Below are 56,537 nucleotides of genomic sequence, written 5' to 3'. Positions count from 1 at the left end.
CACGTCCCGCATGTAGCCCTCGTACTTCTCCCGTGACCACTCCGACTCGGTGTCGGTGTGCCGGCGCTCGATCCACTGCACCACGCCCTCGAAGCCGGTGTAGTAGGAGCGCTCGCGGCCGAACTTGTTGCGGTAGCGCACGTGCACCTGGTCGTCGGAGCCGTGCAGGATCGTCTTCTGCGCCCGCGACGGCAGGGCCCGCCACGGGGTGTCGACGTCGAAGTGCTCCGCCTGGCCGAGGGCCTCAAGCAGGCGGAGGAAGTATTCCAGGTTGTGCCCGGTCGACCAGGGCTGGATCGCGCCCTCGCGCAGGGTGCGCTCCGGGTCGGGGACGACCAGCTCGGGGTCGACCTCCTTCTTGGTGCCGAGGCCGGTGCACTCGGGGCACGCGCCGTAGGGCGCGTTGAAGGAGAAGACCCGGGGCTCCAGGTCCTCGATGGCGAGCGGGTGGTCGTTGGGGCAGGCCAGGTGCTCGGAGTAGCGCCGCTCGCGCTCCGGGTCGCCCTCGGGCAGGTCGACGAAGTCGAGCAGGACGAGGCCGTTGGACAGGCCCAGGGCGGCCTCGACCGAGTCGGTCAGCCGCTGCTTGGCGCTGGGCTTGACGGTGAGCCGGTCGATCACCACCTCGATGGTGTGCTTCTCCTGCTTCTTCAGCTTCGGCGGCTCGGTCAGCGGATGCACCACGCCGTCGACCCGGGCCCGGGCGTAGCCCTTGGCCTGGAGTTCGGCGAAGAGGTCGACGTACTCGCCCTTGCGGCCGCGCACCACCGGCGCGAGCACCATGAACCGGGTGCCCTCGGCCATGGCGAGGACCCGGTCGACGATCTGCTGCGGGGTCTGCCGGGAGATCCGCTCGCCGCAGACCGGGCAGTGCGGCTCGCCGATGCGGGCGAAGAGCAGCCGGAGGTAGTCGTAGACCTCCGTGATGGTGCCCACCGTCGAGCGCGGGTTGCGCGAGGTGGACTTCTGGTCGATGGAGACGGCCGGGCTCAGGCCCTCGATGAAGTCGACGTCCGGCTTGTCCATCTGGCCGAGGAACTGCCGTGCGTACGACGACAGCGACTCCACGTAGCGGCGCTGCCCCTCGGCGAAGATCGTGTCGAAGGCCAGGCTCGACTTGCCCGACCCGGAGAGCCCGGTGAAGACGATCAGGGCGTCCCGGGGCAGGTCGAGACTGACGTCACGCAGGTTGTGCTCGCGCGCGCCACGGATGATCAGTCGGTCGGCCACTGTCCGTGTACTCCCGGGTGAAGAAGATGAGGAGGAAATGTCCGCTCTGAGGTTGGTCTGAGCGGTTGTCTGCGCGCAGGAAAGGCGCCCCGGCAACTCTAGCCCCGTGGTACGACACTTTTCCCGGCCGGCACGTTCCCCCAGCTCAGCCCGGTCGGCCGGGGCCGCGGCACGCCCCCGGAACGGCCGGCCGCCCCCGCCGCGGAGCGTCCGGTCGACCGGGGCCGCCGCAACGCCCCGGAACGGCCGACCGCCCCCGCGGAGCGTCCGCGGCGGGTCACCCGCCGCACCGTCGACCGACGCGGGGGCGGGCGGGGCAGCTCGCCGCCCCGCCCGCCCCCGCAAGCTCCCGTCAACGGCGGGCGGCCCCACGTCGCGCCGAACCTCGCAGGCGGGCAGGCGGGCGCGCCGGACGTCAGGGGCGGGCGGCCCGACGGCGCGCCGAACGCCAGCCGCCGCGCCGCTCGGCGGCCAGCCGCGCCTCCCGCCGCCGGCTCTCGTACGCGACCTCCCGCTGCAGCCGCCGCCAGCTCTCCCAGCGCCGCACCGGCAGTTCGCCGCTCTCCAGCGCCTCGCGCACCGCGCAGCCGGGTTCCCCGTCGTGCCCGCAGTCGCCGTACCGGCAGCCGGCGGCCAGCTCGGCGATGTCGGCGAACGCCCGGTCCAGCCCCGCCGAGCCGTCCAGCAGGCCGACCGCCCGTACCCCCGGGGTGTCCAGCACGGCGCCGCCACCCGGCACCGGGACCAGCGCCCGCCAGGTGGTGGTGTGCCGGCCCTTGCCGTCCACCCGCCGGATCGCCTGGGTGGGCATCACCGTCGCCCCGGCCAGCGCGTTGACCAGGCTCGACTTGCCGGCGCCGGACGGGCCGAGCAGGCCGAGCGTGCGGCCCGGCGCCACCTCGGCGCGCAGCGGCTCCAGCCCGGTGCCGCGCTCGGCGCTGACGGCCAGCACCGGCACCCCCGGGGCGACCGCGGTGAGCTGGCGGGCCACCGCCTCCGGGTCGGCGGCCAGGTCGGCCTTGGTGAGCACGACCAGCGGCCGGGCGCCCGACTCGTGCGCCAGGGACAGCAGCCGCTCGATCCGGCCGATGTCCGGCTCCGGGTGCACCGGCTCCACCACGGCGGCGGCGTCCAGGTTGGCGGCCAGCACCTGGCCGCTGGCGTCCTTGCCGGCGGTCCGCCGGACCAGGGCGGTACGCCGCGGCAGCACCGCCTCCACGGTCACGTTCCGGTCCGGCCAGGTGCCCAGCAGCACCCAGTCCCCCGCGCAGGGCAGGCGGGTCAGGTCGCGGGCGGCGTCGGCCAGGACCGCCCCGCCCAGGGTGGCGCGGACCGGACCGTCCGCGCAGAGCACGGTGCAGACGCCCCGGTCCACCCGGGCCACCCGGCCCGGACGGTGGTCGCTGCGCCGTCGCAGAAGTGCCGCCCGGTCGGCGTCCCAGCCGAGGGCGGTGAGATCGATGGTCATGGCATCCTCATCGGTGTCGGAGTGAGTGGTGCACGCGTGCTGCGACCGGCAACGTCACCACCTCCTCCCGGCCTCCCGGTGCCGCGTCCGTCGCCGACGGTAGGGCGCGCGGCGACGCGCCGAAAGCGATTTCCCCGGCGACGCGGGGCGGCCCGGCGACTAGGGTCATCACGTGACCACTGATCCGCTCCTGCTGACCGGCGAGGTGGACGCGGCCACGGACCGCCTGCTGCGGACCGCGGCCACCTTCGACAGCGCGGACATCGCCGCCGCGTCGCTGCTGCCGGGCTGGACCCGGGGGCACGTGCTGGCGCACCTGGCCCGCAACGCCGACGGATTCGTCAACCTGCTCACCGCCGCCCGCACCGGCGAGCCCGTCCCGATGTACGCCTCCGCGGCGGCGCGGGACGCCGACATCGAGGCCGGCGCTCCCCGGCCGCCCGCCGCCCACCTCGACGACCTGCGCCGCTCGGCCGACCGGTTCGCCGAGGCGGTCCGGGCGATGCCGGTCGAGGCGTGGGCGGCCACGGTCCAGACGCGGCGCGGTCCCTGGCCGGCGGCCATGCTGGTCTGGGGCCGGCTGCGCGAGATCGAGGTGCACCACGTGGACCTCGACGCCGGGCACCGGCCGGCGGACTGGCCCGAGGCGTTCGGCCACCGGCTGCTGCACGAGGTGGCCGGCGACCTCGCCGCCCGGGCCGACGTGCCGCCGATGGTGCTGCGCTTCGACGGCAGCCGGCACGAACTGGTCGTCGGCGACCGGGCGGCCGCGCCCACGGTCACCGGCTCCGCCCCCGAACTCGCCGCCTGGCTGATCGGCCGCAGCCCCGGCACCGTGCTGGCCGTCACCCCGGACGGCCCGCTGCCGCAACCACCGGAATGGATATAGGCAACCTCATGACCTACAGCGGAGACGTCACGCCCGGCGGCGCGCCGGCCGTACGTGAGCTCGACGCGCTCACCATCACCAAGATGTCGGTGGGCCCGATGGACAACAACGCCTACCTGCTGCGTTGCCGGGCCACCGGCGAGCAGGTGCTGATCGACGCGGCCAACGAGGCGCCCCGACTGCTCGACCTGGTCGGCGACGCGGGGCTGGCCAGCGTGGTCACCACCCACCAGCACATGGACCACTGGGTGGCGCTGGAGGAGGTGGTCGCCAAGACGGGTGCCCGGGCTCTGGTGCACGCCGACGACGCGGCGGGGCTGCCGATCGAAGCGGAGACGCTGGCCGACGGGGACACCGTGCCGGTGGGCGACTGCGCGCTGGAGGTCATCCACATCAAGGGGCACACGCCCGGCTCGATCGCGCTGCTCTACCGCGACCCGGCCGGGACGCCGCACCTCTTCACCGGCGACAGCCTCTTCCCCGGCGGGGTCGGCAACACCGACAAGGACCCGCAGCGGTTCGCCGCGCTGATCGACGACGTCGAGCACAAGCTCTTCGACCGGCTGCCCGACGAGACGTGGTTCTACCCGGGCCACGGCAAGGACAGCACGCTCGGCGCGGAGCGCCCGGCGCTGCCCCAGTGGCGCGCCCGGGGCTGGTGAGCCCCAGCGGGGCCGGGCGCGATCCGCGCCCGGCCCCCCCCCCCCCCGCTCCCCCCGTGGGCGACGGTCAGGCCCCCGTGACCGCCCGCAGCCGACGCCGCGTGCCCATCAGCACCACCCCCGCCAGCAGCAGCCCGACCGCCATGGTGACCAGCAGCGGGCTGGACTCCCCGGGCAGCAGCCCGGCCAGCGACCGCGAGGCGCTGCCCAGCGCCAGGTAGAGCCCCGCCCACGCCGCCGCCCCGAGCGTCGCGGAGCCGAGGAAGCGCCGGTACGACATCCGCAGCCCGCCCGCCGCCAGCGGCAGCAGCGCGTTGAACACAGGCAGGAACGGCGCGATCAGCACCATCCGGCCGCCCCCGCGCCGAAGGATCCCCTCCGCCGCCGCCCAGCGCTCCTCGCCGATCCACCCGCCGATCCGGCTGTGCCGCAGCCGGTCCCCGTAGCGGCGGCCGGCGAGGAAGCTCAGCGACCATCCGGAGAGGCAGCCGGCCACCACGACGGTGAAGGTGGCGAGGCCGGTCATCGGCCCGCCGACCCCCATGGCGGCCAGGATCGCCACGTCGCCGGGGACCAGCACCCCGAGCAGCGGCACGGCGTCGAAGAGCATCACCACCCCGAGCACCCCCATCAGCAGGGTGGTGGGGAGCTCTCCGACCTGGGCCAGCCAATCCGTCATGCCCCGTACGCTATGGCCGCCCGGCCACCGCGGGCATCGGGTCCGATCCCCCACCGCCCCCTGGTATCGGGCTCGGGGTCGACCCTGAGAGGCCCCCCCGTCACCGGGGCCGCAGCACCTGCACCCGCCGGACGGACGAGTCGACGGAGGGTTCGGTGGTCGGCACGGGGTAGCTCGCCACGGCCGCCAGCACGCCCGGGGGCAGGTGCCCCCGCCCGGGATCGCCGACCAGCACGTCGGCGCCGGTGGCGGCGGCCCTGCGCAGGAAGGGCAGCACCCGCGCCGCCATCGCCTCGTCGTAGAGCACGTCCCCGGCCACCAGGAGGTCCACCCCGGCCGGGTCGGTGTCGAGCAGGTCGCCGCCGGTGGCCGCGACCGCCACCCCGTTGGCGCGGGCGTTGACGGTCACCGCCGCGACCGCGTACGGGTCGATGTCGTTGGCGACGACGCGGTCGGCGCCGGCGAGCGCGGCGGCGATCGCCACCAGGCCGGACCCGGCGGCCAGGTCGAGCACCCGGCGCCCGGCGGCGAGGTCGGGGTGGTCGAGCAGGTAGCGGGCGAGGGCCTGCCCGCCGGCCCAGACCGAGGCCCAGTACGGCGGCGGCAGGGGGTGCCCGGCGTGCGCTTCCATCCGCGCCCACCAGACGATGGCGTCCTCGGCCAGGTGCAGCCGCACCTCCGGCACGAACGGGATCCGCACCAGCCGGAGCCGGTCCAGCCCGCCGCCCGGAGCGTCGATCTCCCGCTCCAACTCGGTCAGCGCGTCGGCCGTGGCACCTCTCACCGGCGCAAGCATGCCCCAGTCAGCGGGTCGCCGCGCCGCTTTCACACACGGGCCCCGAGAGTTCACCACGCCGCCTACGGCACTTCGGCCAGCGAATCGGCGCTCGGGCGGTTACTGTCGGGGTGGTACCGGGCGATCATCGGTCTTCGACCGCGGGTCACCCGCTTTGGAACAGGGAGAGATGCATGGCAACCGGCACGGTTAAGTGGTTCAACTCGGAAAAGGGCTTCGGCTTCATCGAGCAGGACGGCGGAGGGCCGGACGTCTTCGTCCACTACTCGGCCATCGCGACGAGCGGTTACCGGGAGCTGAACGAGGGCCAGAAGGTCGAGTTCGAGGTGACCCAGGGGCAGAAGGGTCCGCAGGCGGACAACGTCCGCCCGATGTAGATCCGTGCCGGTGGCGGGGGCCGGGAGCCGGCCGCCGCCGCAGCGCGTTCAGGGCAGCTCCGGCGCGACGGGCAGGTCCCGTCGCCGCCGTAGCGGCCCGACCAGCAGGATCACCGGGGTGAGCGCCAGCCAGCCGGTCATCACCGCGATCGCGGTGCCGGCCCCGTAGGCCGCGCCGACCGCCCCGGACAGCAGCGCGGCGAGCGGGATCGTGCCGTAGTTGAGCATGTGCATGCTCACCGTCACGCGGCCCAGCAGGTGGTGTGGGGTGTAGGTCTGCCGGAAGCTGCCCTTGAGCACGTTGCCGACGGCCACCCCGAGGCTGACCAGCATGCCGCCGATCGCCGGCAGGGCCAGTCGCCCGCCGGGGCCGGCGAGCGGGATCAGCAGCGCCGTCGGGCCGGTGAGCATCCCCGCCAGCAGCATGGCCCGGGCGGTGCCGAGCCGCCGGCCGAGCCTGGTGGCCAGCAGCGCGCCGGCGATGCCGCCGAGGCTCATCACCGCGACCAACGCGCCCACCGACGCGGGTGCGAGGCGCGCCTCCCGCACGAGGAAGACCACCAGGACGGCCTGGTAGCCGACCAGTCCCACGTTGCTGGCCGCGCCGAAGACGGCGAGCACCCGCAGGTACGGGTCGCGGGCGACGAACCGGATCCCCTCCCCGATCTCCCGGCGCAGCGACCGGGACCGGTCGACGCGCTCGGGGCGCTTCTCGACGGTGCGGATGCGCAGCAGGCACACCGCGGAGAACAGGAAGCTCAGCGCGTCGAGCAGCAGCGCGGCGACCGCGCCGACGACCTGCGCGACCACGCCGGCGATCCCGGGGCCGAGCACGTAGCTCGCGGTCTGGGTGGCCTGGAGCTTGGCGTTGCCCTCCGGCACCTGCTCGGGGCGCAGCAGCACGGGCAGGTAGACCTGGTCGGCCGTCTCGAAGAAGACCCGGGCCAGGCCGGCACCCAGCGCGACCGCCAACAGTTGCGCCACGGTCAGCGCGCCGAGCGCGGCGGCGACGGGGACGCTGAGGAACAGCAGCGCGGAGACCAGGTCGCAGGCGACCATCACGGGCCGGCGCGGCAGCCGATCCACCCAGGCGCCGGCGGGCAGGCCGACGAGCAGCCACGGCAGCCAGGCGGCGGCGGTGAGCACCGCGACGCCGAAGGTGCCGGTGTCGAGCACCGTCACCGCGACCAGGGGCAGCGCCACGGTGGTGACGTTGCTGCCGATGGCGCTGGCCGTCTGCCCGGCCCAGAGCAGCCGGAAGTCCCGGTGCCGCAGCAGGCCACCGCGCCGTGCCGCCGGGGCCGCGGGCTCCGGCCGTGGCGCGCGGGCGTCGGGGGTACGGGGTGGCGCGACGCCGGCGGGCGGCGTCACGGGGTGGCCGGGATGCCGTAGGCGAACAGGAAGACCGGTTCGCGTCGTCGCCCGTCGTCGGGCACCTCCCGGTCGGCCCACCGGGTGAGCAGGTCGTTCATCTCTCGATCGAGCTGCGCCAGCTCCTCCGGGGTCAGGCGCAGCCACCGGTCCATGGAGAACGGCCCCTGCCCCCAGGCCGCCTGGGTGGCGTCGTCGGCCGCGTACCACGCGCGAACCAGGGCGGCGTGCCGCTCCAGGTTGAGCGAGACGGCCGCGTCGGCGACGGCCCGGTCGGCGGGGTCGGCCTCGAAGTCCGACCGGGACCAGCGCAGGCCGCGGCTGACCAGGCGCCACCATCGTTCCCGGCGGTCGCGGGCCAGCTCGGGCGCCTCCTCCACCAGTTCGGCGCCGGCCAGCACCTTGAGGTGGTGGCTGACGTTCGCCGGCGCCTGGTCGGTCCGCTCGGCGAGCAGGCCGACGGTCGAGGGGCCGTGCACCTTGAGCACGTCCATCAGCCGACGGCGCAGCGGGTGGGACAGCGCGGCGAGGACCCGGGAGTCGGTGACCTGGCGCACGTCGGGATTCGTCATGCCGCCAGTCTGGCATTGGCAACGACAGTTGCGCAACAGTCATTGCGCAACCGTCGTTGCCGGCTTCGGCCGTCCCCCGGCCCGCCCGACGGATTCGGGGACGTCGGCTCAGGCGGCCAGCCGGCGGGCCAACTCGTCGGCGACCTGCTTGGCCATGGTGGCGGGGATCGCCGCGGCGATCTTGTCGGGGGTGAGCGTGGCCAGGACGCCCGTCACGATCGCCTGCTCGTCGGTGAAGTCCTTGTTGGACAGCGCGGTGAGCTGCGCGGCGACCGTGTCGAGCCGCTGCATCGTGTAGTCCAGCTTCGCCACGAGGCTGTTGCTGGCCGTCGCGGGGCCGCCCGCGTCGGGGTCGACGCTGCGCCCCATGCTCGACCCGCCGTAGAACATGCCGACATAGATGCTGTTGATCTGACTCTCGGCCTGTGCGCTCATGTCGTCCTCCAGGAGTCCGATGGTGGTCAGGTAGCGGCGGAACAGCGGCGTCTGGTCGCGGTTCGCCTTGATCGAGTCGCGGAAGAAGCTGAAGTGGGTGTGCCACAGGTGGGAGTTGTCCCCGCTGCTGCGCCTGCGGAGCCGGTCCCAGCGCCGCACGACCGCGCCGTCGGGCGAATAGATGATCTCCCTGATGTCCCGGCTGTCCGGGGTGTTGGCGACGCACTGCGCCACGCACCAGTTGGAGAAGGTGTGCAGGTCATGCGTGCGGCCGCCGGCGCGGACCTGGAAGAGGCCGACGTCGAGCGCGGCCGCGTCGAGGGTGAGGCCGGCGGAGTCCCGGGGCGACTCGACGACGGAGTAGTCGTTGGTCACCACCCGGTCGGAGCCGCAGTGGTAGCCGCCCCGGTGGGCGGGGTCGCCGACGATGCCGACCTCGGCGGGTTCGAGGTCCTGGCTCCGGACGGTGTCGGGGTCGATGTTGAGGTGGTCGAGCAGCAGACGGCGGACGGTCAGCAGGTTCTCGGGTGCCCGCGTCATGGGTTCCCCCTTGCGGATGGTCGGGGGCCGGGCATGACGGTGACACCGCGTAGGCGGTGGGGGGGCCTCACGCGCGGGCCCGGCCGAGTGGTGCACAGCGCCGGGCGTTGGCCCAACCATAACGCCGCCGATGAATGAATGCCCAGCTCAAGCAGGATTTTTTCAGCGGCAAGAAAGCTGCGGGGCGATCCGCGCGATCGGCAGCACCACTGCGGACGGTCGCTGCGGGTCGTGCAGGATCTCCCGCCAGCCAGCACGCAGGGTGATCGCTGTGCCGAGAGCCTCGCCCGTGCCGGGGTTGCGCGCGTAGCGGGGGTGGGCGCCGCCGGAGACCTGCACGCGCAGCCGGTGCCCCGGCGCGAACCGGTGCGCCGTGGGCCACAGCTCCACCGGCACGCGCACCACGCCGGCCGGATCGGTCGGGTACCGGCCCGGGGCGACCCGGACGAGCCCGTCGCAGACGTTCCAGGACCGGCCGCGCCGGTCCACGTCGCACAGTCGCACGAAGACGTCCAGGTGGGACAGCTCGCTGCGCAGATGGATCTCGGCGCGTACCGGGCCGATCACCTCGACGGGCGCGTCGAGTGGGGCGCTGGTGAAGGTCAGCACGTCGGGTCGGGCCTCGACCGGGCGGTTGTCGACCGGCCCGGCCCGCTGGGCGACGAGCAGCGGCCCGCCGAGCGACGGCGTCGGGTCGGCCGGGTCGTAGCGGAAGCGGTCCGGCGTCGAGGGCACCGGGGCGGCGGTGCTCAACCCGCCGCCCGGATGCAGGTGCCATCGGGTCGGCGCCGAGGGCGGCGGCCAGTCCGGCAGGTCCCGCCAGCCGCCACCGGCCCCGCCGACGTACACCCGCACCGGGGCGGCACGGCCCGCCGGAGGGCGGCCGGCGAGGTGCTCGTCCAGCCAGTCCAGCCCGTCGCGCAGGGCGGCCACGAAGAGCCCGGGGCTGCCGTGCGTCCACGGCCCGACCGTCAGCCGGGGGTGGGCGCCGGCCGCGCGCAGCGCCGCGAAGTCGCGCAGTTGGGCCGGCAGGAAGATGTCGTGCCAGCCGGTCACCATCGTCACCGGCGCCCGGACCTCGGCGATCCGGTCGCCGAAGACACGGTCGCGCCAGTAGCCGGCGTCCGGGGTGTGGTGGCGCAGCCACTCCTGGAAGAAGGGCACCGTCACGCCGGTGGCGACCCGGTCGGCCTCGACCAGCGGCAGGTGCGCCAGCGCGGCGGTCAGCCGGGGCTGGCCGCGCTTGAGCTCCCACTGCCGGGCCAGCCAGGGCACGGCCTGGGCCTGGAGCAGCTCGGCCCAGGTGAGCACGGTGTCGAGGGCGAACGAGTCCCCGGCGTACGTCGAATCACGGGTGCCCGAGGCGGTCACCACCGCGACCATCGCCCGCAGTTCCTCCCCCGCGTCGGCGGCCAGGGCCCACTGCACGAAGCCCTGGTAGCTCGCGCCGAACATGCCGAACGCGCCGGACCACCACCGCTGGCGGCGCAGCCAGTCGAGGGTGTCCAGGCCGTCGTCGCGCTCGTGCACCAGCGGATCGAACGCGCCGCCCGAGCCGAACGTGCCCCGGCAGGACTGGATCACCACGTGGAAGCCGCGTTCGGCGGCCAGCCGGCCGAGCAGCCGCATCGGCCCACCCCGCCCGTACGGGGTGCGGATCAGCACGGTGGGCGCGCCGGGCAGGTCCGGGGCGTAGTGGTCGGTGCGCAGCGGCACCCCGTCGCGGACCCGCACCGGAATGCCCCGGGTGAGGGTGACCCGCCGGGCGCGTGCGGCCGGCAGTCGCAGCGCGGCGGCGGCGAGCCGGACGAGCGCCCTGTCGAGCACGGGGTCAGCCGCTCGCCCGCCGGGCCGGCTCGTCGCGGGCGGCCCGGACCGTGTCGCGGTGTTCCCGCATGGAGGCGGTCATCGCGGTCATGAACCGGTGCACCACCGCCAGCTCGTCGTCGCTGAAGCCGGCCATCACCTCGTCGGTGCGCCGGCCCAGCGGCCGGAAGAAGTCCGACGCCAGCGCCGCGCCCCGCTCGGCGTAGTGCAGGAAGACCTTGCGCCGGTCGGCGGTGTCGCGGTCGCGGCGGATGTGCCCGGCGCGCTCCAACCGGTCGATCAGGGCGGTGACGGAGCCGGAGGAGAGGTTGAGCTGCTCGCCGAGGCGCCCGGGGGTGATCGGCTGGCCGATCAGCTCGGCGTCCATCACCGCGATCAGCGCCTGCAGGTCGGTGGCGCCCAGCCCGTGCAGGTTGGCGAAGGCGTGCCCGATGTGCTGCGCGTCGACGGAGTAGCGGCGCAGCTCGGCCGCGATCTCGGCGACCAGCATCGCGCGGCGCGTGTCGCGCCTCCGGTACATGCCGTGGCCTGTCACGTCCGCCGCTTTCCCTTCGCCGCCCGTCCGGTTGCAGCATAACTCAGCAGGCGATAATCTCGATTATCGAGATACTCTACGGTCGCACTTTCCGGTCGTGGCGGGTCTCGAGCGTCGACCGGATCCCGTAGAGAACCCGTGAGGTCAGCCATGTCCGTGTTCACCCGCGTGGCCCGCGGCCGACTGGCCGCGTGGCTCACCGTGGTCGCCGCGATCGTCTTCGGCGCGGCCGTTTTCGGGCTGCCCACGCCCGACAACCCGGCTCCCGTCTCGTCCACGGGCCTGTCCGTCGGGTGGCAGTCGACCCAGGTGGAACGCCTCCAGGACCAGTTGCCCTCCCGCGACGTCCAGCCGGCGCTCGTCGTGGTCAGCCGCGCCGACGGCGGCCCGCTCACCGAGGCCGACCGCGCGGCGCTCGCCGGGCAGTCCGCCGACCTGGGCCGGTTCGCCGTCGGCGGGCGCGTCAGCCCGCCGCAGATCTCCCCGGACGGCGCCGTCGCGCTCGTCGGCGTGCCGCTGTCGACCGCGGGCGGTCAGGAGGAGATCGCCGGCCGGGTCGACGACCTCCGCGCGTCCCTGGACGACACGCCCGACGCGCTCACCGTCGAGGTGACCGGCGGGCCCGCGTTCACCACCGACCTGACGAAGGTCTTCGACGGCGCCGACACCACGCTGCTCGTCGTCACCGCCTCCGTCGTCGCGCTGCTGTTGCTGATCACCTACCGCAGCCCGTTCCTGTGGATCGTCCCGCTCGTCGTCGTCGCGGCGACCGAGCAGCTCACGCTGCGCGCCCTCGACACGATCGTCCCGGCGGTCGGCATCAACCTGCCCGGCGGCGCCGTCACCGGCATCGCCAGCGTCCTCGTCTTCGGTGCCGCCACCGACTACGCGTTGCTGCTCATCGCCCGCTACCGCGAGGAGCTGCGCCGCGATGAGGACCGGTTCGTGGCGATGCGCGCCGCGCTGCGCCGCACCGCCGAGCCCATCCTCGCCAGCGGCTTCACCGTCGTCCTCGGCGTGCTCACCCTGCTGCTGTCGGAGCAGGAACTGAACCGCGCCCTCGCCGTGGCCTGCGCGACGGGCGTCGCCCTCGCGATGCTGTCGGCGCTGTTCGTCCTGCCCGCGGCACTGGTGATCTTCGGTCGTGGCCTGTTCTGGCCGTTCGTGCCCCGGGTCGGCGGCGCGGTCCGCGAGGGTCGGCTGTGGGGCCGGCTCGGCAGCGCCGTCGAACGCCGTCCGGCGCCGGTGGCGGTGCTCACCACGCTGCTGCTCGCGGGACTCGCCCTCGGCGGGCTCGGCATCCGCACCGGCCTGTCGGAGACCCAGCAGTTCCGGGTCGAGCCGGAGGCGGTCGCCGGCGCGGAGACCCTCGCCCGGGCCTTCCCCGCCGGGACGACGCAGCCGGTCGCGGTGCTCACCACCCCCTCGGCGGCGCGGGCCGTCACGGAGGCCGCCGCGGCCGTGCCCGGTGTCGCCTCCGCGCGGCCGGGCGAGGCGGGCGCCCGGGTCGCCCAGGTCGACGTCGTGCTCGACGCCGAGCCGGGCACCGCGGCCTCGGACCGCGCCGTCGAGGCGCTGCGGGAGGCGGTCGCGGCGGTGCCCGGATCCGCCCCGCCGACCGTCGCGGGCGCGCCCGCGTTCGACGGGGCGGTGGTCGGCGGCGCCGTCGCCGCCACCTACGACGAGAACGAGGCCAACGGCAAGGACGTACGGCTCATCCTGCCGGTCATCCTGCTGCTGGTCGGCGCCGTGCTCGTGCTGCTCCTGCGTGGCCTGGTCGCGCCCGTGCTGCTCGTGCTCACCGTGATCGCGTCCTTCTTCGCCAGCATCGGCGCGTCGTGGCTGATCTTCGACCACGTGCTCGGGTTCCCGGCGCTGGACAGCGGCGTGCTCCTGCTGGCCTTCGTGTTCCTGGTGGCGCTGGGCGTGGACTACAACATCTTCCTCGTCACCCGGGCCCGGGAGGACGCCCGGCGCACCGGCACCCGGGACGGCATGCTGTCGGCCCTGCGGGTCACCGGCGGCGTCATCACCAGCGCCGGCATCCTGCTCGCGGCCGTCTTCGCCGTGCTGGGCGTCCTGCCGCTGATCCTGCTGACCCAGATCGGGATCATCGTCTGCATCGGCGTGCTGCTGGACACGCTGCTCGTCCGGACAGTGCTGGTGCCGGCGCTGGCGTTCGCGCTGGGCGACCGCTTCTGGTGGCCGGGCCGGATCGCCCCCGCCCCGGAGGACTCCCCGGCCCGGCCGGAGCCGGTGGCGGCCCGGGACTGACCCGCGCACCACCCGGGGGCGCGGGCGGCCACGCCGCGGCCCCCGGTCCGGGCCGCCGCGAGGAGCCGCCGGGCGGCACGGTCCGGAGCGCCGCCTCAGGCGTCGGCGGGCACCGCCGTCGCTTCCGGCTCCGCCGGGGCGTCGCCCACCGCCCGGTCCCGGGTGGCCCAGGCCACCACGAACAACGCCGTCCAGGCCACCCCGAGCAGCACCGCCGTCGCGCTGCCGCTGGCGGTGCTCAACCCCAGGTAGAGGCGGGCGCCGACGATACCGACCACGCCGGCCGCCGCGCCGGTCCAGGCGGCCACCGCCACCGGCCAGCGCGCCCCGCGCGACAGCAGCCAGGCCAGGGTGCAGAGACTGGCCGCCACCACGGCGTTCTGCGTCGGGAACAGGCCGGCGTCCCGGCCGTCCGTGCCCGGTCCGGTCAGGTCGACCACCACGGCGAGCACCACCAGCGGAACGAACGCCCCGACCGTGCCGACGACGCTGAGCAGGTCGGCCCGCCACGGCCGGTTGCGCCAGGCCAGCACCGCGGCCACGACTGCCACCAGCACGATCAGCGACGAGCCGCGCAACGCCGAGACCACCGCCAGCGTGACGTCGACCGCACCGGGCGTACGCCGGTCGGCGAACCAGTCGGCGATGGCGCCGTCGATCGCCGCCAGCCCGCTGTGCCGAACCACCGCGTCGAGCACCCAGGCGATGGCGAACCCGGCCACGAAGAGCAGCAACAGCCCGCCGGCCAGGTTGATCAGCAGCGTCCAGGTCGGCCCGACGTACATGGCGAGCAGGAAGAACAGCACGCCGTACCGGCCGCTGAGCCAGCGCACCGGCCCCAGCCCGGCGGCCCGGGAGGCCAGCGCGCGGGCCGGGTCCGGGTTGCGGCCCAGCCACCGCCCGGCCAGCACCACCGCGACCAGCGCGGCCACCAGCACCAGCACCGCGCCGGTGGCCCGCCCGAGCAGCCGGGAGACCGTCTCGTACGACTCCCCGGCCAGATTGCCCGCGAGCACCGAGCCGCCCACCCAGGTCACCACGCCGGCGAGGTTCCACGGCGCGAACCGCCGGTACGGCATTCCCGCCGCACCGGCCAGCCGGGGCACCAGGGTGCGGGCGAAGGCCACCCAGCGGGCGGTCAGCACCCCGCGCCCGCCCAGCCGGCCGAGCATCGCCTCCGCCCGGCCCCACCGCTCGTGGCCGACCCGGGTGCCCAGCCGGCCGGCGCGCAGCCGGGGCCCGTACCGGCGGCCGGCCCGGAACGCGAGTGTGTCCCCGATCACCGCTGCAAGGATCATCACCAGCAGGGCCGGGGCGAGGCGCAGCGTCCCCGCGTACGCTAGGAAACCGACCAGCAGCAGGGTCGCCTCGCCCGGCACCAGCAGACCGAAGATCACCGCGGTCTCCCCCGCGACGATCGTCGCGGCGATCACATAGATCAGCAGGGGCGGCAGGCCCTGCAGCCAGGTCAGCAGGTCGTGCATCGGGCCCCCATTCCCACGGGGGTCAGCATGCCAGGCGCTGAAACGGTCGGAACATCAGTTTCGGCAGAGATCCGGGCCATCTGGGGGGAGACCCCGACGCGTGCCCCGGCAACCGCAGACAGGAGTATGGAGGGTATGCAGCTTCGCACCGACCTCCGCAACGTCGCCATCATCGCCCACGTCGACCACGGCAAGACGACCCTGGTCGACGCCATGTTGCGGCAGGCCGGCGCCTACGGCGCCCGCGGCGAGGTAACCGAGCGGGTCATGGACTCGATGGACCTCGAACGGGAAAAGGGCATCACCATCCTGGCCAAGAACACCGGCGTGCGGTACATGCCGGCGGACGGCTCCGACCCGGTGACCATCAACATCATCGACACGCCGGGCCACGCCGACTTCGGCGGCGAGGTGGAGCGCGGCCTCACCATGGTCGACGGCGTGGTGCTGCTGGTGGACGCCAGCGAGGGCCCCCTGCCGCAGACCCGGTTCGTGCTCCGCAAGGCGCTCAAGGCCCGCATGCCGATCATCCTGGTGATCAACAAGGTGGACCGCCCCGACGCCCGGATCAAGGAGGTCGTGGACGACACCTACGAGCTCTTCCTCGACCTGGACGCCGACGAGGAGCAGATCGACTTCCCGATCGTCTACGCCTGCGCCCGCGACGGCATCGCCTCGCTGACCCAACCCGCCGACGGCGCGGTCCCCGACGACAGCAGCTCGCTGGAGCCGCTGTTCCGCACCCTGCTCGACACCATCCCGCCGCCCGCGTACGACGAGGACGCGCCGCTGCAGGCGCACGTCACCAACCTCGACGCCTCCCCGTTCCTCGGCCGGCTGGCGCTGTGCCGGGTGCGCCAGGGCACCATCAGCAAGGGCCAGACCGTGGCCTGGTGCCGCACCGACGGCAGCACCCAGCGGGTCCGCATCTCGGAGCTGCTGATGACCGAGGGCCTGGAGCGCAAGCCGGCCGACTCGGCGGGCCCGGGCGACATCATCGCGGTCGCGGGCATCCCCGAGATCATGATCGGTGAGACCCTGGCCGACGCGGAGAACCCGCAGCCGCTGCCGCTGATCACCGTCGACGAGCCGGCCATCTCGATGACCATCGGCACCAACACCTCGCCGCTGGTCGGCCGGGTCAAGGGCGCCAAGGTCACCGCCCGGATGGTCAAGGACCGGCTCGACAAGGAGCTGATCGGCAACGTGTCGCTGCGGGTGCTGCCCACCGAGCGTCCCGACGCCTGGGAGGTGCAGGGCCGCGGCGAGCTGGCGCTGGCCATCCTGGTCGAGCAGATGCGCCGCGAGTCCTACGAGCTGACCGTGGGCAAGCCGCAGGTCGTCACCAAGGAGATCGACGGCAAGACCTGCGAGCCGGTCGAGCGGCTCACCATCGACGCCCCCGAGGAGTACCTCGGCGCGATCACCCAGCTGCTGGCGACCCGCAAGGGCCGGATGGAGCAGCTGGTCAACCACGGCACCGGCTGGATCCGGATGGAGTGGCTGGTCCCGGCCCGCGGCCTGATCGGCTTCCGCACCGAGTTCCTCACCGAGACCCGGGGCACCGGCATCCTGCACCACGTGTTCGAGTCGTACGAGCCGTGGTTCGGCGAGCTGCGCACCCGCAACAACGGCTCGCTGGTCGCCGACCGCGCCGGGGCGGTCACCGCCTTCGCGATGACCAACCTCCAGGAGCGCGGCCAGCTCTTCGTCGAGCCCGGCACCGAGGTGTACGAGGGCATGATCGTCGGGGAGAACTCCCGCTCCGACGACATGGACGTCAACATCACCAAGGAGAAGAAGCTCACCAACATGCGCTCGTCGACGGCCGACGAGACCGAGAAGCTGATCCCGCCGCGCAAGCTGTCGCTGGAGCAGGCCCTCGAGTTCTGCCGCGAGGACGAGTGCGTCGAGGTCACCCCGGCCGCCGTGCGGATCCGCAAGGTGGTGCTCGACCAGCAGCTCCGCGGCCGGGCCGCCGCCCGCCGCAAGCACGCCGGCTGACGTACGACGGCCCGGAGCCCGGACCGCCCCGCGCGGTCCGGGCTCCGCCCGTCATCCCCGCACGGTACGACCGCTCGCCCCGGCCCGCCGCCCCGCCGATGATCCGCTACGGTCACCCGCATGACCTGGGACGAACTCGACGCACACCTGGACGGGGTGCCCGGCACCGTGTCGGCGTACCTGGGGCGCCTCGGCGCCGACCCCACCTGGACCCGGCACGCCGACGCCACCCACTACGCGGCCAGCACCATGAAGGCCGCGGTGCTCGTCGCGCTGCACCGGGCCGCCGAGGCCGGCGCCCTCGACCTGGACGCTCCGGTGCCGGTGCGCAACGAGTTCGACTCGGCGCTGCCCGGCGCGCCCCGGTTCTCCTGCGCCCGCCACTACGACAACGACGAGGCCGTCTGGGACCGGGTCGGCGACACCGCGTCGCTGCGCTGGCTCGCTCACCGGATGATCGTCCGGTCCAGCAACCTGGCCACCAACCTGGTCATCGGCCACGTCGGCCTGCCGGCGGTGGCGGAGGTCTGGGCCCTCGCCGGAGCCCGGCACAGCGTCACCGGTCGGGGCATCGAGGACTTCGCGGCCCGCGACGCGGGCATCACCAACCTGGTCACCGCCGCCGACCTGGCCGCCCTGCTCGGCGCGCTGGCCGCCGGCGCGCACACCCCGGGCCCGCTCGCCCCGCCGGGCGCCTGCGCCGCCATGCTCGACGTGCTGTTCGCCCAGGAACACCGCGAGGACCTGGCCGCCGGGCTGCCCGAGGGCACCCGCATCGCGCACAAGAACGGCTGGGTGCGCGGCGTGCGGCACGGCGCCGGGGTGGTCTTCCCCGACGACGCGCCGCCGTACGCGATCGTCGTCTGCACCACCACCGACCTCGCCGACGGCGGCCCCACCGGCGAGGAGGCGGAGGACGACGCCTGCCGGCTGATCGCGCGGATCTCCGCCGCCGCCTGGGCCGGCCGACACGACCTGTGACGGCGCTCAGCCCGCCGGGGCCAGCACCGCACGGAACCAGTCGACGGTCGAGGCCAGCGCCTCCCGAAGCGGCGTGGGCCGGACCGCGAACCGGGTCTCGAACGCCGTGGAGTCCATGACCTGCGGCTCCAGGTACTGGTAGAACAGTTCGGCGTACTCGCGCATGAACGCCGCGTCGAACGGACCCCACGGCCGGGGCGAGTCCAGCACGTCGACGGCGAGCGGGCGGCCCACCAGGCGCTCGATGGCCCGGTGCACCTCGCGGGTGGTGGGGGCGGGCGCGGCGGGCAGGTGCCAGACCCGCCCGGCGGCCTCCGGGTGGTCGCCGAGCAGCGCCAGGCCGGCCGCCACGTCGGGCAGGTAGCTGTAGCTGTGCGGCAGGTCGATGTCGCCCAGCGCCAGCGCGGTGCCCCCGGTCAGGGCGGCCGGGAAGACCGTGCCGCCGAGGCTGGAGTTGAACACGCCGGGTCCGAAGAAGTCCGCGGATCGCCCCATCACCACCGACACCCGGCCATGCCGGTGCGCGTCGAGGTACGCGGCGTCCAGGTCGGCGCGCATCCGACCCTTGGCGCCCACCGCCCGCCACGGCGTCTCCTCGGTCATCACCGCCCCGCCGGTCGGCCCGTACGGGTAGAGCGTGTCGAGCACCACCAGCCGCGCGCCCGCCGCCGCGGTGGCGGCCAGCACCGCCCGCTGCATGCGGGGCATCACCTCGACCTGCTGCGCGTAGGGCACGTTCGCGCAGTGGTGGACGACAGTGGCGCCGGCCAGCGCGGCCGTGGCCTGCTCCGGGTCGGTGAGGTCGGCGGCGACCCGCTCGGCGCCCGGCACGGCGGCCTCGCCGCTTCGGCTGACCACGCGGACCCGGCGGCCCCCGTCGACCAGGTGGGTGGCGAGGGTGGTGCCGGCGGGCCCGGCACCCAGGACGACGTGCAGTTCCCCAGACATCTCGACTCCTTGGTTAGATGTGCTCGCGATGGTTATAGCTTCTAACCGAAGTTATGATCTGTCAACGGTGCCGCACGTCACGCGGCCGACGGACGGAGAGACGACGTGCCGAAGACCGACGACAGCCCGCGCGGGCGGTACCGCGCCCAGGTCCGCTCCGAGATCAAGCGGGCCGCCCTGGACCAGGTCGCCTCCGGCGGCGCGGGCGCCGTCGCCCTCAACGGCATCGCCAAGCGGCTCGGCGTCTCCGGCCCGGCCCTCTACAAGTACTTCGGCAGCCGCGACGAGCTGCTCACCGAGCTGATCCTCGACGGGTACGCCGACCTGGCCACCGCCGTGGCCCGGGCCGCCGAGGCGTCGGCCGGGCAACCCGCCCGCGCCCGCCTGCACGCCCTCGCCGAGGCGTTCCACGCCTGGGCGGTCGCCCACCCGCAGACCTATCTCCTGCTCACCGGCCCGCCGAGCCCCACCTACCAGGCCCCGCCCGAGACCGTCGACCGGGCCCGGGCCGTGCTCGGCCCGTTCCTCGGCGTCCTGGCCCACGGGCGACCCGGCCCCGCCGGCACCGCCCTGCGCGACCAACTCGACCACTGGTCCGCCGGCACGCCCGAGGTGGCCGCCTGGGTCGCGGCGTACGCGACCGACGCCGACGCCGGGGCCGCGCTGGCGGGCGCCGTCACCGTCTGGGCCCGCCTGCACGGCGTCATCGGGCTGGAGGCGGTCGGCCACTTCGCCGGGATGGGCTTCGCGCCGGCCACCCTGCTCCGCGCCGAGATCGACGCGCTCGCCGACGCGTACGGGCTGCCCTCAGCCGTCACTCCAGCAGCTGCGCCCGCAGCGCCGCCACGATGTCGTCGGTGACCCCCAGCCCGTCCCGCAGGTACGCCGCGAACGAGCCGTGCACCCGGCGCACCTCCGCGTACGCGGCGTCGAGGTACTCCGGACGCACCTCCAGCACCGGGCGCACCGCCGCGACGTCCAGCCCCGGCTGCCGCCGGCGCATCGCCTCCAGGATGACCTCCCGCAGGCTCTCGGTCAGCCGGTTGTTGGCCAGGTAGTCCGCCCGGATCGCCGCCTCGTCCACGCCGAGCGCGTTGAGCAGCAGCACCGTCAGCCAGCCGGTGCGGTCCTTGCCGGCCGAGCAGTGGTAGACCAGCGGCAGGTTCCGCGCCTCCGCCGCCAGCCGCACCGCCGCGCCGAAGCTCTCCCGCGCCGACTCCCCGGTGACGAACCAGCGGTAGATCGCCGCCATCGCCGCCGGGGTGCCCTCCTCGGCCAGGGCCGCGTACGCGCCCAGGTCATGGCCGAGCAGCACCGCCGAGACGTAGGTGAAGACGGGGTGTTCGGCGTCGTGCACCGGCAGGTGCACCACCGTCGGCTCGCCCGGCAGCCGGTCCGGCGGGGCGACCGCGATCTCCGAGTGGTCCCGCAGGTCGACCACGCAGGCCGGGCCGAGCTTCGCCAGCACCGGCAGGTCCTCGTCGGCGAGGCGGCCCAGCGCCGGGGTGCGGATCAGCACGCCCCTGCGCACCCGCCGACCGTCCGCCCCGACCAGCCCGCCGAGATCCCGGGCGTTCGGCGCGCCCACCAGTTCCCAGTCCCGCCCGCTCATGCCTGCACTCCGCTGCGCCGCGTGCCGCCATGAGGCACCACCGCCCCGCGCCTGACGATCCGCTCGCTCCGCCCGCTCATGCGGCCTCCCCTTCGGCTGCGCGTGTCCGTATAGGGTGCCCCACATGACGATCGCCGCGGTACGCACCCACCGGCTCTCCGCGCCCCTGCACACCCCGTTCGTCACCGCGCTGCGCCGCACGACCACCGTGGAGACCCTGGTGGTGGAGGTCGTCGACGCCGACGGCCGCTCCGGCTACGGCGAGGCGCCCCAGGTGTGGCAGGTGACCGGCGCCTCGGTCGCCGGCTCCGAGGCGTGCGTCCGCGACCTGCTCGGCCCGGCGCTCACCGGCCGCGACCCCGACGACCTGGTGGCCCGGTGCACCGAGGTGCAGCGGGCCGTCGCCGGCAACGAGGCGGCGAAGGCGGCCGTCGACGTCGCGCTGCACGACCTGGCGGCGCGGCGGCTCGGGGTACCGCTGGTGCGGCTGCTGGGCGGCACGGGCCTGCGGGTCCCCACGGACGTCACGCTCGCCGCGGGCGACGCCGTGGACCTGGCGGCGGCGGCCCGGCAGCGGCAGGCCGAGGGCTTCGGCGTGCTCAAGATGAAGGTGGGCACCGACGCCGCCGGCGACCTGGAGCGGGTCCGCGCCGTGCGGGCGGCGGTCGGCCCGGACGTGCGGATCCGGCTCGACGCCAACCAGGGGTGGACCCCGCGCGAGGCGGTCCGGGTGATCCGTGGCGTCGAGGACGCGGGGCTCGACGTGGAACTGGTCGAGCAACCCGTCCCCCGCTGGGACCTGGACGGGCTGGCCTGGGTCAGCGACCGGGTGGAGGTGCCGATCCTCGCCGACGAGTCGGTCTTCGGCGTCCGGGACCTGGTCGAGGTGATCCGCCGCCGGGCCGCCGACATGGTCAACGTCAAGCTCGCCAAGTGCGGCGGCCTGCACCCCGCCCGGACCCTGCTCGACCTGGCCGCCGCGCACGGCCTCGGCACGCTCGTCGGGTCGATGATGGAGAGCCAGGTGGGCATCGGCGCCGCCGCCAGCCTGGTCGCCGCCTACCGCACCACGGCTGTCGCCGACCTGGACGCCGCCTGGTGGCTGGCCTGGTCGCCGGTGCGGGGCGGCCTCCGGTACGACGGCGCGACCGTCGTCCTGCCGGACGCGCCGGGGCTCGGCGTGACGTCCGTGACTGAAGCAAAGATGCAGTCTCGTGATTGATGCCCGACGGAAACTTTCATAGGGTCGCGGGGAACAACCGAGCTGGGGGTGGACGTGGAGCTGCAACCGGGCCGGGAGGCCGTGGTCCGGGTCGCCGTCGCGACCCTCTGGACCTCCCCCGAGGCCGTACGGGCCGTCGACCGCCCCGCCCTCGCCGCGCGCACCGACATCGCCGGCTGGATCGCCGGCATGGACACCGACCAGCAGGTCGGTGACTGCGTGCTGAGCCAACTGCTGCTCGGCGAGCGGGTGCTCGTCACCGAGGTCCGCCCGGACGGCTGGGCGCACGTGGTCGCCGTCGAGCAGCCGGCCGCCAAGCTGCACCCGCGCGGCTACCCCGGCTGGCTGCCCGCCGAGCAGCTCGTCCCCGACGCGGGCGTCGCCGACGCCGAGCCGCTCGTGGTCGACGCCACCGTCACCGCCCTGCGGACCGCGCCGGGTGGGGCCGAGGCGGTGCCCGGGGTGGTGCTCGGCACCCGGCTGGTCCCGGCCGGCCCGCCGGTCGACGGCTGGCGCCCCGTGCACGCGCCCGGTCACGCCGACCCGCTCTGGCTGCCCGCCGCCCACGCCGTGCCGGTCCCCACCACGCCCCCGTCGGCCGGGGAGGTGCTGGCCGTCGCCCAACGGCTGCTCGACGTGGTCTACATCTGGGGCGGGGTGTCGGCGTACGGCATCGACTGCTCCGGCCTGGTTCACCTGGCCTGGCGGCGACTCGGCGTGCTGCTGCCGCGCGACGCCGACGACCAGGCGGCGGCGACCAGGCCGGTGCCGCTGGGCACGGAACGCCCCGGCGACCTGTACTTCTTCGCCCGGCCCGGACGGAAGATCCACCACATCGGCATCGTCACCGCCGAGCCGGGACCCGACGACGACCGGCGGATGCTGCACGCCTGCTACCGGCAGCGCCGGGTGCTGGAGGAGCGACTGCCGGCCGAGCGCACCGCCACCCTGGTCGGCGCGCACCGGGTCTGACCCCCGTACGGCACGAGGGGGCGCTCCCGGCCGGGAGCGCCCCCTCGTCGCGGCGGGTACGCGTCAGTGGCTGGCCTTGGTCAGCATCCGGCGTCGGTCCCGGGAGGACTTGACGAGGCTGGCCGCGGTGGCCACGGCGAGGGTGCCGAGGATGATCATCAGCGAGAGCCAGATCGGGATGTGCGGGGCCCAGGAGACGTGCTCGCCGCCGTTGATGAACGGCAGGTTGTTGTCGGCGAGGGCCTCCAGCACCAGCTTGACGCCGATGAAGCCGAGCACCACGGCCAGGCCGTAGCTGAGGTAGATCAACCGGTCCAGCAGGCCGCCGAGCAGGAAGTAGAGCTGCCGCAGACCCATCAGCGCGAAGACGTTGGCGGTGAAGACCAGGTACGGCTCCTGGGTGATGCCGAAGATCGCCGGGATCGAGTCCAGCGCGAAGATCAGGTCGGTGGTGCCGATGGCGATCATGACGATCAGCATCGGGGTGAACATCCGCTTGCCCTTCGGCGTGTGGGTGGTCAGCCGGGCACCGTCGTAGTCCCGGGAGATCGGCAGCGCCTTGCGGCTCCACCGGATCAGCACGTTCTCGGTGAACTCGTCCTCGTCCGGCTCGCCCTGCCGGGCGAGGTTGATCGCGGTGTAGATGAGGAACGCGCCGAAGATGTAGAACACCCAGGAGAACTGGGAGATCAGCGCGGCGCCGGCGGCGATGAAGCCGCCCCGCATGACCAGCGCGAGCACGATGCCGACGAGCAGCACCTTCTGCTGGTACTTCCGGGGCACCCCGAACCGCGCCATGATGATGACGAAGACGAAGAGGTTGTCGACCGAGAGGCTGTACTCGGTCAGCCAGCCGGTGTAGAACTGCCCCGCCGCGCTCGCCCCGGAGGCGAGCCAGACGCCGGCGCCGAAGATCAGGGCCAGGGCGACATAGAAGCCGACCCACAGGCTCGACTCACGCACGCTCGGCTCGTGCGGCCGCCGACCGATGATCAGCAGATCCACGAGCAGGATCGCGGTCAGTACGACGAGGGTCCCCGCCCAGACCAGTCCGGACACGTCCAAAGTTCATTCCTCCGGCAGACACGCAACGACGGGCACACCGTACGCCCTCGGTGGGCGCGGTGTGCCGGTGACGCTGACTCTGGTGACTGTCGGAGGTCTCTTCCGTCACCGTCCCTGGGGGCGGTGACCGACGGGGCCGGGTCGCGCACCGGGGGTGGCGCTCGACCGTGCTGACGACTCCGTCGCGGGGGAATACTCCCCTCCTCGTCCGCCATTCTTGCCCACCACGCCCAGTCACCGCACCTCGGGCTGTCGGTGTCCTCCCCCACCCTCCCCGGCCGGTGACGCTTCCGCCCCACCCGTGCGCGGTACTTTCGGGCGATACGGGCACCAACCGCTTGATCCTGACCCTTCCGGCGAGACGGGGCGCACCACTTCTAAGGCATCCTAGGAGGCTAGGTGCGCCGGATCGGCAGCCGCCGGATCGGCCGGGGGCCCGGCGGGCGCCACCGGATCCGCCAGCGACCAGCCGGCCGCGAGCAGCGCGTCGCAGGCCGCCACCGCGCGGGCCAGTCGCCGCGGATGCGGGCCGGCCAGCTCGACCACCGGCACGCCACAGCCGGCCAGCTGCGCCCGGAACCGCGCGGTCATCCACGGCCGCAGGTGCTCGCCGTCACGCAGCCCGTCGTCGTCGAAGGGCACCCCCACGTGGTCGGTCAGCAGGTACAGCGCGGGCCGGCGGGCCGCCGCGCGCACCCGCGCCGAGGTCGACCCGAGGTAGCGCTCCTCCCAGACCGCGGTCGCCCGGGCGTCCGTGTCGCAGAACAGCAGCGGGCCGCACGAGCGGGCCGCGGCGTCCTCCGCCGCCTGCTGTTCCCGCACCACCTCGGCGAAGTCGTCGCGGTCCCACGCCACGTCGAAGATCGTGGCCGCCGGATCCCGCTCGCGCAGCCGGGCCAGCTTCCGCTCGGTCAGTTCCCGGCCGTACTCCGGGACCCAGCGGGTGCCGTAGTGGGCCGCGAGGGCGGCGGCCATCGTGGTCGTGCCGGTGGACTCGGCGCCGAGCACCACCACCCGCCGCACGAACCAGGCCCGCACCGGCGCGCTGAGCCGGTCCCAGTGGCCCGCCGGGTCCGCGCGCACCGCCGTCCCGGAGACCGGCACGCTCCGCCGCCCCGGATCCACGCACACCCCGACGGCGTCGAAGCGCCGGGCCAGTTCCTCGCCGTACGCCTCGGAGGAGAAGACGGCGTCGACCCGCCGCCCGCCCAGCGCCTCGCGGAACACGGCGCAGTGCAGGTCCCACACCGTCGGGTCGGCGTAGTCCACCGGGTGGTCGTCGTACCGGCCGACGAAGCGGACCCACGGGGTGCCCGCGTGCACCTCGCGCAGCCAGTCCAGCCGCAGGTCGAGTGGAATCGACTCCCGGCGCGACGGGGCCACCACCACGGTGACGGCCGCACAGCGGGCGGCGGCGGCCTCGATCAGCGCGTGGTGACCCGCGTGCGGCGGATAGAACTTCCCCACCACCAGCCCGTGCCCGAACTCCGGCGCCGCCGGTCCGCCCGGGACGGCGGGCGTCCCCGCGCTCACGCCGACACCGGAGCCGGGCCGGGCGGCACCGGCGTCGCCGCGGCGCCGCGCCGCAGGTCCGCCCGCCACTCGCGCAGCCCGAGCACGCAGAGCCCGAGGAAGATCAGGTAGAGCGCCGCCGTGAGGTACAGGCCCTTGTAGGCGTACAGCGGGATGTAGATCACGTCGGCGGCGATCCACAGCCACCAGCTCTCCACCCGCTTGCGGGTCTGCCCGTACGTGGCCAGCAGCGACAGCGCGGTCGTCAGCGCGTCCGGCAGCGGCACGGTCGAGTCGGTGGCCCCGTCCAGCAGCGCCCACAGGGCGCCGGTCAGCGCCACCCCGGCGACGCCCAGCGCCCACCACTCCCGGCGGCCGGTCCGGGTGACCGTGAGCCGGGTACGCCGCTCGCCGCCGTAGAGCCACGCCCACCAGCCGTAGAGGCCCAGGCCGACGTAGACGACCTGGAGGCCGGCGTCGGCGTACAGGCCGGCGGTCCAGAACAGCAGCATCAGCAGCAGGACGTTGGCGATGCCGACCGGCCAGTTGGCGATCCGCTGCCGGGCCACCAGCCACACGTTGAGCACCCCCGTGGCGAAGCCCAGCAGCTCCGCCCGGGTGGTGCCGGTGCCCGCCACGGTGAACGCCGTGCCGGTGAGCCAGTCGATCATGCCGCCTCCCTCTCCACGACCGGTGGCGGCCGGCCCCGGCCGCCAGCGCGCCCACCCTAGATCCGTCCGACCACCGGGAACAGCCCCCCGCCACGCCCGGCCGGCACACCGACGTGAAAGGCTGCGGGCATGGTGCTTGAGGTCGCGCTCATCGACGTACTGCCGGGACACGAGGACGAGTTCGCCGCCGCGTACGCCAAGGGGCACCCGGTGCTCGCCGGGACGCCGGGCTGCCGGTCGGTGCGGATGACGCGGGGGGTCGAGTCCCCGTCGCGGTTCGTGCTGCTGGTCGAGTGGGACTCGGTCGAGGCGCACGAGGAGAACTTCCGGGGCACCGAGCGCTTCCCGCAGTGGCGGGCGCTGATCGGCCCGCACTTCGCCAACCCGCCGCTGGTCGAGCACTTCGTGGACGTGCCGGCCTGAGGCTGTCGTACCCCTGCCCTACCCTGCGCCGTGCACGCGCCGGCCGCCGGTCCCGACGGGCTCGGGGGCGCCGGGCCCGGTGGCCGCGCGGCGTGCCGGAGTCCGACGGGGCCGGGCCGCGGGCGTGCCGGCCCGCCGGTCCCGACTCACTCCCCGCCGTGCCGGGTCAACGCCGCGACGGTCTCCTCCGGGCCGAGGGCCGCGTCGAGCAGCCAGTCGGTGAGCTGCTCGTACCGGTCGACGTCGGCCGCCGTCACCAGCCGCACGTCGGTGGTCAGCGCCTCCAGCATCACCGTGCGCGGGTCGGCCGGGTCGGGAAACGAATAGCAGGAGTACGGCGTGAGCGGCTGCGCCCCGCCCCGCGGGGAGACGCCCCGGGGCAGCAGCCGGATCGTCACGTGCGGCAGCCCGGCCAGGTCGACCAGGTGCCGCACCTGCTCGCGCCACACCTGCGGCGGGGTGTCGCCGGCCTCGCAGGCCGCCTCGGCGAGCACCGCCGTGTAGCGGGGCGGGTCGGCGCGGCGCAGCACCTCGTGCCGCATCGCGCGGGCCCGCACGTCGGCCTCCACGTCGACCGTCGGGTCGAGCAGCCGCCCGGCGGCGATCCGCAGCCGCGCGTACGCCGGGGTCTGGAGCAGCCCCGGCACCACGGCGGGCTGCCAGTCCACGATGGTCGCCGCCCCGGCCTCCAGCTCGGCGTAGGTGCGCTGCCGCTCGCCCATCTCCCCCAGCGCCTTCCACCAGCCCCGGCTGGTGGCCGCGTCGCGGGCGATGACGATGAGCGCGTCCCGCTGCGGAGGCGGCACGTCGTAGACGTCGAGCAGGTCGAGCACGTCGGCGAGGTCGGGCCGGCTCTGCCCCAACTCGATGCGGGACAGCTTCGAGGTGGAGGCCCAACCGAGCCGGTCGCAGACCTGCTCCAGCGTCAGCGACTCCCGCCGGCGCAACTGGCGCAGCTCGGCGCCCAACCGCGCGCGTCGAATGACCGGACTCGTTGGCAACGGCATCCCCGCCTCCCCACCGAGGGAGAGTACGCAGGACGATCACCCAGCGCAATAGTTCGCTCGCGTACCGCAACCGGGACGCTGTCGTCCCGTGCGCCGAGCGGGCCCGCCGCGCGCCGGCACGCGCCGACCGACCAGGCGTTCCCGGCACGCCACGGCAGTGCGGTGACGGAACCGGGTCGTCACCGCCGGCCCGCCCGCGGGGCTCGGTCGGGCGTCGCTGGCGCGCCGGCGACGCCCGGGAGTCACTTCACGCCGGCCGCGTCCATGCCGCGCAGTTCCTTCTTCAGGTCGGCGACCTCGTCGCGGATCCGGGCGGCCAGCTCGAACTGCAGCTCACGCGCCGCGGCCAGCATCTGGTCGTTGAGTTCCTGGATGAGCTGGGCCAGCTCGGCCCGGGCCATCCCCTCCCGCGCCGGGCCGGCGCCGCCGGCCCGGCTGCGGCTGCGGGTCTCCTTGACCGGCGCCTTGCCCCGGGAGAGCTGCCGCACCGCGCCGCCGACCCGGCTGTTCTCGGTGTCCTCCGCCTCGCGGTAGATGTCGTCGAGGATGTCGTGGATCTTCTTGCGCAGCGGCTCGGGGCTGATGCCGTGCGCCTCGTTGTGTGCGATCTGCTTGGCCCGGCGGCGGTCGGTCTCCTCGATCGCGTCCGCCATCGACGGGGTGATCTTGTCGGCGTACATGTGGACCTGACCGGAGACGTTCCGGGCCGCCCGGCCGATGGTCTGGATCAGCGACCGACCGCTGCGCAGGAAGCCCTCCTTGTCGGCGTCGAGGATGGCGACCAGCGACACCTCGGGCAGGTCGAGGCCCTCCCGGAGCAGGTTGATGCCGACCAGGACGTCGTAGTCGCCCTTGCGCAGCTCCCGCAGCAGCTCCACCCGGCGCAGCGTGTCGACCTCGGAGTGCAGGTAGCGCACCCGGATGCCGTTCTCCAGCAGGTAGTCGGAGAGGTCCTCGGCCATCTTCTTGGTCAGTGTGGTGACCAGCACCCGCTCGTCGCGCTCGGTGCGCAGCTTGATCTCGTGCATCAGGTCGTCGATCTGGCCCTTGGTGGGCTTGACGACGACCTCGGGGTCGATCAGCCCGGTGGGCCGGATCACCTGCTCGACGAACTCGCCCTGGGCCTGCTCCAGCTCCCACGGGCCGGGCGTGGCGGACAGGAAGACCATCTGGCCAACCCGCTCCAGGAACTCGTCGAACCGCAGCGGCCGGTTGTCGGCCGCGCTGGGCAGCCGGAAGCCGTGGTCGATCAGCATCCGCTTGCGGGACGCGTCGCCCTCGTACATGCCGCCGATCTGCGGGATCGTCACGTGCGACTCGTCGACGACCGTCAGGAAGTCGTCGGGGAAGTAGTCGAGCAGGCAGTGCGGTGGGCTGCCGGGCAGCCGCCCGTCCATGTGCATCGAGTAGTTCTCGATGCCGGAGCAGAACCCGACCTGCCGCATCATCTCGATGTCGTAGGTCGTGCGCATGCGCAGCCGCTGGGCCTCCAGCAGCTTGCCCTGCCGCTCCAGCTCGGCCAGCCGCTCGGCCAGCTCCGCCTCGATGTCGCGGATCGCCCGCTCCATCCGCTCCGGGCCGGCCGCGTAGTGGGTGGCCGGGAAGATGACCAGTTGGTCGACCTCCCTGACCACGTCGCCGGTCAGCGGGTTGAGGTAGTAGAGCTTCTCCACCTCGTCGCCGAAGAGCTCGACGCGGACCGCCAGCTCCTCGTACGCCGGGATGATCTCCAGCGTGTCGCCGCGGACCCGGAAGGTGCCCCGGTTGAAGGCCATGTCGTTGCGCGTGTACTGGATGTCGACCAGGCGGCGCAGCAACTGGTCGCGGTCGAGCTCCTGACCCACCGCGACCCGGACGGCCCGGTCGAGGTACTCCTCCGGGGTGCCCAGGCCGTAGATCGCCGATACGGTCGCCACGACGATCACGTCGCGGCGGGTGAGCAGCGACATGGTCGCCGAGTGCCGCAGCCGCTCGACCTCCTCGTTGACCGAGGAGTCCTTCTCGATGTAGGTGTCGGTCTGCGGGATGTAGGCCTCGGGCTGGTAGTAGTCGTAGTAGGAGACGAAATACTCCACCGCGTTGTGCGGCAGCAGCTCGCTGAACTCCTTGGCGAGCTGCGCGCAGAGCGTCTTGTTCGGGGCGAGCACCAGGGTCGGGCGCTGCAGCCGCTCGATCAGCCACGCGGTGGTGGCGCTCTTGCCGGTGCCGGTCGCGCCGAGCAGCACCGTGTTGCGGTCGCCGCGCCGGACCCGGCGCTCCAGGTCGTCGATCGCGGCCGGCTGGTCACCGGCCGGCTGGAACTCACTGACGACCTGGAAGCGGCCGTCGAGCCGGGGAATGTCGAGCGCCATGACCTCAACGGTACGCCGGGGGTCCGACACCCCGCGCCGACTACGGGCGGTCCCTGATCGGCTTCGATATTGCCATTGTGTGGCCCATCTCACCGGGCTACGCTCTCGGTGTAGGCCGCTCGCGGCGGCCGACCGGGCAGGCGGCCGGGCCCTCAGCGGCCGGCCCGCCCCCGGCACAGGGGTCGCAGCACCCGGCACGCCCGGCGTGCGCACCCGACGTGGTCGCGCCCGAGGCGCTGACCGGCCGCCGCGAGCGCCCCTGCTCGTCACCCCGTGACGGTGAATCCCGTTCAACCCTCCGTGGAGACCTCCGCCGCCCGTACCGAGCGCACCGTCGCGCCGCCGGACCGCCCGCCGCACGACGACGCTTCCACCGGAAGCATCCCGCGGCTGGTGGCCGGCCGCCGGCGCACCACCCTGCTGGCGCTCGCGGCCGTGGCCGTGCTCTCCGCGACGGCGCTCGTCGTGGGGCTGGTGAGCTGGGCGCCGGACGGGCCGGAGCCGCCCCGCGCGCTGACCGGCGAGGAGCGTGAGCGGCTCGCCGCGATGCGGGTCACCAACTACCGGGACCTGCGGGCCGGGGTACGCGTGACGGCCGGCACCGGGCCGGCGCGCACCGAGCTCGTGGGCTGGGTCGACTGGTCGCGACCGCTGGTCTACCTGGACGTCGGCGGGCCCGGCGCGGGCGCCGAGCGGGGCCTGCTGCAGGCCACCCCGAGCGTGGCCGTGCTGCGCCCCGACCCGTCGGCGGTGCCGACCCCCGCGCCGCCGCCACTGGTGCCGCCGGCCGACCGGTGGCGGCTGCACGACCCGGGCGCCGGGCGGGGGCTCGCCGCCGTGCTCGACCTGCTCTTCCGGCTCGGCGCGGACCGCCCCGAGCCGCCCGCGGAGGCCGCCCGGTGGGTGGGGCGCGCCACGGTCGGGGCGGAGCCGGTCGACATCCTCCAGGCGCCGCCGCCCGACCCCGGCGCGCCACCGCCCGCCGGGACCGCCGACCAGCCGCGCTACTGGTTGGACCGCGACGCCCGCCTGCACCGGCTGGAGACGGGGCTGCCGGGCCTCGGGCCGGTCACCGTGCAACTGACCCGCACGGACCGGCCCACGCTGCGGCCGGTCGACGCCCTCGGCGGCCGTCCCGGACAGCCCCGTGCCCTGACCGTCGCCGAGCGGGGCCGGCTGGACCGGTTGCCCGCCCGGCTCCGCGCCGCCGGTGGTGCCGCCGTCACCCTCTCCGCGCCCCTCGCCGCCGCCACCAACCTGCGCGGCGCCGGCTGGGTGAGCTGGACGGGACGAGCCGCGTACGTGACCGTCGCCGACCTCGGCGTACCGGAGCGCCGGACGCTGCTGCGCGTCGACGCCGCCGGCGTGGCGCGGGCGGAGGTGCCCGCCGCGACGGTCCCGGGCAGCGTGCAGGCTCCCGGCCGACCGCCGCTGCCGCCCCCGGCCCGGGGCTGGCGGGCCGACCCGACGCGCGCCGACGACCTGGGCCTGCTGCTCGACGCGGCGCTGCGGGCCGCCCGGCCGCCCGACCAGCGGGGCGCCGCCCTGCGGGTGCGCGGGGACAGCCTCGCCGGCGAGACCGTCGACGTGGTCGAGCTGCGCGCGTCGCGGACGCCGCTGCGCTACTGGATCGACCGGAGCGGCGTGCTGCGCCGGCTGGAGCTGCGGACCCGGTTGGGCACCTGGGCCCAGCTCGACCTGGCCCCCGGCGCGGTGCCCCGGCTGCCTCCGGTCGGGCCCGCGCCACAGCGCCCGAAGGCCTCGGCCGCCGGCCGGTGACCGGTCAGGGCCGCCAGCCGGTCCGCGCCGCCCACTCCTCGGCGCGCAGGTGCTCCTCGTCGAACCAGGGGTCCTTCGCGGTGGTGTAGGCGACGCTGTCCGGGGCCGAGGCGGCCAGCTCCCGCTTGAGCAGCAGGTAGGCGGCCCGCTGGTCCGGGTCGGCGCGCAGGTGGTCGCGCGTCAGCAGCGCGTACCGCCAGCCCGGCGAGTCCACCGCGCGCACGTGCAGGTGCACGGGGCGGCCCGGGTCGGCGCTGCCGTGCAGCCGCTTCTCCCACCGGCCGCTGCCGGGCGGGCGGGGGTTGTCCCACCAGTCGCCGGGCAGGCGCGGGAAACCGGCCGCCGCGAGGCGCTCGGCCAGCGGGCCGTCCGCGTCGGCGAGGGTGGGGACGGTGAGCTGGATGTCGATCACGTCCTTGGCGGCGAGACCCGGGACCGCGGTCGAGCCGATGTGGTCGAGCCGCGGGTCGGCGGGGGCCACCGCGTGCCGGATCCGGCTGGCGAGCCGGGCGTACTGCTGCGGCCAGGTCGGGTCGGCCTCGGTCAGCTCGACGCGGTGCGGACGCACCGGCCGCCGCGCGCGCAGGTTGGCCTCGAAGGGCACCAGCCGCTCGTGCCACAGCGCGTCGACCGCCGCGTGCAGGTCGGCGAGGCTGCCGTCGTTGGCCAGCACCACGTCGGCCGCGGCCCGCCGCCGGGCGTCGTCGGCCTGCGCGGCCATCCGCCGCTCGGCCTCCGCCCGGTCCATCCCCCGGTCGCGGGCCAGCCGCGCCAACCGGGTGGCCACCGCCGTCTGCACCACGACCACCAGGTGGTACGTGGGCGCGAGCCCCACCTCCACCAGCAGCGGCACGTCGTTGACCACGATCGCGTCCGGCCCCGCCGCGGCGGCCAGCTCGGCGGTCCGCTGCCGGACGCGCGGGTGGGTGATCGCCTCCAGTCGGCGGCGCGCCGACTCGTCGGCGAAGACCAGCGCGCCCAGCGCCGCCCGGTCGAGGGCGCCGTCGGCGTCGAGGATCCGGTCGGAGAAGGCCGCGGCGATCTCGGCCAGCCCCTCCGTGCCCGGCGCGACCACCTCCCGGGCCACGCGGTCGGAGTCGATCACCACCGCGCCGCACTCGGCCAGTCGGCTCGCCACGGCGCTCTTGCCGGACCCGATTCCCCCGGTCAGTCCCACCTTCAGCACGGCACCAGTCAACCGGATCGCCACCGCGCCGCCGGCACCGGGTCGCCCGGCCGGGCCCTTTCCGCCCCGGCGACCCACCCCCGGGAGACATCCGGGGATCACCCGGCGGGATCCTCGCTATCCTAGCGGTAGGATATGCCCGTGGAACTGACGCCCGCCGAGCTGACCGTGCTCGGCTTGGTCATCGAACGCGCCCGGCACGGCTACGACCTGGAGCAGGTGATCGAGCAACGCGGCATCCGGCAGTGGTCCGACGTCGGCTTCTCCTCGATCTACTACCTGCTCGCCAAGCTGGAGAAGCGCGGTCTGGTCCACGTTCCCGAGGCCCCCGCCGCCCCGAAGTCCCGCCGCGTCTTCCACGCCACCGCCGAGGGCCGGGAGGTCGCGGCGCGCACGGCGCTGGCCCTCATCGAGGAACCGCGGCCGGTCCCGCACCCGCTCCTCGTCGGCGTCGCCAACCTGCTCCTGCTCTCCGATCGGGAGTACGCACAGGCGCTGCGCACCCGGCTCGCGCGGGTCGAAGCCCGCATCGAGTCGGTCCAGGCGGCCCGGCAGGCGCAAGCCCCCCTCCCGCCACCGGCGCGTGAGGTGTTCTCGTACTCGCTGAGCCTCCTGGAGGCAGAAAGGCAGTGGCTCGCCGCCCGAGCCCAGGTGCCCGATGACGGACAAGACTGACTTCAAGAGGACCCTCGACGCCTACCAGGCCGCCCGGGGCCGGTTCCGGGTCCTGGACGTGCCCGACACGCAATACCTCATGGTCGACGGCCACGGCGACCCGAACACCGCACCGGCGTTCACCGCCGCCGTCGAAACCCTCTACCCGGTTGCCTACAAGCTGAAGTTCGCCAGCAAACGGGACCTCGGACGCGACTACGTCGTCCCGCCGCTGGAGGGCCTGTGGTGGGCCGAGGACATGGCGTCCTTCACCGCGGCACGCGACAAGTCACGGTGGGACTGGACGCTGATGATCATGGTCCCGGAATGGATCGACCAGGACATGTTCGCCGCCGCCGTCGAAGAGGCCGGGGCCAGGAACCGCCCGTCGCGTCTCGACGACACCCGGCTGGAGACGCTGTCCGAGGGGCGGTGCGTGCAGACGCTGCACGTCGGTTCCTTCGACGACGAAGCCGAGGTGCTGGCGCGACTGCACCATGAGTTCGTGCCGGGCAACGGATTGCGGATGGCCGGCAGACACCACGAGATCTACCTCAGCGACTTCCGCAGGGTCGCACCGGAGAAGCAACGCACCATCCTGAGGCAGCCGGTCACCATCGCCGCCGCGACGAGCGCGTAGGTGCGACGACGACCAACCCGCCTCGCCACCCTGGCCGGCCCGGTGAGCCGCCCATCACGACCACGGACGACGTGACGCGGTGGTCCGGCGGGCCGGTGCGGGCAGACGGAGGGGCCCCGCCCCCGGCGATCTCGCGATCGCGGGGACGGGGCCCCTCCGTCGTTCAGCGGGTCACTTGCCGCCGGCGAGCTTCTCCCGCAGAGCGGCGAGCGCCTCGTCGGTGGCCAGGGTGCCGGCCGGCTCCTCGGCCTGGCGGCTCGGGGCCGCGCTGGTCGAGGTGGTGGTGCCACCGGTGACGGCCGGAGCCGGGTTGGCAGCGGCCTCGGCGTCGGCGGCCCGGGAGGTCTGCACCTGCTTGGTGTGGGCCTCCCAGCGCTGACGCGCCTCGGCGTACTGCTGCTCCCAGGTCTCGCGCTGCTTCTCGTACCCCTCGAGCCACTCGCCCGTCTCCGGGTCGAAGCCCTCCGGGTAGATGTAGTTGCCCTCGGCGTCGTAGGTCGCGGCCATGCCGTAGAGGGTCGGGTCGAAGTGCTCCTCGCCCTCGACGAAGCCCTCGTTGGCCTGCTTGAGCGACAGCGAGATCCGGCGGCGCTCCAGGTCGATGTCGATGACCTTGACCATGACCTCGGAGCCCACCTGGACGACCTGCTCCGGGATCTCCACGTGGCGCTCGGCCAGCTCGGAGATGTGGACCAGGCCCTCGATGCCGTCGTCCACCCGGACGAAGGCGCCGAACGGCACCAGCTTGGTGACCTTACCCGGCACGATCTGCTGGATCGCGTGGGTGCGGGCGAACTGACGCCACGGGTCCTCCTGCGTCGCCTTCAGCGACAGCGAGACCCGCTCGCGGTCCAGGTCGACGTCCAGGACCTCGACCTCGACCTCCTGGCCCACCTCGACGACCTCGGACGGGTGGTCGATGTGCTTCCAGGACAGCTCGGAGACGTGCACGAGGCCGTCCACGCCGCCCAGGTCGACGAACGCGCCGAAGTTGACGATCGAGGACACGACGCCCTTGCGGACCTGGCCCTTCTGCAGCTTGTTGAGGAACTCGGTGCGCACCTCGGACTGCGTCTGCTCCAGCCAGGCCCGGCGGGACAGGACCACGTTGTTGCGGTTCTTGTCCAGCTCGATGATCTTGGCTTCGAGCTCGCGGCCGACGTACGGCTGCAGGTCCCGCACGCGACGCATCTCGACCAGGGAGGCGGGCAGGAAGCCGCGCAGCCCGATGTCGAGGATGAGGCCACCCTTGACCACCTCGATGACCGAGCCGCGGACGACGCCGTCCTCGTCCTTGATCTTCTCGATGGTGCCCCAGGCCCGCTCGTACTGCGCCCGCTTCTTGGAGAGGATCAGACGACCCTCCTTGTCCTCCTTCTGGAGGACCAGGGCCTCGATGTGGTCACCAACCGAAACGACCTCGGCCGGGTCCACGTCGTGCTTGATCGACAACTCCCGAGAGGGGATGACACCCTCGGTCTTGTAGCCGATGTCGAGCAGGACCTCGTCCCGATCGACCTTGACGACGGTGCCTTCGACAATGTCGCCGTCGTTGAAGTACTTGATGGTCTCGTCGATGGCGGCGAGGAAAGCTTCCTCGGAACCGAGATCGTCGTGGGTGACCCGGGTGGCGCTCGAGGGGGCCTCGATGCTGCTCGTCATGTGGGCGGTTGCTCCGGTCGGATGGTGTGTCACAGCAGGCTGGTGTCGCGGTGACCTGTTCGCGCCAGCGGATCCGTCGCCGGGCACACCGATAGATCGAGTGAGATCATGGAGTAACTCCGCCAGTGGTCCCGGAGACCGCGCACCTGCTCCCTGCCGAGGCACACGATCCGCGAGCGCATCGTCTAGCCTACCCGCTGCATTACCACAGCGTGCAAGCCCTCCCGTCCTCTCGCCGCCGCGCCACCTGCGAAAGCGGAGATATCGGCAGGAAGCAGCCCCAGGTGTCGCCTCCGTCACAACAGCCCCACCCGAGACGGTAGCGCCGCCCACATCGCGGCGCACCCCGGGGGCCGGCCGCCCGCCGTCGCGCCGGGTGGGCCCGGGGCCTAGCGTGAGCGGGTGGATGACGACAGCCGGGTGACCCGGCGCCGGGTGGCCGACGCCGAGGCGCGCCGGGCCAACCGCCGCTGGTGGGACGCCGACGCGGACGACTACCAGGCCGAGCACGGCGGCTTCCTCGGGGACGTGGACTTCGTCTGGTGCCCCGAGGGGGTGCGCGAGGCGGACGTACGGCTGCTGGGCGAGCTGACCGGGCGGCGGGTGCTGGAGGTCGGCTGCGGCGCCGCGGCCGCCGCGCGGTGGCTGGCCACGCGGGGCGCCCGGCCGGTCGCGATGGACCTCTCCGCCGGCATGTTGCGGCACGCCGCGCTCGCCGCCGGACGCACCGGCGTACGCGTGCCGCTGGTGCAGGCCGACGCGCTGGCGCTGCCCTTCGCCGACGCCGCGTTCGACACCGCCTGTACGGCGTTCGGGGCGATCCCGTTCGTGGCCGACTCGGCGGCGGTGATGCGCGAGGTGTTCCGGGTGCTGCGCCCCGGCGGCCGCTGGGTGTTCTCGGTGACCCACCCGATGCGGTGGATCTTCCTCGACGACCCCGGCGAGGGCGGGCTGACGGCCGTGCACTCGTACTTCGACCGTTCCCCCTACGTCGAGCAGGACGAGACCGGCGAGGCCACGTACGTCGAGCAGCACCGCACGCTCGGCGACCGGGTCCGCGAACTCGTGGGCGCCGGGTTCCGCCTGGTCGACCTCGTGGAGCCGGAGTGGCCCGAGGGGCACGAGGGGATCTGGGGGCAGTGGAGCCCCCTGCGCGGCCGCCTCTTCCCCGGCACCGCCATCTTCGTCGCGGAGCGGCCGGCGTCGTGACCGACCGGACACGAGGTGCGCTCCGGCCCGGCCGGGCGGGTCGCCGTACGAACCGGTCGCCAGCGGCGCCGAACTGATCGAGCTGTCGAACCGTTCGAGATCAGGCGTCCAGTCGCCGAGATCACCCGTACGCCGGTGCCGTCGTTTCCGCCCGGCGACGCCGGGTACCCGCGCGGCATGGCCGAGCAGAACGAGTTCCGCGAGGGTGACCACGTCTCGTGGGCCAGCCACAGCGGCCGGGCGTACGGCGTGGTCAAGGAGAAGATCACCGAACGGACGCACGTGCGCGGGCACACCGTGAACGCGTCCCCCGACGACCCGCAGTACCGGATCCGCAACGACGACTCGGGCCGGGACGTCGCCCACCGACCGGAGGTGCTGCGCCATGAGCAGGGCTGACGAGGGCCGGGACACCTACCGCGAGTTCACCGAGGCGGTCAACATGAAGCCCGGCGAGCTGTCGAAGTGGCTGGAGACCGACGAGTCGAAGCACGTCGGCTGGCGGAAGAAGGGCACCAGCGGCGGCGAGTCGGTCGGCCACGAGTCCGGCCGGAAGATCATCGGCCTGCTGCGGCGCAAGCGCACCGAACTCTCCGAGGGCGACTACCGGCACATGCGCAAGGTCGTCGGGTACGTCCGCCGGCACATGGCGCAGCGCCCGTCGGGCGACGTCCGCAACACCAAGTGGCGCTGGTCCCTGATGAACTGGGGGCACGACCCGCTCAAGGCCCCGCTCCCGGCGCCCGGCGGCCGGTCCAGGCAGGCCCTCGAGCGGCGCGGCGCCCCGCCGAAGGAGCGCCGGGGACCGGGACGCTGAGCCGCGCACGGCCGGACGCCGCCCGCGCCGGGACGCCGAGCCGCGCACGGCCGGACGCCGCCCGCGCCGGGACGCCGAGCCGGGGACCGCGTGCGGCCGCACGGCGCCGGCCGCGCCGGGACGCCGAGCCCGCGACCACGCGCGGCCGGACGCCGCCCGGCCGGCCGGGCGGACCGGCACCGGGCGCCGTCCGGCGGCGACGGCCCGTCAGTGGTCGGCGCTGTTCCAGTCGTGCCCCTCGCCGACGGAGACCTCCAGCGGGACCGACAGCGGGTACGCCCCGCCCATCTCCCGCCGCACCAGCGCCTCCAGGGTCTCCCGCTCGCCCGGCGCGACCTCGAAGACCAGCTCGTCGTGCACCTGGAGCAGCATCCGCGAGCGCAGTCCGGCCTCGCGCAGCGCGGTGTCGACGTGCAGCATGGCCACCTTGATGATGTCGGCCGCCGAGCCCTGGATGGGGGCGTTGAGCGCCATCCGCTCGGCCATCTCGCGGCGCTGGCGGTTGTCGCTGACCAGGTCGGGCAGGTAGCGCCGACGCCCCAGGATGGTCGAGGTGTAGCCGTCGTGCCGGGCGCGGGCGACGACCTCCTGGAGGTAGTCGCGCACCCCGCCGAACCCGGCGAAGTAGTCCTCCATCAGCCCGCGCGCCTCCTCGGCGGTGATGCCGAGCTGCTGGGAGAGGCCGAACGCGCTCAGCCCGTACGCCAGGCCGTAGTTCATCGCCTTGATCTTGCGCCGCTGGTCGGCGGTCACCTCGTCGAGGGGCACCGCGAAGACCGACGAGGCGGTGGCGGCGTGGAAGTCGGCGCCGGAGTTGAACGCCTCGATCAGCGCGTCGTCCGACGACAGGTGCGCCATGATCCGCATCTCGATCTGGCTGTAGTCGGCGGTGAGCAGGCACTCGTAGCCCTCCCCGACCACGAAGGCGCGGCGGATGCGCCGCCCCTCCTCCGTGCGGATCGGGATGTTCTGCAGGTTGGGCTCGGTCGAGGAGAGCCGGCCGGTGGCCGCCACCGTCTGGTTGAAGGTGGTGTGGATGCGGCCGTCGTCGGAGACCGACTTGAGCAGCCCGTCGACGGTCGTCTTGAGCTTGGCGACGTCGCGGTGGCGCAGCAGGTGGGCCAGCACCGGGTGCGGGTTCTGCGCGTAGAGCCACTGCAGGGCGTCGGCGTCGGTGGTGTAGCCGGTCTTGATCTTCTTGGTCTTGGGCAGGCCCAGCTCGCCGAAGAGGATCTCCTGCAACTGCTTCGGCGAGCCCAGGTTGAACTCCCGCCCGACCGCCGCGTACGCCCCCTGCGCGGCAGCCTTCACCTCGGCGGCGAAGTGCGCCTCCAACTCGGAGAGGTAGTGCGTGTCGGCCGCGATGCCGGTGCGCTCCATGGCGGCGAGCACCCGCATCAGCGGCAGCTCCACCCCGGCCATCAGCCGGGCGGACTGCTCACCGTCGCGGGACAGCTCGGCGTCGATCGCGTCGGCCAGGTCGAGGGTGGCCCGGGCCTGGAGCATGAGGTTCTGCTCCGCCTCGCCGTCGTTGCCGAGCCCGTCGAGGGTGAGCTGGCCGGTCTCCGGGGCGTCCACCCGCAGCTCGCGGTGCAGGTAGCGCAGCGCAAGGTCGGTCAGGTCGTAGGAGCGCTGGTCGGGGCGGGCCAGGTAGGCGGCGATCTGGGTGTCGCGCAGGATGCCCGCCAGGCCCCAGCCGTGCGCGGCGAACGCGAGCACGGCGGGCTTGCTGTCGTGCAGCACCTTGGGCCGCGCCTCGTCGGCCAGCCAGGCCGCCAGGGCCGCCTCGTCGGCCGGCTCCAGCGCGGCGGGGTCGAGCCACGCCGCCGCGCCACCGGCGGTCGCCAGGGCCATGCCGGTCACCGTGGCGGTGTGCCGGCGGTTGGGCCCGGTGTCGAGCTTCACGGCAACACCCACCGGGGTGCCGGCCGGCGCGTGCGTCTCCAGCCAGCCCGCCACCGCCCCGGGCGCGGTGAGCACCTCGCCGGTGAGGTCGAAGCCGGACTCGGCCTCCGGCTCCACCGCCTCCAGGTACTGGTAGAGCCGGTCGCGCAGGATGCGGAACTCGAGGGTGTCGAAGACCTGGTGGACCGCCTCGCGGTCCCATCCCTGCCAGCGGGCGTCCTCGGGACGCAGCGGCAGCTCCAGGTCGGAGACGAGGCAGTTGATCTCGTAGTTGCGGATCACGTCGGCGAGCCGCTCGCGCAGGCTGTCGCCGGCCTTGCCCTTGATCTCGTCGGCCCGCGCGATGACCCCGTCGACCCCGCCGTACGTGTTGATCCACTTCGCGGCGGTCTTCGGGCCGACGCCGGGGATGCCGGGCAGGTTGTCGCTGGTCTCGCCGACCAGGGCGGCCAGGTCGCGGTAGCGCTCGGGGGCGACGCCGTACTTCGCCTCGATCGCCGCCGGGTCCATCCGGGCCAGGTCCGAGACGCCCTTGCGCGGGTAGAGCACGGTGATCCGGTCGCCGACCAGCTGGAAGGCGTCCCGGTCGCCCGTGCTGATCAGCACCGACATGCCCTGGTCGCGGGCCTGGCAGGCGAGGGTGGCGATGATGTCGTCGGCCTCGTAGCCCTCCTTCTCCACCACCGGGATGCGCAGCGCCGCGAGGACCTCCTTGACCAGGCTCACCTGGCCCTTGAAGTCGGTCGGGGTCTCGCTGCGGCCGGCCTTGTACTCCGCGTACTTCTCGGTGCGGAAGGAGCGGCGGGAGACGTCGAAGGCGACGACGATGTGCGTCGGCTGCTCGTCGCGCAGCACGTTGATCAGCATCGACGTGAAACCGTAGACCGCGTTGGTCGGCTGCCCCGTCGTGGTGGAGAAGTTTTCCACCGGCAGGGCGAAGAACGCCCGGTATGCCAGGGAGTGTCCGTCGACGAGGAGCAGGCGCGGCGTCGTAGCTGTCACGCGAGCGACTCTAGCCGCCCGCCCCGACACTCCGGGACACCGGCACGGGCGCCGGCGCGGCCCGGGCGGGCCGCGCCGGCGTCCCGGTCAGAGCACCTTGGCGAGGAACGCCTTGGTCCGGTCGTGCCGGGGGTTGGCGATCACCTCGCGCGGGTTGCCGGACTCGACGACCACGCCGCCGTCCATGAAGACCAGCGAGTCGCCGACCTCCCGCGCGAAGCCGATCTCGTGGGTCACCACGATCATCGTCATGCCGTCGCGGGCCAGGTCCTTCATCACGTCGAGCACCTCGCCGACCAGCTCCGGGTCGAGCGCGCTGGTGGGCTCGTCGAAGAGCATCAGCTTCGGCTGCATGGCCAGCGCCCGGGCGATCGCCACCCGCTGCTGCTGGCCGCCCGAGAGCTGGCCGGGATAGTTGCCGAGCTTGTCGCCCAGCCCCACCCGCTCCAGCAGGGCGGCGGCCCGGTCCCGGGCGGCGGCCTTGGACTCCCGGCCCAGCAGCACCGGCGCCTCGGCGACGTTCTGCAGGGCGGTCATGTGCGGGAAGAGGTTGAACCGCTGGAACACCATGCCGATCGCCCGGCGCTGGGCGGCGACCTCCTTCTCCCGCATCTCGTGCAGCTTCCCGCCGCGCTCGCGGTAGCCGATCAGCTCGCCGTCCACCCAGATCCGACCGGCGTTGATCTTCTCCAGGTGGTTGATGCAGCGCAGGAACGTCGACTTGCCGGAGCCCGAGGGGCCCAGCAGGCAGCACACCTCGCCGCTGCGGACCTCCAGGTCGATGCCCTTGAGCACCTCGATCGACCCGAACGACTTGTGCACCTGCTCGGCCCGGACCATCGGCCCGGACTCCACCGCCGGCCCACCGGCCTGCGCCGGCACCGTCAGCTCGGTCATGCGCCGTCCACCTTCCCGGTCGTGCCGCCGCTCTCCGCCGCGATCCCGCGCAGCCTGGTCCTCGCCCGCCCGCTGCGCCCGACGCCCTTGGCGAAGTGCCGCTCCAGGTAGTACTGCCCCACCAGCAGCACGCTGGTCAGCAGCAGGTACCAGATGGTCGCCGCCACCAACATCGGGAAGACCTGGAACGTCCGGCTGCCGACGGCCCGGAGCTGGAAGAACAGCTCGGCCGAAACCGGCACGAAGGCGACCAGCGAGGTGTCCTTGAGCATCGCGATGGTCTCGTTGCCCGTCGGCGGAACGATCACCCGCATGGCCTGCGGCAGCACGATCCGGCGCAGGATCTGCCCGCGCCGCATGCCGAGGGCCTGCGCGGCCTCCGTCTGCCCCTCGTCGACCGACTGGATGCCGGCCCGCACGATCTCCGCCATGTAGGCGGCCTCCGACAGGCCCAACGCCAGCATGCCGGCGACGAAGCCGGTGAGGATGTCGACGGAGGAGAAGCCGAACAGCCGCGCCTCGAAGTCGTCGACCCCGAACAGGGCACCGATCTGCCGGTCGAAGGGCAGGCCGAACTCGATCCGGGCCCAGAGGATGCCCAGGTTGCCGAAGAGGATCGCCAGCACCAGCCGGGGCACCGCCCGGAAGAACCAGGTGTACGCCCAGGCGACGCCGCGCAGGACCGGGTTCTCCGACAGCCGCATGACGGCGAGCACGACGCCCAGCACGACACCGATCAGCATCGAGGTCACCAACAGCGCGATGCTGCCGCGCACCCCCTCCATGATCGGCGGGCGGAACATCTCGTCGACCATGAACGACCAGTTGAACGCCTTGTTCGTCACCAGCAGGTGGACGAACATGGCCACCAGCACCCCGATCACGGCGACGGCGACCCACCGCCCGGGATGCCGCACGGGCACGGCCCGGATGGGTTCCGGCCGTGCCCGCTCGGGTGTGTCTGTCTCGACCGACATGGTCAGCTGGTCGGGTTCAGCGCCGGGGTCGCGATGGCGCCGCCCTCGACGCCCCACTTCTTCAGCGCGGTCTCGTACGTGCCGTCGGCGATGACCGCCGCGACGGCCTCCTTCAGCACCTCGGCGAACGCGGCCTGGTCCTTCTTCACCGCGTAGCCGTAGGGGGCGGACTCGTAGATGTCGCCGAGCAGCTCCAGCTGGCCGTTGCTCTGCTTCACCGCGTACGCGCCGACCGGGGAGTCGGCCAGCATGGCGTCGTCCTTGCCGCTGACCACGGCGGCGGTGGCGTCGCTCTGCGCCTGGTACTGGTCGATGGTGATCGCCGGCTTGCCGGCCTCGGTGCACTTCTTCGACCGGGCCTTGATGTCGTCGAGCTGCACGGTGCCGACCTGCACGGCGATTTTCTTGCCGCAGGCGTTCTCGGAGTCGACCTTGGCCGGGTTGCCGGCCTTCGTCGCCCACTGGGTGCCGGCGGAGAAGTAGCTGACCATGTTGACGGTCTTCATCCGCTCGGCGTTGATCGTGAACGAGGAGACGCCGATCTCGTACTTGCCCGAGTCCACGCCGGGCAGGATCGAGTCGAACGGCGCCGACTCGTACTCGGCCTTCAGGCCGAGCTTCTGCGCGACGGCGTTGAACAGCTCGACGTCGAAGCCGACGACCGTCTTGCCGTCGGCGTCCAGGAACTCCGCCGGGGCGTACGTCGAGTCGGTGCCGACCTTGATCACGCCGTCGGCCTTGATGGCGTCGGGCACCTTCGCGGCCAGCGCCGAGTCGGCGGCGGCGGTGACGCTGGGACCGGCGCCGGGCTGCTCGGTGTTCTCCTTCTCACCGCAACCGGCGATCGAGAGGGCGAGCAACGCGGCACCCGCGGCGCCGAGCACGGCCCGGCGGCCACCAGTGATGTGGAAGATGTGGAACATGTCGTTCTCCTTGCGATGAGGGGTGGCGGCAGGTCAGGCCACGCCGAGGTATGCCTCTTTGACCGCCGGGTCGTGCAGCAGGTCCGCGCCGGTGCCGCTCTTGACGATCCGGCCGGTCTCCAGCACGTACGCCCGGTGCGCGCGGGCCAGGGCCTGCTGGGCGTTCTGCTCGACCAGCAGGATGGTGGTGCCCTGTTCGTTGATCTCCGTGATGATGTCGAAGATCTGCTGGATCAGCATCGGCGCCAGACCCATCGAGGGCTCGTCGAGCAGCAGCAGCTTCGGCCGGCTCATCAGCGCCCGGCCGACGGCGAGCATCTGCTGCTCACCGCCGGAGAGGGTACCGCCGGGCTGCTTGCGCCGCTCGGCCAGGCGCGGGAAGAGGTTCAGCACCCGGTCGAGGTCCTGGGCGATGCCGGCCCGGTCCCGCCGCGTGTACGCGCCCATGTCCAGGTTCTCCAGCACCGACATGCCCGGGAAGATGCCCCGGCCCTCCGGCGCCTGGCACAGCCCCCGCCTGACCCGCAGGTCGGCCCGGAGCTTGGTGATGTCCTCACCGTTGAACCGGATGCTCCCGGTGGCGACCGGCCGGATGCCGGAGATCGCCCGCATCGTGGTCGACTTGCCGGCGCCGTTGGCGCCGATCAGGGCGACGATCTCGCCCTCGTCCACCGTCAGGCTGATGCCGTGCAGCGCCTGGATCCGCCCGTACAGCAGGCTCACATCGTCGATCTCAAGCAGCATCGTCCGGCACCCCCAGGTACGCCGCGATCACCTTCGGGTTCTCCCGCACCTCGGCGGGCAGCCCCTCGGCGATCTTCTTTCCGAACTCCAGCACCACGATCCGGTCGGTGACCCCCATGACCAGGCGCATGTCGTGCTCGATGAGCAGCACGGTCACGCCGGTGTCCCGGATCTGCCGGATGAGCTGGAGCAGTTCCTCCTTCTCCGCCGGGTTGAAGCCGGCGGCCGGCTCGTCCAGGCAGAGCAGCACCGGGTCGGTGGCCAGCGCGCGGGCGATCTCCAGCCGCCGCTGCTCGCCGTAGGAGAGGTTGCGGGCGAACTCGTGCATCCGCTTGCGGATGCCGACGAACTCCAGCAGGCGCTCGGCCTTCTCCCGGCCCTCGCGCTCCTCCTTCCAGTACCGCGGCAGGCGGAACAGCGCGGAGATGACGCTGGTCTTGTGGTGCGCGTCCGCGCCGACCAGGACGTTCTCCAGGGCAGTCATCTCGGGGAACAGGCGGATGTTCTGGAACGTCCGCGCCATGCCCATCTTGGTGATCTGGTGCCGCTTCTTGCCGCTGATCTTCTCGCCGCGGAACCGGATCTGTCCCTGGGTGGGCTGGTAGATCCCGGTCATCGCGTTGAAGCAGGTGGTCTTGCCGGCGCCGTTCGGGCCGATCAGACCGAGGATCTCCCCCTTGTAGAGGGTGAAGTCCACCTCGTTCAACGCGACCACGCCGCCGAAGCGCAGCGTGACGTTGTCGACCTCCAGCAGCGGCTCCCGGGTGGGCACCGCCTCCACGGCCGGCGCGCCGGCCTGCGCCGGAACGGCCGGCGTCTGCTCGGTGTCACTCACCGACGGTCACCTCCTTGCGGCGGTCCTTGAACTCCGCCGCACGTCGTCGGTTCGGGATCAGGCCCTCGGGCCGGAAGATCATCATTACCACCAGCACCAGGCCGAAGAACAGGAACCGGTACTCGTACAGCTCGACGCCGAACAGCTCGATGCCGCGGAACCGCTCGATCATGTACGCCACCAGGCCACCGCCGACGATCGCGCCGACGATGTTGCCCGAGCCGCCGAAGATGACCGCGGCGAGGATGATGATCGAGTTCAGCAGCTCGAAGTTCTGCGAGTTGACGAAGTTCTGCTTGCCCGCGAAGAGCGCGCCGGCCAGGCCGGCGATCGCCGCGCCCGCCGCGAACGCCCACAGCTTGAACTTGAACGTCGGCACACCCATCAGCTGCGCCGCGTCCTCGTCCTCACGGATGGAGATCCAGGCGCGGCCGACCCGGCTGTGGGTCAGGTTCCGCACCCCGATCACGACCAGGATGATCACCGTGAGCACCAGCCAGTAGTACGGCCGGGCGTCGAGCACGCCGAAGACCGGCTTGCCGTCGGCGTACTGGCCGGGCGGGTGCGGGATCTGGTTGAAGCCCCGCTGGCCCTTGAGGAACTCCGAGCTGACCGCCCCGATCCGGATCATCTCGGCGAAGCCGAGCGTCACCAGCGCCAGGTAGTCGCCCCGCAGCCGCAGGGTCGGCGTACCGAGCATCACGCCCGAGACCATCGTCAGCGCGATCGCCACCGGCACCGCCAGCAGCCACGGCCACAGCGTCTTGATGTCGCTGCTCGGCGAGGTCAGCACCGCCACGGTGTACGCGCCGACGGCGAAGAAGCCGAAGTAACCGAGGTCGAGCAGGCCGGCGAAGCCGACCACGATGTTCAGCCCGACGGCCAGCAGCACGTAGATCGAGACGGTGAACATCACCTGCGTGAAGTTCGCACCGGGGGTCGGGATCGGCCCGAGGTACTGGTAGAACTCCTTGTTCGGCAGCGCGTAGAAGAACACGATCACCGCGGCCAGCAGCGCCCAGCGCACCCAGCGCGGCGCGCCGCGCCACCGTTCCCCGGCCGCCTCGCGGCCGGAGCGCACCTTCTCCAGGACGGTCGTCATGCCCGTGCCCTCCCCAGCGACTCACCCAGCAGACCGGTCGGCCGGAACATCAGCAACACCACCAGCAGCGCGAACGCGGCGAAGTCCTTCCACTCGCTGCCGAACAGGCCGGAGGCGTAGTTCTCCACGACGCCCAGCAGCAGGCCGCCGAGGAGCGCGCCGCGCAGGTTGCCGATGCCGCCCAGCACCGCGGCGGTGAACGCCTTCAGGCCGAGCAGGAAGCCGACGCTGTAGGTGAGGGTCTGGATCCGCACGTCGTAGAGCAGGCCGGCCACGCCGGCCATCGCGCCACCGGCGACGAAGACCATCATGATGATCCGGTCCTTGTTCACGCCCATCAGCGCGGCGGTGTTGGCGTCCTGGGCCACCGCCCGGATGCCGCGGCCGACCCGGCTGCGGTTGATGAACAGGTCCAGCCCGATCATCATCACCAGCGCGGACCCGAGGGTCAGCAGCTGGATCGCGTCGATCGGCACGCCGAAGACCTCGAACAGCGGCTTGGAGCTGACCAGCACCGGCGCGCCCTCCGGGCGGCGGCGGGTCCAGACGCCGAACGCCTCGGAGATGGCGATGGACGCGCCGATCGCGGTGATGAGGAAGGCCAGCGGCGGGGCGTTGCGCTTACGCAGCGGCCGGTACGCCACCCGCTCGATCACCGTCGCGGTGCCCGCCGAGGCGACCGCCGCCACGAGCATCGCCACCAGCAGGTAGAAGATGATCGTGCCGACCCCGCTGACCTGCGAGTCCTGGTTGAGGCCGAATCCGTTCCAGGTCCACAGCGCGGCGAACGCGCCGGCGATGAAGACCTCGGAGTGGGCGAAGTTGATGAGTCTCAGCACGCCGTAGACCAGCGTGTAACCCAGCGCGACCAGGGCGTAGATCGCACCCTGCGTCAGGCCGGTCGTCGTGAGTTCTCCGAAGTTGGAGAACAGTCCGTCGAAGTTCAAGGGAGGGACGCTCCATCAGGGTCTGGAGAGAAAAAGGGGGTGGGGGGGGGGGGGGGGGGGGGGAGCGAGCTCCCGGCCGCACCCGCGATCACAACTCAATCGCTGTAGCAGCGACCGGCGTCAGGACTTCGGGATCTCCTGGTCCGGGACGACCTTGCCGCCCTGGACCTTGAAGGCCCAGACCTTGACCTGCGCGGGGTCGAGCTCGCCGTTCTCGACGAACTTGTAGCTCGCCGCGACGCCCTCGCCGCTGTAGCCCTTCACGAACTCCAGCAGGCCCTCACGGGTGGTCTTGCCCGCCTTGATGCCGGCGAGCAGGATGTTCGCCGCGTCGTAGGCCGTGTCGCTGTAGGTGCCCGGGTCGGTGCCGGTGAGGGCCTTGTACTCCTGGGCGAAGGTGCCGCGCGCCTCGGTGGCCGGCTGGCACGGGCAGGTGAGGATGGTGCCCTCGGCCGCCGCCGCACCGGCGGAGGTGATGTACGCGGCGTCGTTCACGCCGTCACCGGCGACCAGCGGGGCGGTGACCCCGGCAGCGGTGAGCTGCTTGCGGATCAGGCCGGCCTCCTGGTAGTAGCCGCCGTAGAAGATCGCCTTCACGCCAGCGGCCTTGACCTTGGTGACCACGGCGGAGAACTCGGTCTGCTTGCCCTCGCCCTGGACCTTGTCGGAGCCGACGACCGCCGGGCCGAGCAGCTTCTTGACCTCGTCGGCCAGGCCGGCGCCGTACGCGGACTGGTCGTCGATGACGTAGACCTTGTCGGCCTTCAGCACGTTCTTGATGTAGTTGCCGGCCGCGGGGCCCTGGCTGAAGTCGTTGCCGACCGCGCGGAAGAAGGTCTTCCACTTCTGCTCCGCCAGGCTCGGGCGGGTCGCGGAGGGGGTGATGGTCACCAGACCGGCCTCGTTGAACAGCGGGCCGGCGGCCTCGGACTCACCCGAGTAGGCCGGGCCGACGATGCCGAGGATCTTCGTGTCGTCGATGGCCTTCTGGGCCAGACCCGGGGCCTGGTCCGGGCTGCCCTGCGAGTCCAGGGAGACCAGCTCGACCTTGCAGTTGGCGTTTTCCTTGTTGTACTTGTCGACGGCCAGCTTGACGCCGTTGTTCTCGTTGATGCCGAGCGCCGCCGAACTGCCGGTCAGCGCACCGAAGAACGCGATCTTGCTGCCACAGGCGTCGCCGCCGGACGCCGTGTCGTCGCCACCGCTGGAGCATGCGGTGCCGCCGGCGACGAGCGCCAGCATGGCCACCCCACCGATAACGCGCGCGAGCTTCTGCCTCAAGGCCCGAACCCTCCTCCGTCCCATGGTCCGAACCACCCGCTGCCTATTGGCCCTTGCGGGGGCGGACGAACCAGACCGTCGTCGCCGGTCTGGGGCCGGACGCTATCCCACCTTTCAGCTGTGATGAAAGCCCCAGGGGAGCGGGTTGACCGAACCGTTACACGGCGTGGCGGATTGGAAACGATCGCTGTAAGAACCGTCGGTCGTGAAAGCCTTTCACCTTCGTTTCGTCGGTAACGGGCCAACGCCCGGCGACCCCCTACCGATCGATGGTTGGCAACCCCACCCACCAGGCACGGGACTCCTGGCCGTCATCGGCGACCAACAGTATTCGATCTCCCCGAGCCGCCACCGACACCGCCGAGTTCCCGCCGTCCGGCACCGCGCCGGGCATCGCCATCGTCCGCCACGAATCCCCCGAATCGACCGAGTACCACAGTCCGTGACCGCCGCCGTCCCCCGTCACTGCCACCAGACCGCGCCCGGCCGCCACCAGGCCGTCGACCGACGACACCCCCGGCCCGGGCCCGCCGAACCCGCCGACCCGCCGCCACTCACCGCCGGCCAGCCGCCAGGCCGCGAACCCGTCGCGCACCGGACCCACCGCCACCAGCCCGCCGTCGCCGACCGACGCCACCCGCTGCGCCTGACCACGCCCGTCCGGAACCGGCAGCGCCACCCGCCGCCAGGCCCGCCCGTCGGCCGAGGACCAGGCCAGGGGCGCCAGCGCCGTCGCGCCCGGCGGCAGCACCGCCCCCACCACCCACCAGCCCGACGGCACGGCCACCGCGTCGTACGCCACCGTCCGGCCGCGCCCGTCGCCGGCGAGCTCCGGCACGCCCTCCCGGATGGTGAACCGCCCGCCGTCCGCGGACGTCCAGACCGCCGCCCCGTCGACCCGCGCCCCCGCGATCAACCAGCCCGCCGGCCCCGCCGCCAACCGGGCCACGCTCACCGCCCGCGGCCCGGCGTACAGCTCGAACGGGGCCGGCACCTCCCGCAGCGCGCCGCCCGGCTCCAGCGCCCAGGTGCCCGTGCGGGGGTTGCCGTGCACGCCGCCGTTCTTCGCCCCGAGCGCCGCCAACCGGTCCCCCCGACAGGCGGCCGCGTACAGCACGTGCTGCCGGCCGTAGAAGCTCGACGCCGCCACCGGCAGCGCCGACCACGAGGCGCCGTCGGCGCTGCTCCAGGCCGCCGGCCGGGTCTCCCCCGCCGCGTCGGCCAGCCCACCCACCACATACCACCGGCCGTCGCAGGCCACGGCGTCGCGCAGCAGCGGCCGACCGGCCGCGCCCGGCGGCGCGGGCAGGCTCAGCGCCTGCCACTGCGGGCGCAGCGGCTCGTCGGCGGGCTCCGCCGGGGCCCGGTCGCAGCCGGCCGACAGCACGGCGAGGACACCCAGCACCGCCACCAACCGCCGGATCCGCATGGGATCAGATGCTATCGATCGGTGGGCCCGGCGCGGAGCCCCCGCACGCCGATCCCGGCGTGTCGCGCCGCGTCAGGAGGCCGGCTGCGTGACCTCGCCGCCCGCGGTCTCGGCGAGGATCCGCTCGGCGACCTCCTTCATGGTCATCCGGTGGTCCATCGCCGTGCGCTGGATCCACTTGAACGCCTGCGGCTCGGTCATCCCGTACGTCGTCATCAGCGCGCCCTTGGCGCGCTCGACGGTCTTGCGGATCTCCAGCCGGTCGGTCAGCCCGGCGACCTCCGCCTCCAGGGCGGCGATCTCCGAGTAGCGGGACAGCGCGATCTCCACCGCCGGCACCAGGTCGCTCTTCTGGAAGGGCTTCACGAGATACGCCATCGCGCCGGCCGCCCGCGCCCGCTCCACCAGGTCGCGCTGGCTGAACGCGGTCAGGATGATCACCGGGGCGATCCGGGCGCCCGCGATCCGCTCGGCGGCGGCCAGCCCGTCCATGATCGGCATCTTGATGTCGAGGATGACCAGGTCGGGCTTCAGCTCCTCGGCGAGCCGGACGGCGGTCTCGCCGTCACCGGCCTCCCCGACCACCTCGTAGCCCTCTTCGACCAGCATCTCGGCGAGGTCCAGCCGGATGAGCGCCTCGTCCTCGGCGATCAGTACGCGCCTGCGCTCGGCGTCCGTCTGCGTCTCGGCCACGAGCCACTCCCACCATTGTTCCCGGCACGGCTACCACCCATGCTCCCGCATGAGCGTAGTCGGGTACAGTAAGCGGCACTCGCCGGGATGGTGGAACGGCATACACGGAAGTCTCAAACACTTCTGCCCGAAAGGGCTTGCGGGTTCGAATCCCGCTCCCGGCACCACTGTCATACAGCTGTTCCATGATGCGCGGGTGCACCCACCCGAGATGCGGGCCCGTGCCCGCGCCCTCCGCGCCCGAGGAAGCGACATCCGGTCGGTTGCCCGCGCCCTGTCCCTGCCCTACACCACCGTCTGGCACTGGTGCGTCGACCGGCCCGAGCCGCGCATAACCGGCACCGCCGCCCGCTGCTTCCGCTGCTCGCCCGATGTCGGCTACCCGACCGAACCGGCGGCCTACTCCTACCTCCTGGGCCTCTACCTCGGCGACGGTCATCTGGTCACCACCGACAGGGTGCCGGTCCTGCGGATCTACTGCGCCGACGCGTGGCCTGATCTGGTGGACCTCTGCGACGCCGCGATGAAGGCCGTGCTCGCGAACAAGGTCCAGCGGATACAGAAGAAGGGCTGCGTGGCGGTGCAGAGCACGGGCAAGCATTGGCCGTGTCTGCTTCCGCAGCACGGGCCGGGCAAGAAACATGAGCGGCCGATCGTCCTCCGCGACTGGCAGAGAAGGATCCTCACGGCGCACCCCGGCTACTTCCTGCGGGGCCTCTTCCACTCGGACGGGTGTCGAGTCAGCAACCGGGTGACGGTGCGCGGCAAGGCGTACGTCTACCCGCGCTACATGTTCGTCAACGAGTCGGCCGACATCATGGGCCTCTGCCAGTGGGCGCTCGACCTGCTCGGGGTCGCCTGGCGGATGAACCGCCGCAACTCCCTGTCGGTCGCGCGCCGCGAGGCGGTCGCCACCCTCGACCGCCACGTCGGCCCGAAGTCCTGACCCGCCCGTCCCCCGCTGTGCGACCCGCTCGGAGGGGCGGGCCACCGCCTCGCGACCGGCTGCCCGCCCGACCCGGCTGGCTTCGGCTCGCAGGGGCGGAAGTGCCGAGCTGCCGGGCGCGCGGAGACGCCGGCTCAGCCGAGTTCGGCGAGCGCCCGCGCCAGGTCCACGCGCAGGTCCTCCGGGTCCTCCAGGCCGACGGAGACGCGCAGCAGCCCGCCGACGGGCTTGGCCTCGCCCTCGACCGGGCGGTGGGTCAGCGACGCCGGGTGCTGGATGAGCGTGTCGACGCCGCCCAGCGACACGGCGTGGGTGATCAGCTGGCAGGCGTTCGCGACGGCGGCCGCGGCGGGCGCGCCGCCGCGTACCTCGAAGGCGAGGAGGCTGCCGGGGCCGGCCATCTGCCGGCCGACGAGCCCGGCGGGATCGTGCAGCGACGGGTGGTGCGTCCGCGTGACGGCGGGGTGGGTGGCGAGCCAGGCGGCGAGTTTCTCGGCGCCGGCCTGCTGGGCGCGGACCCGCACCGGCAGGGTCTGCAGGCCGCGGTGCAGCAGGTACGCGCCGAGGGGGTGCAGGATCGCGCCGGTGAGGGCGCGGACCTGGCGCAGCCGGGCGGCCCAGTCGGCGTCGCAGGCGACGACGCCGGCGAGGACGTCGCCGTGTCCGCCGATGCCCTTGGTGGCGCTGTGCAGCACGAGGGCGGCGCCGTGGCGGGCGGGCTGCTGGAGGACGGGGGTGGCGACGGTGTTGTCGACGAGCAGGGGGACGTCGCCGGCCGCCTGGGCGAGGGCGGCGATGTCGACCAGGTCGAGGGTGGGGTTGGCCGGGGTCTCGGCGATCACCAGGGCGGTGTCGGGGCGGACGGCGGCGGCGACCTCGTCGGGCCGGGCCCAGGTGACGGTGGTGCCGAGCAGACCGGTGGCGAGCACGTGGTCGGTGCCGCCGTAGAGCGGGCGGACGGCGACGAGGTGGCGCTTGCCGTCCCGGGTGGCGGCGAGCAGCGTCGCGGTGAGGGCGGCCATGCCGCTGGCGAAGGCGACGGCGTCGGTGGTGCCTTCGAGGTCGGCGAGGGCGGTCTCGAAGCGGGCGACGGTGGGGTTCCACAGGCGCTGGTAGACGGCGCTGCCGCCGGCGGGGAGGGTGCCCCCGGTGGCGAGGGTCTCGTACGCGTCGCCGCCGGCGTCGACCGAGGGCAGCGGATTGGTGGTGGAGAGGTCGATGGGTGGCACGTGGACGCCGAGGGCGGCGAGGTCGTCGCGGCCGGCGTGCACGGCTCGGGTGTCCACGGTCGTCATGCGGGAAGGATCGAACATAGCGTCGGAGCACGGCAAGTCATCCGAAGATGATTCGGTAAGGTTGCTTTCGATGGCCTGCCGATTCGATGGAGGATGTCTCCATGCCCCTTGCGACGAATGATGTGCGGCGGTTCGCGGCCCTGGACGACACCGACCGGGCGATCCTGTCGGAGCTGGCGGCCGACGGCCGGTTGCCGAACAACGCCCTCGCCGAGCGGGTCGGCGTGGCCCCCTCGACGTGCCTGACCCGGACCCGCGCCCTGCGGGAGTGCGGGGCGATCCGGGGGTTCCACGCGGAGGTGGACCCGGCGGCGGTGGGGCTGCCGTTGCAGGCGCTGGTGTCGGTGCGGTTGACCGCGCACGAGCGCGCGGTGGTGGACGCGTTCCGGGCCCGGTCGGTGCGGCTGCCGGGGGTGGTGTCGGTGTTCCACGTGGCGGGCGCGGAGGACTACGTGCTGCACGTGCGGGCCGCGTCGGCGGACGCGTTGCGCGACTTCGTGCTGGACCATCTGGCGGTGGACCCGGCGGTGCAGCACACCCAGACGAGCCTGATCTTCGAGCAGGCCCGGGGCCAGGGCTGAACGGCAGACCGCGGCGTGGCCTTGGTTGCCCCGGGGAACAATTCGGGGGCCGGGCGGGTTGGCCAGCTGTGTGATCAACGTACCGCTGTCTGTTCTTGACCTTGCCCCGGTCGCGGCCGGCGCCACGGCCGGCGAGGCCCTGCGGCACACCACCGAGCTGGCCCGCCGCACCGAGGAGCTGGGCTACCACCGGTTCTGGGTGGCCGAGCACCACAACATGCCGGGGATCGCGAGTTCCGCGCCGGCGGTGCTCCTCGCGCACCTGGCGGCGCACACGTCGACGATCCGGCTGGGCTCGGGCGGGGTGATGCTGCCCAACCACGCGCCGCTGGTGGTGGCCGAGCAGTTCGGCACCCTCGACGCGCTGCACCCGGGCCGGATCGACCTGGGCATCGGGCGCGCCCCGGGCACCGACCAGGTGACCGCGCTGGCGCTGCGCCGGACGATGGAGGGGCTGTCGGCGGAGGGTTTCCCCCGCGAGCTGGCGGACCTGATGAACTACTTCGACGGCGAGCGGCCGGGCCCGATCACCGCCACCCCCGGTCGCGGCCAGCAGCCGGCGATCTGGCTGCTCGGCTCCAGCGGGTTCAGCGCCCAACTGGCGGGGACGCTGGGTCTGCCGTTCTCGTTCGCGCACCACTTCAGCTCCCAGCACACGCTGCCCGCGCTGGCGCTGTACCGGCAGAGCTTCCGGCCGTCGCGGTGGCTCGCCGAGCCGTACGCGATGGTGGCGGTCAACGCGGTCTGCGCGGACACCGACGAGCGGGCGGAGTGGCTGGCGGGGCCGAGCGCGCTGTCGCTGCTGCGGCTGCGCTCCGGTCGTCCGGGCCCGCTGGTGACGCCGGACGAGGCGGCGACGTACCCGTACACGGAGATCGAGCGGGAGTTCGTGCGGCAGCGCCGGGAGGGGCAGGCGATGGGGTCGCCGGAGACGGTACGGCGGCAGCTCGGCGAGCTGCTGGCGCGCACCGGGGCGGACGAGCTGATGCTGACCACGCTGGTGTACGACGTGGCCGACCGGGTGCGCTCGTACGAGCTGATCGCGGCGAAGGTGGCCGGTGGCCTGCGCCGGAACGGCTGAAACACGATCTTCACGTCGCCGTCACCGGGGAGACGCGCGGGCCGCCTAGGTTTGTCCCCGGTGGTGGTACGGCATCTCCGGTCGGGACGGGTCGGGGATGCCGCGGTGTGGGGCACCGGGCCGCGGCTGTGCGGATTCCGCGGCCGCGGCCCGGTGCCTGTCCCACGCCGTCGCTGGCGCGAGCGCCGGCCGGGCGGGACGCGGTCCCGGCCGGTCGCCCGGGCGGGGTTCAGCGCAGGTAGACGTTCGGCGTGGGCGGGGTGGGCATCCCGTCGCCGAGGAAGAAGCCCGGGTGCGGGGGCTGGTTGTAGCCGGTGTTCTGCCAGGCGACCGCGACCCGGTACTGCGGGTCGTGCATCAGCGTGTGGATCCGGGTGTCGGTGGGTGCGGGCGTGGTGTGGATGCGCAGGGCCCGGCTGTCGCTGGTACGCCAGACGACCTCCTCCCGCCAGTCGCCGAACAGATCGGCGGAGAGCGCCGGGGTGGACTTGGTGCCGTTGTTGGCCGCCACTCCGCTGCCGGTGAGCAGGCGCGTGTCGCCGCCGGTGCCGTACTTGTCGATCCGGGTGCCGTCGAGCAGTTCCCGGACGGGGTCGCCGTCCCACCAGACGAGGAAGTTCGCCGACGACGGCCTGCGCCCGACGGTGGCTCCGGTGGTGCCGTAGAGGTTGTCCATGTGGGTGCCGGCGCCCCAGAACTCGGCGCCGGGGCTGCCCGCGTGGACGTCGGCGGCGACGCCCCGACCGGGGCCCTCGGCTCCCCCGTTGTTCGGCCGCTGCCAGACGACCTGACCCGTACGGGCGTCGTGCAGGTCGGCCGCCGGCTGGCTGCCGGACTCGTGGATGGTGAAGACCTCCAGGCCGGCGCGGTGCGGGACGAGGTCGCCGACGTGCAGGGCGTCGCCGTGGCCGAGGCCGGTGGCGTACATCAGGCGGCCGTTGTCGTCGACCGTGGCGGAGCCGTACACGATCTCCTGCCGGCCGTCGGCGTCGACGTCGGCGACCGAGAGGTTGTGGTTGCCCTGACCGGCGGCGGCGCCGTTGCCCGAGGCGTTCGAGTCGAAGGTCAACCGCTTGCGCAGGGTGCCGTCGCGGAAGTCCCAGGCGGCGATGACCGCGCGGGTGTAGTAGCCGCGGGCCATCACCAGCGAGGGGCGCTGCCCGTCGAGGTAGGCGGTGGCGGCGAGGAAGCGGTCGACCCGGTTGCCGTAGCTGTCGCCCCAGGAGGAGACGGTGCCGCGCGGGGGGTCGTAGTCGACGGTGGAGAGCGCCGCGCCGGTGCGCCCGTCGAACATGGTGAGGTACTCCGGGCCGGTGAGGACGTAGCCGCTGGAGTTGCGGTGGTCCGCCGTCGCGGAGCCGATGACCTGGCCGGTGCCGGAGCGGGTGCCGTCGGCGGTCTTCATGGCCACCTCGGCGCGGCCGTCGCCGTCGTAGTCGTACACCTGGAACTGGGTGTAGTGGGCCCCGGCGCGGATGTTGCGACCCAGGTCGATGCGCCACAGCCGGGCGCCGGTGAGGGTGTACGCGTCGACGTGGACGTTGCCGGTGTAGCCGGACTGCGAGTTGTCCCTGGCGTTCGACGGTTCCCACTTGACCACGAACTCGTAGCGGCCGTCGCCGTCGAGGTCGCCGACGCTGGCGTCGTTGGCGGCGTAGGTGTAGCTCTCCCCGCTCGGGGTGACCCCACCGGCGGGCACCTGCAGCGGCACGTCGAGGTGGCCGGCGGGGAACTGGAGCGCCGGCGCGGAGGGGGGCTGTTCCACGCCGGCGACGACGGCCCGCACGGTGTACGACGCCCCGCCGGCCGCCCCGGCGTCGAGCCAGGTCGTGGCGCCCGTGATCGGCGCGCTGTTCACCCGGGTGCCGTCGCGGTAGAGGTGGAACGACACCCCGGAGGTCTCCGTGCCGAGCAGCCGCCAGGAGACCAGGTTCCCGGTGCCGGAGCGGACGCTGACCAGCCCCCGGTCGAGGTCCTCCATCTGCTTCGCGCCGGGCGGCTCCGGGGAGGTCACCGGGCGCTGTCCCACCGTCGCCCAGTAGTCG

Annotated in this window: 51 protein-coding genes and 1 tRNA gene (1 of these 52 running past the window's edge); 20 read left to right on the top strand and 32 right to left on the bottom strand. The window is 73.4% G+C overall.

The annotated features are described in order from the left end of the window. Positions 1-1,230, bottom strand: the 5' end (the start) of a protein-coding gene (gene uvrA / locus ACSNOB_RS07320; RefSeq protein WP_436685834.1) for an excinuclease ABC subunit UvrA. 1,710 nt of this gene lie to the left of the window's left edge; 1,230 of the gene's 2,940 nt are visible here — the first part of the coding sequence; its start codon is at positions 1,228-1,230; its stop codon lies off the left edge, out of view. Positions 1,231-1,645: 415 nt separating this feature from the next. After that, complete coding sequence (gene rsgA / locus ACSNOB_RS07315) at positions 1,646-2,698, bottom strand: ribosome small subunit-dependent GTPase A (RefSeq protein ID WP_436685833.1); 1,053 nt, start codon at positions 2,696-2,698, stop codon at positions 1,646-1,648. Between the two features lie 172 nt (positions 2,699-2,870). Here rsgA and ACSNOB_RS07310 point away from each other — a divergent pair, with 172 nt between their 5' ends. Both ACSNOB_RS07310 and ACSNOB_RS07305 read left to right on the top strand, forming a co-directional pair. Beyond that, the gene (locus ACSNOB_RS07310) at positions 2,871-3,587 is read left to right on the top strand and encodes a maleylpyruvate isomerase family mycothiol-dependent enzyme (RefSeq protein WP_436685832.1); all 717 of its coding nucleotides are present in this window, start codon (positions 2,871-2,873) and stop codon (positions 3,585-3,587) included. Between the two features lie 8 nt (positions 3,588-3,595). After that, positions 3,596-4,249 carry an MBL fold metallo-hydrolase gene (locus ACSNOB_RS07305; protein WP_436685831.1) on the top strand — a complete coding sequence of 218 codons (654 nt, stop codon included), beginning with the start codon at positions 3,596-3,598 and terminating at the stop codon, positions 4,247-4,249. A 67-nt stretch (positions 4,250-4,316) separates the two neighbouring features. Here the strand turns inward: ACSNOB_RS07305 and ACSNOB_RS07300 are convergent, their stop codons facing one another. Further along, positions 4,317-4,928 (bottom strand): DedA family protein, encoded by a 612-nt coding sequence (locus tag ACSNOB_RS07300; RefSeq protein ID WP_436685830.1) that lies wholly within the window; start codon positions 4,926-4,928, stop codon positions 4,317-4,319. Positions 4,929-5,028: 100 nt separating this feature from the next. After that, positions 5,029-5,724, bottom strand: a complete 696-nt coding sequence (locus tag ACSNOB_RS07295) for a class I SAM-dependent methyltransferase (RefSeq protein WP_436685829.1) — start codon at positions 5,722-5,724, stop codon at positions 5,029-5,031. Positions 5,725-5,897: 173 nt separating this feature from the next. On the opposite strand from ACSNOB_RS07295, the gene ACSNOB_RS07290 reads away from it, so the two are divergent. Next, positions 5,898-6,101, top strand: a complete 204-nt coding sequence (locus ACSNOB_RS07290; protein WP_007072071.1) for a cold-shock protein — start codon at positions 5,898-5,900, stop codon at positions 6,099-6,101. A gap of 48 nt (positions 6,102-6,149) precedes the next feature. Here the strand turns inward: ACSNOB_RS07290 and ACSNOB_RS07285 are convergent, their stop codons facing one another. The 5 genes from ACSNOB_RS07285 to ACSNOB_RS07265 form a co-directional block, all read right to left on the bottom strand. Further along, positions 6,150-7,472, bottom strand: a complete 1,323-nt coding sequence (locus ACSNOB_RS07285; RefSeq protein WP_436685828.1) for an MFS transporter — start codon at positions 7,470-7,472, stop codon at positions 6,150-6,152. Beyond that, positions 7,469-8,044, bottom strand: coding sequence for an ArsR/SmtB family transcription factor (locus tag ACSNOB_RS07280; RefSeq protein ID WP_436685827.1), 576 nt, complete (start codon positions 8,042-8,044; stop codon positions 7,469-7,471). Before ACSNOB_RS07280 ends, ACSNOB_RS07285 begins: the two co-directional genes overlap by 4 nt. A gap of 108 nt (positions 8,045-8,152) precedes the next feature. Next, entirely contained in the window at positions 8,153-9,019 is an 867-nt protein-coding gene (locus ACSNOB_RS07275) for a hypothetical protein (RefSeq protein WP_393103720.1), read from the bottom strand. 162 nt (positions 9,020-9,181) lie between these two features. After that, entirely contained in the window at positions 9,182-10,846 is a 1,665-nt protein-coding gene (locus tag ACSNOB_RS07270; RefSeq protein WP_436685826.1) for a CocE/NonD family hydrolase, read from the bottom strand. Between the two features lie 4 nt (positions 10,847-10,850). Next, positions 10,851-11,366 (bottom strand): MarR family winged helix-turn-helix transcriptional regulator, encoded by a 516-nt coding sequence (locus tag ACSNOB_RS07265; RefSeq protein ID WP_436685825.1) that lies wholly within the window; start codon positions 11,364-11,366, stop codon positions 10,851-10,853. A 165-nt stretch (positions 11,367-11,531) separates the two neighbouring features. On the opposite strand from ACSNOB_RS07265, the gene ACSNOB_RS07260 reads away from it, so the two are divergent. Then, positions 11,532-13,655: an MMPL family transporter gene (locus tag ACSNOB_RS07260; RefSeq protein WP_436685824.1), complete on the top strand. Its 2,124-nt coding sequence runs from the start codon at positions 11,532-11,534 to the stop codon at positions 13,653-13,655. A 95-nt stretch (positions 13,656-13,750) separates the two neighbouring features. On the opposite strand, the gene ACSNOB_RS07255 is transcribed toward ACSNOB_RS07260, so the two are convergent. Next, on the bottom strand, positions 13,751-15,139 hold the full coding sequence (locus ACSNOB_RS07255) for a DedA family protein (RefSeq protein WP_436685823.1): 1,389 nt from the start codon (positions 15,137-15,139) through the stop codon (positions 13,751-13,753). Positions 15,140-15,274: 135 nt separating this feature from the next. Between ACSNOB_RS07255 and typA the strand changes: the two genes are divergently transcribed. Together typA and ACSNOB_RS07245 are read left to right on the top strand one after the other, a co-directional pair. Beyond that, positions 15,275-17,143, top strand: a complete 1,869-nt coding sequence (typA, locus tag ACSNOB_RS07250) for a translational GTPase TypA (RefSeq protein WP_436685822.1) — start codon at positions 15,275-15,277, stop codon at positions 17,141-17,143. A gap of 120 nt (positions 17,144-17,263) precedes the next feature. After that, entirely contained in the window at positions 17,264-18,124 is an 861-nt protein-coding gene (locus ACSNOB_RS07245) for a serine hydrolase (RefSeq protein WP_436685821.1), read from the top strand. 6 nt (positions 18,125-18,130) lie between these two features. Here ACSNOB_RS07245 and ACSNOB_RS07240 read toward each other — a convergent pair whose 3' ends face one another. Further along, positions 18,131-19,072, bottom strand: a complete 942-nt coding sequence (locus ACSNOB_RS07240) for an NAD-dependent epimerase/dehydratase family protein (RefSeq protein ID WP_436685820.1) — start codon at positions 19,070-19,072, stop codon at positions 18,131-18,133. Between the two features lie 105 nt (positions 19,073-19,177). On the opposite strand from ACSNOB_RS07240, the gene ACSNOB_RS07235 reads away from it, so the two are divergent. Beyond that, entirely contained in the window at positions 19,178-19,933 is a 756-nt protein-coding gene (locus ACSNOB_RS07235) for a TetR/AcrR family transcriptional regulator (protein WP_436685819.1), read from the top strand. Here the strand turns inward: ACSNOB_RS07235 and ACSNOB_RS07230 are convergent. Next, positions 19,887-20,684 carry a tyrosine-protein phosphatase gene (locus ACSNOB_RS07230; protein WP_436685818.1) on the bottom strand — a complete coding sequence of 266 codons (798 nt, stop codon included), beginning with the start codon at positions 20,682-20,684 and terminating at the stop codon, positions 19,887-19,889. The genes ACSNOB_RS07235 and ACSNOB_RS07230 overlap by 47 nt on opposite strands. 124 nt (positions 20,685-20,808) lie before the next feature. Between ACSNOB_RS07230 and ACSNOB_RS07225 the strand changes: the two genes are divergently transcribed. Together ACSNOB_RS07225 and ACSNOB_RS07220 are read left to right on the top strand one after the other, a co-directional pair. Beyond that, positions 20,809-21,906, top strand: coding sequence for a mandelate racemase/muconate lactonizing enzyme family protein (locus ACSNOB_RS07225; RefSeq protein ID WP_436685817.1), 1,098 nt, complete (start codon positions 20,809-20,811; stop codon positions 21,904-21,906). Between the two features lie 54 nt (positions 21,907-21,960). Continuing rightward, the gene (locus tag ACSNOB_RS07220) at positions 21,961-22,878 is read left to right on the top strand and encodes an NlpC/P60 family protein (RefSeq protein ID WP_436685816.1); all 918 of its coding nucleotides are present in this window, start codon (positions 21,961-21,963) and stop codon (positions 22,876-22,878) included. A gap of 63 nt (positions 22,879-22,941) precedes the next feature. Here the strand turns inward: ACSNOB_RS07220 and ACSNOB_RS07215 are convergent, their stop codons facing one another. The 3 genes from ACSNOB_RS07215 to pnuC form a co-directional block, all read right to left on the bottom strand. Next, the gene (locus ACSNOB_RS07215; RefSeq protein ID WP_436685815.1) at positions 22,942-23,943 is read right to left on the bottom strand and encodes a TerC family protein; all 1,002 of its coding nucleotides are present in this window, start codon (positions 23,941-23,943) and stop codon (positions 22,942-22,944) included. 387 nt (positions 23,944-24,330) lie between these two features. Then, positions 24,331-25,476 (bottom strand): AAA family ATPase, encoded by a 1,146-nt coding sequence (locus ACSNOB_RS07210; protein ID WP_436685814.1) that lies wholly within the window; start codon positions 25,474-25,476, stop codon positions 24,331-24,333. Beyond that, positions 25,473-26,126 (bottom strand): nicotinamide riboside transporter PnuC, encoded by a 654-nt coding sequence (pnuC, locus tag ACSNOB_RS07205; protein WP_436685813.1) that lies wholly within the window; start codon positions 26,124-26,126, stop codon positions 25,473-25,475. The genes ACSNOB_RS07210 and pnuC overlap by 4 nt, the downstream gene beginning before the upstream one ends. Positions 26,127-26,255: 129 nt before the next feature. Between pnuC and ACSNOB_RS07200 the strand changes: the two genes are divergently transcribed. After that, positions 26,256-26,549: an antibiotic biosynthesis monooxygenase family protein gene (locus ACSNOB_RS07200; protein WP_393103690.1), complete on the top strand. Its 294-nt coding sequence runs from the start codon at positions 26,256-26,258 to the stop codon at positions 26,547-26,549. Between the two features lie 146 nt (positions 26,550-26,695). Here the strand turns inward: ACSNOB_RS07200 and ACSNOB_RS07195 are convergent, their stop codons facing one another. Continuing rightward, positions 26,696-27,556, bottom strand: coding sequence for a helix-turn-helix domain-containing protein (locus ACSNOB_RS07195; RefSeq protein ID WP_436685812.1), 861 nt, complete (start codon positions 27,554-27,556; stop codon positions 26,696-26,698). 242 nt (positions 27,557-27,798) lie between these two features. After that, on the bottom strand, positions 27,799-29,907 hold the full coding sequence (uvrB, locus tag ACSNOB_RS07190) for an excinuclease ABC subunit UvrB (protein WP_393103685.1): 2,109 nt from the start codon (positions 29,905-29,907) through the stop codon (positions 27,799-27,801). Between the two features lie 279 nt (positions 29,908-30,186). Between uvrB and ACSNOB_RS07185 the strand changes: the two genes are divergently transcribed. Further along, positions 30,187-31,686 (top strand): hypothetical protein, encoded by a 1,500-nt coding sequence (locus ACSNOB_RS07185; protein ID WP_436685811.1) that lies wholly within the window; start codon positions 30,187-30,189, stop codon positions 31,684-31,686. A 4-nt stretch (positions 31,687-31,690) separates the two neighbouring features. Here the strand turns inward: ACSNOB_RS07185 and coaE are convergent, their stop codons facing one another. Further along, positions 31,691-32,872 (bottom strand): dephospho-CoA kinase, encoded by a 1,182-nt coding sequence (coaE, locus tag ACSNOB_RS07180; RefSeq protein ID WP_436685810.1) that lies wholly within the window; start codon positions 32,870-32,872, stop codon positions 31,691-31,693. 141 nt (positions 32,873-33,013) lie between these two features. Here coaE and ACSNOB_RS07175 point away from each other — a divergent pair, with 141 nt between their 5' ends. Beyond that, positions 33,014-33,547 (top strand): PadR family transcriptional regulator, encoded by a 534-nt coding sequence (locus ACSNOB_RS07175; RefSeq protein WP_436685809.1) that lies wholly within the window; start codon positions 33,014-33,016, stop codon positions 33,545-33,547. Further along, on the top strand, positions 33,531-34,166 hold the full coding sequence (locus tag ACSNOB_RS07170; protein ID WP_436685808.1) for a GyrI-like domain-containing protein: 636 nt from the start codon (positions 33,531-33,533) through the stop codon (positions 34,164-34,166). The genes ACSNOB_RS07175 and ACSNOB_RS07170 overlap by 17 nt, the downstream gene beginning before the upstream one ends. A 171-nt stretch (positions 34,167-34,337) precedes the next feature. On the opposite strand, the gene rpsA is transcribed toward ACSNOB_RS07170, so the two are convergent. Then, entirely contained in the window at positions 34,338-35,828 is a 1,491-nt protein-coding gene (gene rpsA, locus ACSNOB_RS07165; RefSeq protein WP_091105097.1) for a 30S ribosomal protein S1, read from the bottom strand. Positions 35,829-36,230: 402 nt separating this feature from the next. Here rpsA and ACSNOB_RS07160 point away from each other — a divergent pair, with 402 nt between their 5' ends. From ACSNOB_RS07160 to ACSNOB_RS07150, 3 genes are all read left to right on the top strand, one after another. After that, on the top strand, positions 36,231-37,037 hold the full coding sequence (locus tag ACSNOB_RS07160) for a class I SAM-dependent methyltransferase (RefSeq protein WP_436685807.1): 807 nt from the start codon (positions 36,231-36,233) through the stop codon (positions 37,035-37,037). Between the two features lie 177 nt (positions 37,038-37,214). After that, complete coding sequence (locus ACSNOB_RS07155) at positions 37,215-37,436, top strand: DUF2945 domain-containing protein (protein WP_393103673.1); 222 nt, start codon at positions 37,215-37,217, stop codon at positions 37,434-37,436. Then, positions 37,423-37,854, top strand: a complete 432-nt coding sequence (locus ACSNOB_RS07150; protein ID WP_436685806.1) for a DUF3140 domain-containing protein — start codon at positions 37,423-37,425, stop codon at positions 37,852-37,854. Before ACSNOB_RS07155 ends, ACSNOB_RS07150 begins: the two co-directional genes overlap by 14 nt. Before the next feature lie 207 nt (positions 37,855-38,061). On the opposite strand, the gene polA is transcribed toward ACSNOB_RS07150, so the two are convergent. The 11 genes from polA to ACSNOB_RS07095 form a co-directional block, all read right to left on the bottom strand. Beyond that, entirely contained in the window at positions 38,062-40,761 is a 2,700-nt protein-coding gene (gene polA, locus ACSNOB_RS07145) for a DNA polymerase I (protein ID WP_436685805.1), read from the bottom strand. A gap of 87 nt (positions 40,762-40,848) precedes the next feature. After that, entirely contained in the window at positions 40,849-41,658 is an 810-nt protein-coding gene (locus ACSNOB_RS07140; RefSeq protein WP_436685804.1) for an amino acid ABC transporter ATP-binding protein, read from the bottom strand. Next, a complete protein-coding gene (locus ACSNOB_RS07135; protein ID WP_436685803.1) occupies positions 41,655-42,635 on the bottom strand; it encodes an amino acid ABC transporter permease in 981 nt (326 codons plus the stop codon). The genes ACSNOB_RS07140 and ACSNOB_RS07135 overlap by 4 nt, the downstream gene beginning before the upstream one ends. A gap of 2 nt (positions 42,636-42,637) precedes the next feature. Continuing rightward, entirely contained in the window at positions 42,638-43,549 is a 912-nt protein-coding gene (locus ACSNOB_RS07130; protein WP_436685857.1) for an ABC transporter substrate-binding protein, read from the bottom strand. A gap of 42 nt (positions 43,550-43,591) precedes the next feature. Then, entirely contained in the window at positions 43,592-44,302 is a 711-nt protein-coding gene (locus ACSNOB_RS07125; protein ID WP_436685802.1) for an ABC transporter ATP-binding protein, read from the bottom strand. Beyond that, positions 44,292-45,137: an ABC transporter ATP-binding protein gene (locus tag ACSNOB_RS07120; protein ID WP_393103659.1), complete on the bottom strand. Its 846-nt coding sequence runs from the start codon at positions 45,135-45,137 to the stop codon at positions 44,292-44,294. Before ACSNOB_RS07120 ends, ACSNOB_RS07125 begins: the two co-directional genes overlap by 11 nt. Next, positions 45,130-46,239, bottom strand: a complete 1,110-nt coding sequence (locus ACSNOB_RS07115) for a branched-chain amino acid ABC transporter permease (protein ID WP_393103657.1) — start codon at positions 46,237-46,239, stop codon at positions 45,130-45,132. Before ACSNOB_RS07115 ends, ACSNOB_RS07120 begins: the two co-directional genes overlap by 8 nt. After that, complete coding sequence (locus ACSNOB_RS07110; protein ID WP_393103655.1) at positions 46,236-47,186, bottom strand: branched-chain amino acid ABC transporter permease; 951 nt, start codon at positions 47,184-47,186, stop codon at positions 46,236-46,238. Before ACSNOB_RS07110 ends, ACSNOB_RS07115 begins: the two co-directional genes overlap by 4 nt. Before the next feature lie 120 nt (positions 47,187-47,306). Further along, positions 47,307-48,467: a branched-chain amino acid ABC transporter substrate-binding protein gene (locus ACSNOB_RS07105; RefSeq protein WP_393103653.1), complete on the bottom strand. Its 1,161-nt coding sequence runs from the start codon at positions 48,465-48,467 to the stop codon at positions 47,307-47,309. A gap of 259 nt (positions 48,468-48,726) precedes the next feature. After that, positions 48,727-49,896 (bottom strand): hypothetical protein, encoded by a 1,170-nt coding sequence (locus ACSNOB_RS07100; protein ID WP_436685801.1) that lies wholly within the window; start codon positions 49,894-49,896, stop codon positions 48,727-48,729. A gap of 72 nt (positions 49,897-49,968) precedes the next feature. Next, complete coding sequence (locus ACSNOB_RS07095) at positions 49,969-50,589, bottom strand: ANTAR domain-containing response regulator (protein WP_074474379.1); 621 nt, start codon at positions 50,587-50,589, stop codon at positions 49,969-49,971. A gap of 81 nt (positions 50,590-50,670) precedes the next feature. Between ACSNOB_RS07095 and ACSNOB_RS07090 the strand changes: the two genes are divergently transcribed. Next, positions 50,671-50,756, top strand: a tRNA-Leu gene (locus tag ACSNOB_RS07090). Between the two features lie 29 nt (positions 50,757-50,785). After that, on the top strand, positions 50,786-51,535 hold the full coding sequence (locus tag ACSNOB_RS07085) for a transcriptional regulator (protein ID WP_436685800.1): 750 nt from the start codon (positions 50,786-50,788) through the stop codon (positions 51,533-51,535). Between the two features lie 134 nt (positions 51,536-51,669). Here ACSNOB_RS07085 and ACSNOB_RS07080 read toward each other — a convergent pair whose 3' ends face one another. After that, a complete protein-coding gene (locus ACSNOB_RS07080; RefSeq protein WP_436685799.1) occupies positions 51,670-52,848 on the bottom strand; it encodes a trans-sulfuration enzyme family protein in 1,179 nt (392 codons plus the stop codon). Between the two features lie 83 nt (positions 52,849-52,931). Here ACSNOB_RS07080 and ACSNOB_RS07075 point away from each other — a divergent pair, with 83 nt between their 5' ends. Further along, positions 52,932-53,411, top strand: a complete 480-nt coding sequence (locus ACSNOB_RS07075) for an Lrp/AsnC family transcriptional regulator (RefSeq protein WP_436685798.1) — start codon at positions 52,932-52,934, stop codon at positions 53,409-53,411. Between the two features lie 70 nt (positions 53,412-53,481). Then, the gene (locus ACSNOB_RS07070) at positions 53,482-54,492 is read left to right on the top strand and encodes an LLM class flavin-dependent oxidoreductase (protein WP_393103643.1); all 1,011 of its coding nucleotides are present in this window, start codon (positions 53,482-53,484) and stop codon (positions 54,490-54,492) included. Between the two features lie 229 nt (positions 54,493-54,721). Here the strand turns inward: ACSNOB_RS07070 and ACSNOB_RS07065 are convergent. After that, positions 54,722-56,537: rhamnogalacturonan lyase (locus ACSNOB_RS07065; RefSeq protein ID WP_436685797.1), on the bottom strand; the 1,816-nt coding region annotated here is incomplete at its 5' end.

The organism is Micromonospora sp. URMC 106, from assembly GCF_051386395.1.
GTDB lineage: Bacteria > Actinomycetota > Actinomycetes > Mycobacteriales > Micromonosporaceae > Micromonospora.
Note: the sequence above shows the minus strand (reverse complement) of the source record. Positions and strands in the feature narration are given on the sequence as shown.

Coding starts and splice junctions, on each gene's coding strand:
- rsgA (WP_436685833.1), bottom strand. CDS start 2,698: ATGACCATCGATCTCACCGCCCTCGGCTGGGACGCCGACCGGGCGGCA.
- ACSNOB_RS07305 (WP_436685831.1), top strand. CDS start 3,596: ATGACCTACAGCGGAGACGTCACGCCCGGCGGCGCGCCGGCCGTACGT.
- ACSNOB_RS07300 (WP_436685830.1), bottom strand. CDS start 4,928: ATGACGGATTGGCTGGCCCAGGTCGGAGAGCTCCCCACCACCCTGCTG.
- ACSNOB_RS07295 (WP_436685829.1), bottom strand. CDS start 5,724: ATGCTTGCGCCGGTGAGAGGTGCCACGGCCGACGCGCTGACCGAGTTG.
- ACSNOB_RS07290 (WP_007072071.1), top strand. CDS start 5,898: ATGGCAACCGGCACGGTTAAGTGGTTCAACTCGGAAAAGGGCTTCGGC.
- ACSNOB_RS07280 (WP_436685827.1), bottom strand. CDS start 8,044: ATGACGAATCCCGACGTGCGCCAGGTCACCGACTCCCGGGTCCTCGCC.
- ACSNOB_RS07275 (WP_393103720.1), bottom strand. CDS start 9,019: ATGACGCGGGCACCCGAGAACCTGCTGACCGTCCGCCGTCTGCTGCTC.
- ACSNOB_RS07265 (WP_436685825.1), bottom strand. CDS start 11,366: ATGTACCGGAGGCGCGACACGCGCCGCGCGATGCTGGTCGCCGAGATC.
- ACSNOB_RS07260 (WP_436685824.1), top strand. CDS start 11,532: ATGTCCGTGTTCACCCGCGTGGCCCGCGGCCGACTGGCCGCGTGGCTC.
- ACSNOB_RS07255 (WP_436685823.1), bottom strand. CDS start 15,139: ATGCACGACCTGCTGACCTGGCTGCAGGGCCTGCCGCCCCTGCTGATC.
- typA (WP_436685822.1), top strand. CDS start 15,275: ATGCAGCTTCGCACCGACCTCCGCAACGTCGCCATCATCGCCCACGTC.
- ACSNOB_RS07245 (WP_436685821.1), top strand. CDS start 17,264: ATGACCTGGGACGAACTCGACGCACACCTGGACGGGGTGCCCGGCACC.
- ACSNOB_RS07240 (WP_436685820.1), bottom strand. CDS start 19,072: ATGTCTGGGGAACTGCACGTCGTCCTGGGTGCCGGGCCCGCCGGCACC.
- ACSNOB_RS07230 (WP_436685818.1), bottom strand. CDS start 20,684: ATGAGCGGGCGGGACTGGGAACTGGTGGGCGCGCCGAACGCCCGGGAT.
- ACSNOB_RS07225 (WP_436685817.1), top strand. CDS start 20,809: ATGACGATCGCCGCGGTACGCACCCACCGGCTCTCCGCGCCCCTGCAC.
- pnuC (WP_436685813.1), bottom strand. CDS start 26,126: ATGATCGACTGGCTCACCGGCACGGCGTTCACCGTGGCGGGCACCGGC.
- ACSNOB_RS07200 (WP_393103690.1), top strand. CDS start 26,256: ATGGTGCTTGAGGTCGCGCTCATCGACGTACTGCCGGGACACGAGGAC.
- ACSNOB_RS07195 (WP_436685812.1), bottom strand. CDS start 27,556: ATGCCGTTGCCAACGAGTCCGGTCATTCGACGCGCGCGGTTGGGCGCC.
- uvrB (WP_393103685.1), bottom strand. CDS start 29,907: ATGGCGCTCGACATTCCCCGGCTCGACGGCCGCTTCCAGGTCGTCAGT.
- ACSNOB_RS07170 (WP_436685808.1), top strand. CDS start 33,531: ATGACGGACAAGACTGACTTCAAGAGGACCCTCGACGCCTACCAGGCC.
- rpsA (WP_091105097.1), bottom strand. CDS start 35,828: ATGACGAGCAGCATCGAGGCCCCCTCGAGCGCCACCCGGGTCACCCAC.
- ACSNOB_RS07155 (WP_393103673.1), top strand. CDS start 37,215: ATGGCCGAGCAGAACGAGTTCCGCGAGGGTGACCACGTCTCGTGGGCC.
- ACSNOB_RS07150 (WP_436685806.1), top strand. CDS start 37,423: ATGAGCAGGGCTGACGAGGGCCGGGACACCTACCGCGAGTTCACCGAG.
- ACSNOB_RS07140 (WP_436685804.1), bottom strand. CDS start 41,658: ATGACCGAGCTGACGGTGCCGGCGCAGGCCGGTGGGCCGGCGGTGGAG.
- ACSNOB_RS07135 (WP_436685803.1), bottom strand. CDS start 42,635: ATGTCGGTCGAGACAGACACACCCGAGCGGGCACGGCCGGAACCCATC.
- ACSNOB_RS07125 (WP_436685802.1), bottom strand. CDS start 44,302: ATGCTGCTTGAGATCGACGATGTGAGCCTGCTGTACGGGCGGATCCAG.
- ACSNOB_RS07115 (WP_393103657.1), bottom strand. CDS start 46,239: ATGACGACCGTCCTGGAGAAGGTGCGCTCCGGCCGCGAGGCGGCCGGG.
- ACSNOB_RS07100 (WP_436685801.1), bottom strand. CDS start 49,896: ATGCGGATCCGGCGGTTGGTGGCGGTGCTGGGTGTCCTCGCCGTGCTG.
- ACSNOB_RS07080 (WP_436685799.1), bottom strand. CDS start 52,848: ATGTTCGATCCTTCCCGCATGACGACCGTGGACACCCGAGCCGTGCAC.
- ACSNOB_RS07075 (WP_436685798.1), top strand. CDS start 52,932: ATGCCCCTTGCGACGAATGATGTGCGGCGGTTCGCGGCCCTGGACGAC.